Below are 55,519 nucleotides of genomic sequence, written 5' to 3'. Positions count from 1 at the left end.
TGAGCGTGGCGGCCTGCGCCAGCAGGGGCGCGAAGAGCAGAGGCAAGGCGGCGAGACGCATAGAACGATTCCTTGTGGAGCCGAAGTGGGCAGACGGCGCTTGGATGGCTGGCAACGGCTGACGGGCGCTGCGGGCGGTCGTCTGACGGACGTGGATTGAAAATGGCAGTCGCTCTAAACTAGACCACCCGTCCGTCCGTCACAATGCTTCTGACCGACGAACGGTTGGCATTCCGGCCGGGCTCGCACAGCGCCCGGTGCGCGGGCATTTCATCCGTCGCCCTACCTTGTTATGCCAGAGTACTTCTGGTATAAAACAGCGCTCTTTTTTCGGGGTATGGCCGCTTCAGGTCCCCGGCATTTGCCGGCTCTCCCCGTCAAAACAGGAATCAATACAGTTACAAGCGGCCAACCCATGCCGGGTTTGGCATGAGGTTTATGAGGGCTGAGCCATGTCGAGAGTTTGCCAAGTAACCGGTAAGGGTCCGATTACTGGGAACAACGTTTCCCACGCTAACAACAAAACCCGTCGTCGTTTCCTGCCGAATCTGCAGCACCACCGTTTCTGGGTAGAATCCGAGAAGCGCTTCGTGCGTCTGCGCGTTTCTGCCAAGGGCATGCGTATCATCGACAAGCGCGGTATCGAAACCGTACTGTCCGAGCTGCGTAGCCGCGGCGAAAAATTCTAAGGGGATTCGTCATGCGTGAATTGATCCGTTTGATTTCCAGTGCCGGTACCGGCCACTTCTACACCACTGACAAGAACAAGCGCACCAAGCCCGAAAAGATCGAAATCAAGAAATTCGATCCGGTCGTGCGCAAGCATGTCATGTACAAGGAAGGCAAGATCAAGTAATTGATCGCCCCTTGAACAAGAAACCCGCCTCGGCGGGTTTTTTGTTGTCTGGCGTCCGGCCCGGCGGCGGGCGCCGCCGGAGCCTGGTCAGCGGCTCACTTGAACTGGCCGGTCAGCTCGCGCAGGGCGGCTTCGGCGCCAAGGATCTTCTGCATGCATTCCCGCGCCTTGGTCGGATCGATGCTCAGGCGCACATAGAGGTCGTCGGGAATCGGCTGGGCCGGGCCGTTGCCGATGCCCTCGGCACGCAGCAGCTGCACGGCGAGGAAGATCAGGTTGGGATAGACCGCCTGCTCACCCTGATAGCCCGGATCGCCCTGGAAGCGCAGCGCCGTCACCACCTCTTCGGGCATCTCCCAGCAGCGCATCAGGGCCGCGCCGATCTGCTCGCGGGTGATGCCCAGCAGGTGGTGCTCGATCACCTGGTGATCGAGCTGGCGGTTGGCCTCCAGATGGCGGCAGATCAGCGAGAAGTGCGGCGGAAAGACGTGGGCCAGCACCAGATAGCCGAAGTTGTGCAGCAGGCCGCCGAGGTAGGCCAGGCCCATCTCCGGTCGCTCCGCGCGCGGCATGGCGCGCGCTAGACCCTCGATCAGGGCGGCGGTGTAGATGGCCTGCTTCCAGTAGGGCGTCTCGTGCTGGGCCTGGTCGCTGGGCAGGCTCAGGGTCTTGCCCAGGGCCAGGCCGAGGGCCAGGTTGATCACCAGGTCGAAGCCCAGCACCCGCACGATGGCATCTTCCACCGAGCGGATCTTGCCGGGCGCGGCATAGTAGGGCGAGGCGGCCCAGCTGATCACCTGGGCCGCCAGCGCCGGGTCGGTCTCCACCACGTTGGCCAGGTCGTCCACCGTGGCGTCGGGGTCGACCCGCAGCTTGATGACCTTTTCCGCGGTCTTGGACAGCGGCGGGATTTCCAGCGTCTCCTCCAGGCGCTGGCGGATGCGTCGCGCGGTGAAGGCGGTGGCGGCATGGAGGATTTCCGCCTCGTCGCGCTCCGGTTGCCGTAGATTGGGCTGGATACCGGCCGCCGGGATGCCGAAGCTGCCGGCGGTGGCCTGATTCAGCAGGCGCCTATAGTCAGATGTTTCAACTTCCAGCAGCAGCGAGCGCTCACCGGATTCCAGCAGCAGTCGGGGCGCTTCCAGCAGACGCTCGTCATACAGGCAGGGGGAATTGGTCAGCGACGGCAGCCCCGGCAGTACATCCAGTTCGTAGCGCTCGAGGGTGCGCATCAGCCGCTCCGGCGCCACCACCGTCAGCTGCCGCCCGGTGAATTCCACCAGCCGGCGCAGATCCAGCAACTGATCCTCGGGCAGCAGCACCAGCAGCATGCCGACGCTGTCGCTCAGGAGCACCGTATGCACCCGATTCGCCTGCGGCTGGCGCGTCGTCGCCGGGGTCGGCCGATAGGCCAGGTTCAGCTGGGCAAGCAACTGCTGGATCGAAGGGGGAACCTCAGGGAGGGGCGAAGCGAGCGCTACATCGGTCATGGCATTTTCTTCCTCACGTACGCCCTGGAGTATAACCATTCGGCTTCGTAGGTAGCGTCGTCTGTATAAGCTTTGTCAAACCTGGCCGTATTGCTGCCCGTGGCGCAACCAGCGCTCCAGCAGCGGACCGGCATGACTGGGCCAGCGCGCCAGCAACTCCTGGGCAGCATCCCGGACCGCCGGCAGCCAGTGGGCGTCGCGTATCAGGTCGGCCACCTTGAACTGCAGCAGACCGGTCTGGCGGGTCCCCAGCATCTCGCCTGGGCCACGCAACTCCAGATCCTTCTCGGCAATGATGAAGCCGTCGTTGGTCTCGCGCATGATCGCCAGCCGCTCGCGACCGATCTGCGACAGCGGCGGATGGAACAGCAGCACGCAATAGCTCACGGCACTGCCCCGCCCGACGCGACCCCGCAGCTGGTGCAACTGGGCCAGACCCAGGCGTTCGGGATTCTCGATGATCATCAGACTGGCGTTGGGCACGTCCACCCCGACCTCGATCACCGTGGTGGCCACCAGCAGTTGCAGATTGCCGGCCTTGAACTCGGCCATCACCGCGGCCTTTTCCGCCGGTTTCATGCGCCCGTGGATCAGCCCGACGTGCAATTCGGCCAGGGCCAGCTGCAATTCCTCGTAGGTGGTCTCGGCCGCCTGACAGGTGAGTTCCTCGGATTCCTCGATCAGGGTGCAGACCCAGTAGGCCTGGCGCCCTTCGTGACAGGCGGCGCGCACCCGCTCCACCACCTCCTCGCGACGGCTGTCGGTGACGCTCACGGTATTGACCGGCGTCCGTCCCGGCGGCAGTTCGTCGAGCACCGAGGTGTCCAGGTCGGCGTAGGCGCTCATGGCCAGGGTGCGCGGGATGGGGGTGGCGGTCATGATCAGCTGGTGCGGTGCCAGGCGGCCGTCGACGCCCTTCTGGCGCAGGGCCAGGCGCTGCTGCACGCCGAAGCGGTGCTGTTCGTCGATCACCACCAGCGCCAGGCGGGCGAAGCGCACCTCGTCCTGGAACAGCGCATGGGTGCCCACCACCATGGGCGCCCCTGCGGCGATGCGCTCCAGGGAGCTGGCGCGGGCTTTGCCCTTGAGCTTGCCGGCCAGCCAGGCCACCTCGATGTCGAGAGCGGCGAACCAGCGCTGGAAGTTGAGGAAGTGCTGCTCGGCGAGGATCTCGGTGGGCGCCATCAGCGCCACCTGGTAGCCGGCCTCGATGGCCTGCAGGGCAGCCAGCGCGGCGACCACCGTCTTGCCCGCGCCCACGTCGCCCTGCACCAGCCGCAGCATGGGCTCGGACTGCGCCAGGTCATGGGCGATCTCGCGGCCCACGCGCTGCTGGGCACCGGTGGGGGTGAAGCCGAGGTTGTCCAGGTACAGCTGCGGCAGCCGGCGAGCGGCCGGCAAGGGTACCGCGCGCTGGGCGCGCAGGGTTTCGCGCAGGCGCTGCAGGGACAGCTGGTGGGTCAGCAATTCTTCGAAGACCAGCCGCTCCTGGGCCCAGTGCCGGCCCTCGGCCAGCTCTTCCAGGTCGGCGTCCGGCGGCGGCCGGTGCAGATAGCGCAGGGCATCGGCCAGCGGCCCCAGGCGATAGTGCTCGGCCATCTCCGGCGGCAGCCAGTCGGGCAGGGATTCGGGCCCGAGCCGCTCCAGCGTTTGGGCGCTGAGCTGGCGCAGGCGCAGCTGGGTGAGGCCTTCGGTGGTCGGGTAGATGGGCGTCAGCGTCTGCTCGACCGGCGCCGGGGCGTTCTCGTCCTGGGCGCGGTATTCGGGATGGTAGATCTCCAGGCCCGAGGCACCGGGGCGCACCTCGCCATAGCAGCGCAGCAGGGTGCCACGCTTGAGGCCGTCCTTTTGCGCCTGGCTGAAGTGGAAGAATCTCAGCGACAGGGTGCCGCTGCCGTCCTGCAAGCGCACCAGCAGGCTGCGGCGGCGCCCCATGAGCACCTCGGCGGAGGCGACCATGCCCTCCACCACCGCGTCCTGACCGGGCCGCAGGGCGCCGATGGGTACGATGCGGGTGCGGTCCTGGTAGCGCAGCGGCAGGTGGAAGAGCACGTCCTGCAGGGTTTCCAGGCCGACCCGGGCGAGTTTCTCCTGCAGGGCGGCGCCGACCCCCTTGAGGGCGGTGACCGGCGTCGCGGCCAGTTCACTCATGCCGGCTGCACGACGCCCTTGGCTTCAGGCCGCGCCACCGAGCAGAGGCGGACCGAGTCGGCCAGCACCTCGATGGCCTTGGGCCGCGGAAAGCTGGCGCGCCAGGCGATGGCCACGGTGCGGTAGGGCACCGGCCGCTCGAAGGGCCGTACCTCGATGATCCCCGGCGCATAGTGATGACTCTCCACCGCCGAGAACGGCAGCACCGAGACGCCCAGGCCCGAGGCCACCATGTGGCGAATGGTTTCCAGCGAAGACGACTCCACCGTGGAATTCTTGTTTTCCTCGTGCTTGCGCACGGTTGGGCAGGCTTCCAGGACCTGGTCGCGGAAGCAGTGGCCTTCGCCCAGCAGCAGCAGGCTCTTGTCGCTCAGCTGGTTCTGCGGAATGGCCTTGAGCTTGGTCCAGGGGTGCCGCGCCGGCATCATCACGTAGAAGGGCTCGTCGTACAGCGGCAGGGTCAGGACGTCCGGCTCGTTGAACGGCAGGGCGAGGATGACGGCATCCAGCTCACCGGTACGCAGCTTGTCGCGCAGCAGGTGGGTGAAGTTTTCCTCGATGTACAGCGGCATCTCCGGCGCCACCCGGTTGAGCTGCGGGATGAGGTGCGGAAAGAGATAGGGCCCGATGGTGTAGATGGCGCCGATCTTCAGCGGCGCGGTGAGCTGGTTCTTGCCGGCCTGGGCCAGCTCGCGGATGCCCTGGGCCTGCTCCAGCACCTTCTGCGCCTGGGCGACGATGCCCTCGCCGGTGGGGGTGAGGCGCACGGCACTCTTGCTGCGCTCGAAGATCAGAATGCCCAGCTCGTCCTCGAGCTTCTTGACGCCCACCGACAGCGTCGGCTGGCTGACGTGGCAACGCTCGGCAGCTCGGCCAAAGTGCTGTTCCTGGGCGAGCGTGACGATATAGCGCAGTTCAGTCAGGGTCATAGTCAAATTCCATGGGGTGCCGGCCAATCTTAGCGGCTGTCTCTATCAACGGCCAAGCGCGACGGGCAGCTGCCTGTTCTCCCGGGTTGGACCACGGCCAGGCGCAGGCTACCCTGGCCGTCTGTCCAGGCCTTTGCAGAAGGAAACACCGATGAGCACCATCCTGATCGCCGGTTGCGGCGATGTCGGCAGCCGTCTTGGTATGCAACTGGTCGCCCAGGGCCATCGCGTCTTCGGCCTCAGACGCAACGTCGCCGCCCTCCCCGCCGAATTGCTGCCGGTCGCGGGCGATCTCGCCGACCCCGTGCCCCCGGCCGCCTGGCCGCGCGAACCCCTCGACCAGGTGGTCTATGCCACCGCCGCGACCCACCATGACGAAGCCGGCTATCGCGCCGCCTATGTCGATGGCCTGCGCCATCTGCTGGGCTGGCTGGCCGCCTGCGACCAGCGACCGCAACGGTTGCTCTTCGTCTCCAGCAGCGGCGTCTATGCCCAGGGCGACGGCGCCTGGGTCGACGAAACCGCCCCCGCCGAACCCGAGCGCTTTTCCGGACGCATCCTGCGCGAGGCGGAAGACCTGGCGCTGGGCAGTGGCCTGCCCGCCAGCGTGGTCCGCCTGACCGGTATCTACGGCCCGGGCCGCGAGGCGCTGCTGCGCCAGGTGCGCGAAGGCTCCCGGGTGACCCGCGAACCGCCGCTGTATGGCAATCGCATCCACGTCGAGGACGCCGCCGGCCTGCTGGCGCTGCTGCTGCAGCGGGATCGCGAAGGGATCGCCCTGGACGCCCTCTATCTGGGCGTGGACGACGATCCGGCGCCGCTGGACGAGGTGGTGGACTGGCTGCGGGCGCGCCTGGGCATCACCTTCTGGTCCGACGAAGCCCAGCTGCGCCGCGCCGGCAGCAAGAGGTGCAGCAACGCCCGCGCCCGGGCGCTGGGCTGGACGCCCCGCTACCCCAGCTATCGCGAAGGCTACGCGGCCATTCTCGACCGCTGAAACGACAGAGCCCGGCGATGTGTGATGCTTGAGAAGTTGACTGCACAATTTTGGCGGCGCTTTTTCGGCCTGGTCGGCGTTGCCACTCCTTGCCATAGCTCTGCTATGACTCGTCGCGGCGCCTGGCCCAGACCAAAAAATCACTCACCAATTCTTGCGCGAACTTCTCAAACACCACACCGGCCGGGCTCTGGACGCGAAAGGCGACGCCCTTAGTCGCGCAGGGCTTCACCGCGCGTGGCCTGAGGACGTTCCTCGACCTTGGCGGTGCTCTTCAGGTGCGGCAGGGCGGCCCAGTAGGCGGCGCCCTTCTCGGCGTCGTAGAGGCCTTCCCACTTGGCGATGACCAGCGCGGCCAGGGCGTTGCCGATCACGTTCAGGGCGGTGCGCGCCATGTCCATGATGCGATCCACACCGGCGATGAAGGCCAGGCCTTCCAGCGGAATGCCGACGCTGCCGAGGGTGGCCAGGAGCACCACGAAGGAGACGCCCGGCACGCCGGCGATGCCCTTGGAGGTGACCATCAGGGTCAGCACCAGCAGCAGTTGCTGGCTCAGCGACAGGTCGATGCCATAGAGCTGGGCGATGAACAGCGCCGCGATGCTCTGGTAGAGGGTGGAGCCGTCCAGGTTGAAGGAGTAGCCGGTGGGCACCACGAAGCTGGTGATGGACTTGGGCGCGCCATAGGCCTCCATCTTCTCGATGATGCGCGGCAGCACGGTTTCCGAACTGGCGGTGGAATAGGCCAGGATCAGCTCGTCCTTGAGGATGCGGATGATGCGGAAGATCGAGAAGCCGAACAGCTTGGCCACCAGGCCCAGCACGCCGAGGGCGAAGAAGCCGATGGCGACGTAGACCAGCACCACCAGCTTGGCCAGCGGCAGCAGGGAGGCGAAGCCGAAGTTGGCCACGGTGACCGCGATCAGGGCGAAGACGCCGATGGGGGCGTAGTTCATGATCATGTGGGTGACCTTGAACATGGCCTCGGAAATGCCCTGGAAGACGCGCACCACCGGCTCGCGGGTGGCTTCCGGCAGGGCGCCCAGGCCCAGGCCGAACATCACCGCAAAGAAGATGATCGGCAGCATCTCGCCACGGGCGACGGCGGCGAAGACGTTGGACGGGATCAGGTTGAGGATGGTCGCGATGAAGGCGTGGTCATGCTGCACTTCCGCGGTGGTCTTCTGGTACTGGGAGATGTCGGTGGTGCCCAGGGTGCTCATGTCGATGCCGGCACCGGGTTGCACGCTGTCGGCGAAGAACAGGCCGACGACGATGGCCAGGGTGGTGACGATCTCGAAGTAGAGGATGGTCTTGAGGCCGATGCGACCGAGCTTCTTGGAGTCGCCGACGCCGGCGATACCGACCACCAGGGTGGCGATGACGATGGGCACCACGATCATCTTGATCAGCCGGATGAAGATGTCGCCGGCCGGCTTGAGGACGTTCGAGATCCACCAGGCCTTCTCGGCGCTGAAGTGATTGAGCAGTGCGCCGACGGCGATCCCCAGCACGAGGCCGATAAGGATCTGCCACGCGAGGCTGAGCTTGGGCTTGGTCATGTACCGACACCTTTGTTCTATTTGGATGGAGTTCGGGACGAACGTCACCGTGCCGGGTCGTGATGCGCAAAGCGCATGCAACGCCAACGTGGAGGGTGCGTTCAGGCTGCGGAAACGGTGCTCGAAAAGGACGAGGAGCACCAAGGCGTCACACTTTTGCCAGAGGGTAACGGGGTATGTCTAATGCCGCTGTCGCCTGCCCTATGCCGTTCCGGCATGAGGTGTCCCGAAAGGGCCGCGCAGCATACAGGCACTGGCGCCTTGCACGCCAGGCATACAGAGGCGCCGCTCATCGCGGCGCCCCGTGCACGTCAGCCGTTGAAGGTAGCGGGATCGGGACCGAGGCGCTTGTCCTGATTCAGCCCGGCGATCTGCCGCAGGTCCTCGTCGTCCAGGGCGAAGTCGAAGATCTGCATGTTTTCTTCGATGCGCTTGGGCGTCTTGGATTTGGGGAAGATGATGTTGCCGAGCTGGATATGCCAGCGCAGTACCACCTGGGCCGGCGTCTTGCCGTGCTTGGCGGCCAGTTGCTGCAGTACCGGGCTGCCGAGCAGCTCGCCGCCCTGGGCCAGCGGACTCCAGGCCTCGGTGGCGATGCCCTTGTAGGTGTTGAAGTCGCGCAACTCCTGCTGCTGCAACAGCGGATGGCACTCGATCTGGTTGACCACCGGCACCACACCGGTCTCGGTCAGCAGGGTCTCGATATCGGCCTGGCGGAAGTTGGACACGCCGATGGACTTCACCCGACCCTGGTTGCGCAATTCGATCAGCGCCTTCCAGCTGTCGAGAAACAGGCCCTTTTCCGGCAGCGGCCAGTGGATCAGGTAGAGGTCGACATGCTCCAGGCCCAGCTTGGCCAGGCTGGTGTCGAAGGCGCGCAGGGCGCTGTCGTAGCCCTGGTCGGCATTCCACAGCTTGGTGGTGACGAACAGCTCGTCACGCGGCAGACCGGCCTGGGCGATGGCCTTGCCGACGCCTTCTTCGTTGCCGTAGATGGCGGCGGTATCTATGTGTCGATAGCCCAGGTCGAGGGCCGTCTTGACCACCTGGGCGGTCTCTTCGGCCGGAGTCTGCCAGACCCCCAGACCGAATTGCGGAATGTGGTGACCGTCGTTGAGCTGAAGACGGGTGATCGCGGACATGCGTCGCTCCTCTGGAATGAGTGGGATACCAGAGGTGTGACTGGCGGCGGTGGCCTTTTGCTCCCGATCAGTCGAGGCGCATGGCTTCGGGCACGCTGTAGCTTTCCACCCAGCCCAGCAGGGTACGGCCGTCCTGCTGCAGCTCGATGCGCTTCCAGCGCTGGAAGGAGCGGGTCTCGATCACCCGCACCTGAGTATCGCCGTCCAGCCGTACCAGGGTGTTGCGCGCGCGCTCGCGGCTACGGTCGTAGACGAAGGGCCACTTGAGGACATCGACCGGGCCGCGCAGCATCCAGCCCTGCCCTTCTTCGGCGAAGCGAAAGGACACACCGCCCTCGGCGCGGGCCAGGTTGCTGCCCAGCAGCAGTACGGACGCCACGAGCAGTGAGGGAAGGATACGGCGAAGGGTCGAAAGGACATTCGGGGTCATACTGGCCTCGTCTGTAGCACCAAAAAAAACAGCGCCCGAATCGGACGCTGCGAGGGTAGACCCTTTGGTGTGGCAAACGACTGCAGGCTTTGCCCGAGAATGCCAAATGGCCAGCATTCCCGAACGAAACCCTTGCCGCGATGATCAGGCCGCGCTGAACAGCTTGTGCGGATCGATGACGAATTTCTTCGGTACGCCCGCATCGAACTCGCTGTAGCCGCGCGGGGCCTCGTCCAGGGTGATCACCTGCACGCCGACGATGTCGGCGATCTTGATGCGATCCCACATGATGGCCTGCATCAGTTGGCGGTTGTACTTCATCACCGGGGTCTGGCCGGTGTGGAAGCTGTGGGACTTAGCCCAGCCCAGACCGAAGCGGATGCTTAGGGCACCCTGCTTGGCCGCGGCGTCGACCGCGCCCGGATCGTCGGTGACATAGAGACCGGGGATGCCGATCTTGCCGGCCACCCGCACGATGCCCATCAGCGAGTTCAGCACCGTGGCCGGGGCCTCGCTCTTGGCGCCTTCGTGACCGTGGCCGCGGGCTTCGAAGCCGACGGCATCGACGGCGCAATCCACTTCCGGCGTGCCCAGCAGCGCGGCGATCTGCTCGTGCAGCGGAGTATCCAGGGACAGGTCGGCGATCTCGAAGCCCTGGGCCTTGGCGTGGGCCAGGCGCACCGGGTTGACGTCGCCGACGATGACCACGGCGGCGCCCAGCAGGCGGGCCGAGGCGGCAGCGGCCAGGCCCACAGGGCCGGCACCGGCCACATAGACGCTGGTGCCCGGGCCGACGCCGGCGGTGACGGCGCCGTGGTAGCCGGTGGGCAGGATGTCGGACAGGCAGGTCAGGTCACGGATCTTTTCCATGGCCGCGTCGCGATTCGGCAGCTTGAGCAGGTTGAAGTCGGCATAGGGGACCAGCACGTATTCGGCCTGGCCACCGACCCAGCCGCCCATGTCGACGTAGCCGTAGGCACCGCCGGCGCGCGAGGGGTTGACGGTCAGGCAGACGCCGGTGTCCTGCTCCTTGCAGGTACGGCAGCGACCGCAGGCGACGTTGAAGGGCACGGAGACCAGATCGCCGACCTTGAGGGTCTCGACGTCGCGGCCCGCTTCGATGACTTCACCGGTGATCTCGTGGCCGAGCACCAGGCCTTCGGGGGCGGTGGTCCGGCCGCGTACCATGTGCTGGTCGGAACCACAGATGTTGGTGGAGACCACGCGCAGGATGACGCCGTGGTCGATACGCTTGCCCTGCGGGGTTTCCATCTTCGGGTAGGGAATGGTCTGCACCTCGACCTTGCCCGCGCCCAGATAGACGACGCCACGATTACCGGACATGTTGCACCTCGCTGTTGTTGTTGGACTGGCTCTAGCGGTTCGAGCCTAGTCTTCGCGAAGCACGGCGTCTGTGGGGATGGCGTTTTTGGTGATGCCGAGGTCGCCCTTGCGGGTCGGCCTGGCGAACCCGGTCACGCCGCCGGTGCGGGCGGCGTGACCGGTCGGGGTCAGGCGGGCGCCAGGGCGGCGGCGCGGCGCTCGCGGCTGAGCAGGTAGCAGCCGATGCCGACGCCCAGCAGGGCCAGCCCCATGACGTACCAGGCCGGGCCCAGCGGATGCTCCTTGAGCATCAGGGTGACGACCATGGGTGTCAGGCCGCCGAAGATGGCGTAGGCGACGTTGTAGGAGAACGACAGCCCCGAGAAGCGCACCTTGGGCGGGAAGGCCAGCACCATCACCCGCGGCACGCCGCCGATGACGCCGACCGCCGCACCGGCAAAGGCATAGAGCGGGAACAGCCACTCCGGATGGACCTTCAGACCGGCATAGAGCGCCCAGCTGGCCACTGCCAGGATCAGGCCGCCGACGATGAACACCGGACCGCTGCCGAAGCGATCGGACAGGGCGCCGGAAACGATGCAGCCCAGGGTCAGGAAGACGATGGCCAGGCTGTTGGCCTTGAGCGCCATGGCGGCGGAGAAGCCGTACTGGGTCTGCAGCAGGGTCGGGGTCATGAGGATGACCACCACGATGCCGGCGGTGAGCATCCAGGTCAGCAGCATGGACAGGATCACGCTGCTGCGGTGGTCGCGCAGCACTGCCTTGAGCGGCACTTCCTCGGCCAGCGACTTGTGGATCGCCAGTTCGGCGAACACCGGCGTCTCGTGCAGCCAGCGGCGCAGATAGACCGAGAACAGGCCGAAGACGCCGCCGATCAGGAAGGGAAAGCGCCAGGCGTAGTCGGCCACCTCCAGCGGAGTGAAGACGGTGTTGATCAGGGTCGCCATCAGCGAGCCGAGCAGGATGCCGAAGGTGAGGCCGGCGGTCAGGGTGCCGCAGGCATAGCCGACGTGCTTGCCGGGAACGTGTTCGGAGACGAACACCCAGGCGCCGGGCACCTCGCCGCCGATGGCCGCGCCCTGGATGATGCGCAGCACCAGCAGCAGGATCGGCGCGGCCACGCCGATCTGGGCGTAGGTGGGCATCAGGCCCATGCCCAGGGTCGGCAGCGCCATCATGAAGATGCTCAGGGTGAACATCTTCTTGCGCCCGAGCAGGTCACCGAAGTGGGCCATGATGATGCCGCCCAGCGGGCGTGCCAGGTAACCCGCGGCGAAGATGCCGAAGGTCTGCATCTGCCGCAGCCAGTCGGGCATGTCGGCGGGAAAGAACAGCTTCCCCACCACCGCCGCGAAGAACACGAAGATGACGAAGTCGTAGAACTCCAGCGCACCGCCCAGGGCGGACAGCGAGAGGGTCTTGTAGTCGTTGCGGCCCAGAGGGCGCGACGTGAGTGGCGCGGCGGCGGATTGCAGTTTCATCGAGGATCCCGGACAAGAGAGGAGCGCAAAGGAAATTCGGCCTCTGGCATCCCTCCGGGTGTAGCGGACAAGACGCGGCCCCGAGTGACCGTCCGCCTGGGGCGGCTGGCAGGGATCGGGCGGGTCGCCGGATGGGCGCCGGACCTGCACCGCGCCACCTGCGCTCTTGTGGAGCACGGCAGCAGCAGGTCTACCGATCATTACCTGATCATCGGACGTGCACGACCCTCTGGATTGCCTGGCCGTGCACGGTCTCCACGATAGCAAATCTGCAAGGAATTTCCGCTATTCATTCAGTGCCCATTCAGGGCTCATCTGCCGAGCTATGACTGTTCCATCCTGGTGCAAAAGCGGTCGAGCCGCCCTGCCCCAGGCGTTATACTGTAGCCCCCTAACGATCTCCCCAGAGAGATTGGCAGCATTCTTGCGTGCAGATGCTGAACGTTACCTACCTATCCGGGCTCCCGAGGGCCCTGTCATGATCGAAGAGCTCGAACAAGAAGATCCCATCCCCCAGGGCGACCTGGCCATGCAGATCACCGCTCTGCCCCGCGAGACCAACGGCTTCGGCGACATCTACGGCGGCTGGCTGGTGGCTCAGATGGACCTGGCTGGCAGCGCCATGGCCAGTCGCCTGGCGGCTGGCCGCGTGGCCACGGTGGCCATCGACCGCATGGCCTTCATGACGCCGGTGCCCGTGGGCGCACAGCTCTCCTTCTATACCAACACCCTGGAGGTGGGCCGTAGCTCCATCCAGATCCTCATCGAGGTCTGGAGCGACGATCCCCTGTCCAGCGAATGGAGCAAGGTGACCGAGGCGGTGTTCGTCTTTGTCGCCATCGATGGCAGCGGTCGCACCCGGCCGTTGCCCGCGCGGCGCTAGCCCGACCGCTAGGGCTCCTGGGCCAGCGGCGCCTCTCGCACCCTGGTCGGCCGTCCGTGGCGAATGCCTTCGACCTGCGCCAGCGCCTGCCGGACCTCGGCGGCGGTGGCCAGCAACCGATAATCGAGGGTGAAGTCGCGTGTGCCGCCGGCTTCGATCCGCGGCACCAGCCCCAGCGCCCGCTGCTGGCTGCGGTTGTAGGAAAAGCTGGTGCCCGGTTCCAGGCCGGTGACATAGCCCTGGGCCTTGGCATCGGTGTTCTTCCACAGGGTGAAGACCGGCAGCTCCCGCACATTGAAGGCCAGCGCCACGCCCTGGTGGGCACTGCGATCGTGCAGTACCGCCAGGCTGCGCCCCTGATCGTCGCCCCAGGGGTAGAGGTTGTAGACCGTCTCGCCATAGCCCGGCATAGGCGCACGATAGGCCTGCCATTCCCCCAGCTCCTGGCATGCCCGCGCATCGAAGGGTGACACCTCCCGCACCGGAGCGGCGAACCGGGAGCCCTCGCCGAGCAGCGGCGGACCGAAATTGCTGTGATAGAGCACCTGGTACTCGGCGGTATGTGCCCCCTGGTTGGTCAGGCGGTCGTGCAGGGTGAAGCCGGTGGCCCCGGCCTGGGTCACCAGTTCGGTGTCGATGCGGAAGTTGGCCTGCTTGAAGGCCTCTTCGTGCAGCACGCCCCTGAGGCTGATGCGGTGCGGCGGCTGTTCGTCGATGGTCAGCACCACCTGGCTGGCCGGCAGGTAGCTGGCCCGGCCATGCAGGGTCAGCAGCTGCCCCCTGTCCATGCCCGGATGGCCGACCCACTCGAAGCCGGCGCGCGCCACCAGTTCGTTGAAGCCTTCCAGCCAGCCCAGGCCGTTGCGGCTTTCCAGGTTGACGAAGGCCGGATTGACCACCTCGCGTACCGGGGAATCCCAGCCCAGTCGCAGGGTGCCGGCCTGGGCGCGCAGGACGTTCATGCCGCGGGTCGCCACCACGGTGAGTTGCATAGCGCCGGTATCGATCTCGATCAGCACCGAGCCCTCCAGGCGCCCGCCACTCAGGCGGTGCACGCCGACGGTAAAGGCCAGGCCGTCGCGCAGACCCAGGCGATCGCTGCTGATGCTCCAGTTCTGCACCGGCTTGTCGGGAGCGATGAGGGTGTATTCCCAGGCTGAGGCGCTGGCACTGGCACTGGCAAGGAACAGGAGACAGCCAGACAACAGACGAGCTCGGATCATGGAGTCCCCTTGGCAGCGCGATCGCCTTGAGTCTAGACCAGCCTGGGCCAGGCTGCAGACCCTGTTCCAGACGCGTTCAGCGGCGCGAGACCCATTAATCCCGTATAGGTTTGTTCAAGGAAATCAAAGGAATGGGTAAAGACAACCTTTACCATTCAAACGACCGTTCGGTACTTGCCAGGGCAGCGATTTTTGCCGAGGATCGACTCGTCTCTACCACGGAGTGGACTCCATGAAACCTTCAGCCCTGTTCTTGTTGCTTGCCCTGGCGGGCGTTGCCCCGGCTTATGCGGGCAATACCGAAGCCGGACTCGGCGGCGCCGTGGGTGGCGTGCTCGGTACTCTGGTCGGCCAGCAGGTCGGCGGCAGCACCGGCGCGGCCATCGGTGCCGGCGTGGGGGGTGCAGCGGGTGGTGTACTGGGCGCGGACCGTCGCAATCGTACCGAGGCCGCCCTTGGCGGGGGCCTGGGCGCCGCTGGCGGTAACGTGATCGGCAATCGGGTCGGTGGCAGCACCGGCGGCCTGGTTGGCGCGGCCCTGGGTGGCGGCGCCGGCAGTGCCCTGGGCAACAACCTGGGCGACAGCGGCCGCGACGACCGTCGCTATCGCGACCATCCCGGCAAGGGCTGGAAGCATGCCAAGCACCGACATAGAGGCTGGGACCGCTAACTAAAACGCCCGGCATTGCCGGGCGTTTTCCTGTGCGCTCGACCCTACTGACCGAGATCGCGCAGGCGCTTGCCCTGCATCAGATTGCGTTCGATGCGCTCCAGGGTGACACCCTTGGTTTCCGGTACCAGCAGGAACACCAGGAAGATGAACACCACGTTCAGTCCGGCATAGATCCAGAAGGTGGTGCCCTGCCCCAGGGTGCCCAGCATGGTCAGGAAGGTGGCGCCGACGATCATGTTGGCGATCCAGTTGGTGAAGGTGGAGCAGCCGATGCCGAAGTCGCGGCCCTTGAGCGGCTGGACTTCCGAGCACAGGGTCCAGATCAGCGGACCGGCCGACATGGCGAAGCCGACGATGAAGATCAGCAGCATGATCACGGTAAAGGTCTGCTGACCATGGCTCAGGTTGCCCATGCCGAGCATGGTGCCGACCACGCCCAGGCCCACGGCCATGACCACGAAGCCGGTATAGAGGATGGGTTTGCGGCCCCACTTGTCGACCAGGAAGATGGCGATGAAGGTGGCCAGCACGTTGGTCAGACCCACCGCGGCGGTAAACCACATCTGGGCGGCGGTGTCGTAGCCCATGCCTTCGAAGATGCGCGGCGCGTAGTACATCACCACGTTCATGCCGGTGAACTGCTGCACCACCTGCAGCAGCACGCCCAGGCCCACCGAGCGGCGGAAGTTGGGATTCTCCTTGAACAGCGACCAGCCCTTTTGCGGGACCTTGAGCTGCTCTTCGATCTCGGCGACCTCCTGCTGGATGACCTTTTCGTCACCGCGCAGCCGGTGCAGGACCTTGATCGCTTCCTCGCGGCGACCCGCCATGATCAGCCAGCGCGGGCTGTCGGGCAGGGCGAAGACGCCGATCAGGAACAGCACCCCGGGGATGGCGATGATGCCGAGCATCCAGCGCCAGGCTTCGTAGTAGCTGAAGGCGGTGTTGGACAGGAAGGCGATCAGGATGCCGGCGGTGATCATCAGCTGGTACAGCGAGATCATCGAGCCGCGGATGTTTTCCGGAGCCACCTCGGCCAGGTACAGCGGCGCGGTGAAGGAGGCGATCCCGATGGCCAGGCCCAGCAGGAAGCGGGCGAAGATCAGCATGGTCGGCGAGGTGGCCAGGCCACAGAGGATCGAGCCGATCACGAACAGCACGGCGCCCAGCATCAGCGACTTCTTGCGACCCAGCTTGGCCGACAGCGAGCCGGCGCCGAGGGCGCCCAGGGCGGCACCGGCCATCATGCTGGAGACGATCCATTCGATCACCTGATCGGAGATCTGGAATTCCTGCTGGATGAATTTGGTGGCGCCGGAAATGACGCCGATGTCGAGGCCGAACATCAGACCGGCCAGGGCGGCCATCAGGCAGGCGAAGATCGCCTTGGGCTGGGCCTTTTCGGTGACGTGACCGTCGGCGTTGGTAGTGGTGTTGCTCATGACTGAGGCTCCTCGCTCGCCTTGTGGGCGATCTTGTTGTCGCGGGTCGTTCCGTATCCGCCTGTTACAGACCCGTCTGACGACCCTTGGTTCGGCCGGTGAGAACCCCTTACCAGAGCCGCGCCGGCTGGGCGTTCACATAGGTGGCATAGAGCGAACCACCGCCGGTGATGAACAGGCGATTGCCCTTGAGGCCGCCGAATTCGACGTTGGAGACGGTTTCCGGCAGGTGCAGGGTAGCCAGCGGCTGGCCGCTCGGGTTGAACACGCGCACGCTGTTCTGCTCGGCCGAGCCGGCCCAGCTGCACCAGAGATTGCCGTCGCTGTCGACGCGGAAGCCGTCGATCACGCCCTGCTCCTTGGCATCGATCAGCACCTCGCCGCCGCCCAGGGTACCGTCATCCTTCAGCGTGAAGGCACGCAGGTGGTTGGGCTTGCCGGGATTGCCGCCGCCGGCGGTGTCGCTGATATAGAGCCGCTTGCCATCAGGCGCGAAGGCCAGGCCGTTGGGGCGGCCGAAATCCCCCGCCGCCACCGTGGCCTTGCCCTGGGGATCGATGCGATAGACGTTGGTGGGCAGCTCGAACTCGGCCTTGTGGCCCTCGTAGGCGCCGAGGATGCCGTAGCCCGGATCGGTGAACCAGATGGCGCCATCGGCGCCGACCACCACGTCGTTGGGGGCGTTCAGCGGCTTGCCGTCGAAGCGGTCGAGCAGCACCGTGACGCTGCCGTTCAACTCGCGGCGGGTGACGCGGCGGCTGTCATGCTCGCAGCTGATCAGCCGGCCCTCGCGATCACGGGTATGGCCATTGGCGTTGTGGGACTGGTCGTCATAGACGCTGACGTGACCGTCGTCGACGCTCCAGCGCATCACCCGGGCGTTGGGGATGTCGCTGAACAGCAGGCAGCGCCAGTCGGCCATCCATACCGGCCCTTCGGTCCACAGACCACCGGACCAGAGGCGTTCGACGAAGGCATTGCCCAGGCGGCCCTTGAAGGCCTGGTCGTGGATCTCCCAGGCCGGATCGGGCATGACGATGGGCGGCTTGCCCTCCCAGTTGCGGGAGAGACCGAACTTGTCGTCGGCCAGGGCGCGACTGGCGACCAGGCCGGCCGAGGCGGCCAGGGACACGCCAAGAAAGGTGCGGCGGGCGAGAGGCATGAGGAGACTCCTTTGTTGTCGTTATGGGTCCGGCAGGGCCGGTGGCAGAGCGCCTCCGCATCCAGGACGGGAGGCGCCTCCGGCGAGCGCTTCTTTAGTCGCCCTTATTCGGGCAGACGTTCCACCTTGCCCACCACCAGGCCATAGCAGAGGGCACCGACCAGCGCGGTCACGCCTATGAAGGCGATGGCCGGGGCGAAACTGCCGTCCTTGACCAGGAAGCCGATGACGATGGGCACGCAGATGGCCGAGAGGTTGCCGATGAAGTTGAACATCCCGCCGGTGAGGCCGATCAGTCGCTCCGGCGCCATGGCCGAGACCATCGACCAGGTGATGGAGGCCAGACCGTTACCAAAGAAGGCCAGCGCCAGGCAGGCGATGATCAGGGCGGGCGAGTCGACGAAGTTGGCGCCGACGATGCTGGTGGAGATCAACAGGCCACCAATGATCGGTAGCTTACGCGCCAGGCCCACGGAGGCGCCGCGGCGGACCAGCCAGTCCGATAGCAGGCCCGAGCAGATCACCCCGAGGAAGGCAGCCAGGAACGGCAGCGAGGCGAGAAAGCCGGCCTTGATGAAGTCCATGCCGCGGTATTTCACCAGGTAGGTGGGGAACCAGGTGAGGAAGAACCAGAGGGTGGAGTTGAGGCAGAACTGCCCGATGTAGATGCCCCAGAGCTTGCGCTTGTTGAGCACGCTCCAGAGGTCACGCCACTGGAAGGCGGCGCGGCTGCGATTCTTCTGCTCCAGATCGACCAGACCGCCACCTTCCTGGATCAGCGCGACCTCGGCGGCGTTGGCGCCGCGGAAATCCTTGGGTTCGCGATAGATCCCGTACCAGATGACCGCCCAGAGCAGGCCGATGCCGCCGGTGACGACAAAGACCATGTGCCAGCCAAAGGTCTGCTGCAGGTAGATCAGCACCGGGGTGAGAAAGGCCAGGCCGACGAACTGGCCGGAGGTGTAGAAGCCGATGGCGGTGGCCCGCTCGCGCTCGGGAAACCAGGTGGTGACCACCCGGTTGTTGATCGGATAGGCCGGTGCCTCCAGGGCGCCCACGGCGAGACGCAGGATGATCAGGCCGATGAAGCTGCCGACGAAACCCAGGCCGATGGTGGCCAGCGACCAGAGCGCGATGGCCACCGGATAGAGGATGCGCGGGGCGACCTTGTCCACCAGCCAGCCGCCGGGGATCTGCATGGCGGCGTAGGTCCAGCCGAAGGCCGAGAGGATCAGCCCCATGTGCACCGGCTCGATGCCCAGGTCCTGGGCCAGGTGCGGGGCGGCGATGGAGAGGTTGCTGCGGTCGAGGTAGTTGATCACCACGGTGACGAACAGCAGCGTCATGATGAAGAAGCGCGCCCGGCTGGGCTTGGCCAGGGTCGGCGCGGACGTTGCCGCCGCCGGAGAGGCCTGGGTAGGGGTTGGCATGGCTCGGGTCCTGTAATTGACGTTGTGGCGAGCGTTGTCGATGGCTGGGTGTCAGGGCGCCGCGGCGGCCCTCACCCTGGCCCTCTTCCGGAGGGAGAGGGGATGTGCGGTGCGGAGATCAAGGTCGGCGCTCCTGCTCCTGCCCCTCTCCCAAAGAGAGAGGGGACGGTCCGAACGAGAGCGAAACTCCGCGCTCCTGCTCTTGACTCCTCTCCCCTCGGGCGAGGGTTGGGGTGAGGGAATAGCCGGGTACCCATCTTCGAAAGCAACGCGTCGCGAGCGCAGGTGGAGCAAGGCGAAAGTCGGTGAAAAAGCGGAGTGCACGTCAAGTGCATGAGCATTTCGAACCGGCTTTCGACGCCGCTCCGGCAAGCGCAGCAGCGTTGAATCGAAGATTTACCACTCCGCGAAACTGCCGTCCTTGTGCCGCCACACCGGGTTGCGCCAGCGATGGCCGATGGCGGCTTGTTCCTTGACGAATTCCTCGTTGACCTCGACGCCCAGCCCCGGTCCCTGGGGGATCTTCACGTGGCCATCGGCGTAGTCGAACACCTCGGGATTCTTGATGTAGTCCAGCAGGTCGTTGCCCTGGTTGTAGTGGATGCCCAGGCTCTGCTCCTGGATGAAGGCGTTGTAGCAGTTGGCGTCCAGCTGCAGGTTGACCGCCAGGGCGATGGGGCCAAGGGGGCAATGCAGGGCGATGGCCACGTCATAGGCCTCGGCCATGTTGGCGATCTTGCGCGTCTCGGTGATGCCGCCGGCATGGGACGGATCGGGCTGCAGGATGTCGACGTAGCCTTCCTGGAGGATGCGCTTGAAGTCCCAGCGCGAGTACAGCCGCTCGCCCAGGGCGATGGGCGTGTTACTCATCAGGGCGATCTCCTTGAGCGCCTCGTGGTGCTCGCTGAGCACCGGCTCCTCGATGAACATCAGGCGGAACTGCTCCAGTTCCTTCACCAGCACCTTGGCCATGGGCTTGTGCACCCGGCCATGGAAATCCACGCCGATGCCGAAGTGCGGTCCGCAGGCGTCGCGGATGGCGGCGACGTTGGCGATCACCTGGTCGACCTTGTCGTAGGTGTCGACGAACTGCATCTCTTCGCTGGCGTTCATCTTGATGGCGGTGAAGCCCTTGGCCTGGCGCTCCAGGGCCTGGGCCGCGGTCTCCGCCGGGCGGTCGCCACCGATCCAGGAGTAGACGCGGATGCTGTCGCGCACCTGGCCGCCGAGCAATTCGTGCACCGGGACGCCCAGGGCCTTGCCCTTGATGTCCCACAGCGCCTGGTCGATGCCGGCCAGGGCGCTCATGTGGATGCCGCCGCCGCGATAGAAGCCGCCGCGGTAGAGCACCGTCCAGTGGTCCTCGATATTGCGCGGGTCCTTGCCGATCAGGTAGTCGGCCAGTTCCTCGACCGCCGCCGCCACGCTGTGGGCGCGGCCTTCCAGCACGGGTTCGCCCCAGCCGTGGATGCCCTCGTCGGTCTCGATCTTGAGAAAGCACCAGCGCGGCGGGACGACGTAGGTGGTGAGTTTGGTGATCTTCATGGTGTGGGAATCTCGATTTTAATTGTTGGATCGAGGAATCGCGGTCATGGCGGTTCGCCGCTGCGACCGCTCCTACAAGAGCACCGGGTATCTGTAGGAGCGGTCCATGACCGCGAGCTTTAAGCGTTCTTTACCGCCCGCCACCCCGCCGCGAAGGCCTGGGCATTGGCACTCACCTGGGCGGCGCTCAGGCCCGGCTTGTACAGCGCCGAGCCGAGGCCGAAGCCGTTGGCGCCGGCGGCCACATAGGGGCCCATGTTGTCCGGGGTGATGCCGCCCACCGGCAAGAGCGCCAGCGCCTTGGGGAAGACCGCGCGCCAGGCCTTGACCACCGCCGGGCCGAGTTGCTCGGCGGGAAACAGCTTGAGGCTGTCGGCGCCGGCGTCGAGGGCGGCGAAGCCTTCCGAGGGGGTGGCCACGCCCGGGGCACTGACCAGGCCGGCGGCCTTGCTGGCACGGATCACCGCCAGGTTGGCGTTGGGCGAGACGATCAGCCGGCCACCGGCGGCGTCCACCTCGGCCACCTGGGCCTCGGTGAGCACGGTGCCGGCGCCGATCAGGCAGCTTTCGCCCAGCTCCGCGGTCAGTCGGCGGATGCTCTCGAAGGGCTGCGGCGAGTTGAGCGGGATCTCGATGACGCGAAAGCCGGCGTCGTACAGGGCATGGCCGACCGCGACGATCTCGTCCGGGGTGACGCCGCGCAGGATGGCGATCAGCGGCAGGTCCTTGAGATAGGTATCAAGCATGGGAATCTCCAGTGATGGGGAGCAGGCCGGCGGCCTGGGCCAGGCGCCAGAGCCCGGCCCGGGTGGCCTGCTCCAGCAGGCGGACCTGATGGATATCGAACAGCGCCAGGGCGTCGCGATAGCGCTGGCAGAGCGCCGCGTCGCCGATCAGCACCAGGGGTGGGCAGGTGGCGCCGGCAAGGGCGGCGACCTGGCTGCGCAGCTCTTCGCCGATCAGCAGGCCGGACAGGTAGTCGAGGCTGTGCGCCGCGCCCAGCTCGCCGGCCAGCACGCGGCTGCGGGCGGTGAAGAGCCGGCCGAACAGGCCCTCGGCGCCGGCATCGCGGGCGGTGACCAGGCCCAGGCGGAAGGCCTCGGCGCTGGCTTCGGGACCGGCCTCGGTAGCCGGGCGACCCAGGATGGAGTGGTCGCGCAAGACGGCGAACAGCTCGCCGGTCATGTAGGTGGCGAACTCGGTCAGGCGACCGTCTCGCACCCGTACCCACTTGCTATGGGTACCGGGCAGCACCAGCAGGGCTTCGGCGGCCAGGTCCGGCTCCAGTTCGAGGGCGCCGAACACCTGGGTTTCCTCGCCGCGCAGGACGTTGGGCAAGGCGCCGCGCTGCATCACCCCGGGGACCAGATGAAGCTCGCCGCAACCCGTGTCCAGGCGCAGCAGGCCGGCGGCCAGGCTGTGGACGTCGGCCGGGCAGTCGGCATAGGGCACCTCGCGCCAGCCGCCGCGGCTGCCGACCATGCCACAGGCGATGGGCGGGCAGGTCCGGCTGGGCCTCGCGCCAGTCGCCCACCAGGGTGCGATAGGCCGCGGCGAAGTCGCCATCCGGCACATGCATGATGCCCCAGGGGCGGCTGCGGGTTTCCAGCACGGCGCCCTGGGCGTCGAACAGCTGGGCTCGCAGGGACGAGGTGCCCCAGTCGAGGCCGATGAGGTGCGGGGTGGCGGTCATGCGGGACTCCAGCCGAGTTCGCGGGAAATGGCCCGGGCGCAGGCAGTGACCTCGGGCTGCAGTTCATGCAGCCGCGCCTCGGGCATGTAGGGGATGGCACTGGCCACGCTCAGGGCCGCGACGATGGCGCCATCGGCGCCGCGGATGGGTGCGGCCACGCAGCGGATGCCCAATTCGTTCTCTTCCAGATCCAGGGCATAGCCCTCGGCGGCGTGGCGCCGCAGCCGCGCGCGATAGTCCGCCCAGGGCAGGAAGTCCTCGCGCAGGCCGGGCTGACCGGTCCGCCGGGCCACGCCTTCGCCATAGAGGGCCTCCCATTCGCCCTCGGCGAGATCGAGCATCAGCGCCTTGCCGACCCCGGTCAGCGCCAGCGGCATGCGCAGGCCGACGCGGGATCTCATCTCCAGGCCCCGGCTGCCCGGCAGCTTGTCGAGATAGAGCACGTCGCCGCCCTCGCGCACGCCGAGGTGCACGGTGTCGCCACAGTGCTGGGCCAGGCGCTGCAGATGGGGCCGGGCCACACCGGTCAGCGGCAGTTGCTCGCGGGCCTGGTAGCCGAGGGCGATGAGATGGCTGCCCAGGATCAGCCGCCCGCCGTCATGGCGCAGATAGCCGGCCTGGATCAGGGCGGCGACCAGCCGATGGGTGGTGCTGCGGGTGCAGCCGATGCCGGTGCCGACCTGGGCCAGGCTGTCGGCCCCGGCGGCCACGGCTTCGAGCACGGCCAGGCCGCGAAACAGGGCCTGGGCCCCGCTGGGCGCTTCGCCCCTGTTGGAATTGTTGTCGTTCATGGCCTTCACTCTAGAAGCCTCGGCGGTAAATCTCAATATGTGATACATCATCCCATATTGTGGGATAAAAGTTAGATATGACAGCCTTGTCACATAGCTGCAATATTGGCGCTATCTAATGCACGGCACATTGCAAGGACTCGAGAGGCAGAGCGCTCCATGACGGGTAAATCCATCCTGATCGTCGACGATGAGGCGCCCATTCGCGAGATGATCGCCGTGGCCCTGGAAATGGCGGGCTATGAATGCCTGGAGGCGGACAACAGCAAGGACGCCCACGCCCTGATCGTCGATCGCAAGCCCGATCTCATCCTGCTCGACTGGATGCTGCCCGGCACCTCCGGCCTGGAACTGGCCCGCCGCCTCAAGCGCGACGAGCTGACCGACGCCATCCCCATCATCATGCTCACGGCCAAGGGCGACGAGGACAACAAGGTCCAGGGGCTGGAAACCGGCGCCGACGACTACATCACCAAGCCCTTCTCGCCCCGTGAGCTGGTGGCGCGCCTGAAAGCCGTGCTGCGCCGCACCGGCCACATGGAGAGCGACGGTCCGCTGGAGGTCAACGGCCTGATCCTCGATCCGATCAGCCACCGGGTGACCATCGACGGCGCCCCCGCCGAGATGGGTCCTACCGAGTACCGGCTGCTGCAGTTCTTCATGACCCACCAGGAGCGCGCCTACACCCGCGGCCAATTGCTCGATCAGGTCTGGGGCGGCAACGTCTATGTCGAGGAACGCACCGTGGACGTGCACATCCGCCGCCTGCGCAAGGCCCTCGGCGAGACCTACGAAAACCTGGTACAGACGGTGCGCGGCACCGGGTATCGCTTTTCCACCAAACTCTGACGCGGGATCACCGCCGCCGTGAACATCAACTGGCGCTCCCGTCTGGCCACCCAGCTGGCGACCGTGGTCGCCGGCTGCGCCCTGGCCGGCTGGCCCTTCGGCCATGTCGGCCTGGCGGTGGCCCTGGGACTGGCGGTCTATCTGGCGGTCACGCTGAGGCACCTGCTGCGCCTGCACGCCTGGCTGCTGAGCGACGCCCCGGGCGCGCCGCCGGAAGCCGAGGGGCTATGGGGCGAGGTGCTCGACCGGCTCTATCGCCGCCAGCGCCACGAACAGCGTCAGCGCGAGGAATTGCTCGCCGTCATCGGCCGCGCCCAGGCCTCCACCGAGGCCCTGCGCGACGCCATCATCCTGGTGGATCGGCACGGCAACCTGGAGTGGTGGAATCGCGCCGCGGAAACCCTGCTCGGCCTGCGCCAGCCTCAGGACCTCGGCCAGCCCATCACCAACCTGGTGCGCCATCCGCGCTTTTCCGACTACTTTCTCGGCGGCGACTACGGCGAGCCGCTGGAACTGGCCTCGCCGCTCAACGACGATGAATACCTGCACATCCTGGTCACCCGCTTCGGTGAGGGCGATCGGCTGCTGCTGGTGCGCGACGTGACCCGCCTCCACCAGCTGGAACAGATGCGCAAGGATTTCGTCGCCAACGTCTCCCATGAATTGCGCACCCCGCTGACGGTGATCACCGGCTACCTGGAGACCCTGCTGGACAATGCCGACCACGCCACTCCGCGCTGGCGGCGGGCGCTGGGGCAGATGCAGCAGCAGGCCGGACGCATGCAGCACACCATCGACGACCTGTTGCTGCTGGCGCGCCTGGAAGCCACCGATTATCCCGCCGACAACCGCCCGGTGACGCTGGAGCCGCTGCTCGCCTCCATCCTGCAGGATGGCCGCGCCCTGTCCGGCGCCGTGGGCCATCGGCTGAGCCTGGAATGCGAACCGGGCCTGGCGCTGCTGGGCAGCGAGACCGAATTGCGCAGCTGCTTTTCCAACCTGGTGTTCAATGCCGTCAAGTACAGCCCCGAGGGCGGCGAGGTGCGGGTGCGCGCCTGGCAGGACGCCGAGGGCGCCCACGTCGCGGTGCAGGACAATGGACCCGGCATCGACGCCCGCCACCTGCCACGCCTGACCGAGCGTTTCTATCGCCTCGACGCCAGCCGCGCCTCCAGTACCGGCGGGACGGGCCTGGGCCTGGCCATCGTCAAGCACGTGCTGATCCGCCATCGCGGCGGCCTGGACATCCACAGCGTGCCCGGCGAGGGCAGCTGCTTCACCTGCGATTTCCAGCCCGAGCAGATCGCCCAGCGCACCGCCGCCTCGGCCTGAGCCACCTCCTCCCCGCCGTGCTATCGTCCGGCCATCCCTGTCACGGTCCCCTGCCATGCCCCCAGCCCTGCGCCTGCTGCCGGTCCTGCTGCTCGCCCTGCTCGGCTGCCTGCTGCTGGGCAGCCAGGCCTGGCACCGCGCCGAACAGGCGAGCCTGGCCGAGGCCAGCCTGCTCGGCCAGGAACAGCTGCGCCTGCATGCCAGCGGCCTGCAGACCCTGATCGACCGCTTTCGCGCCCTGCCGACGGTGCTGGCCCAGGACCCGGAGCTGATCGCCGCGCTCACCACCCCGCCCGATGCCGCCGCCACCGAGCGTCTCAATCTCAAGCTGGAGCGCCTGAACACGGCCGCCCAGTCCTCGACCCTGGAGCTGCTGGATCGCAGCGGTCTGGCCATCGGCGCCAGCAACTGGCGGCTGCCCACCAGCTATGTCGGCCACAACTACGGCTTCCGGCCCTATTTTCGCGAGACCCTCGCCGGCGGCAGCGGCCGCTTCTATGCCGTGGGGGTCACCACCGGCATTCCCGGCTATTTCCTCTCCCATGCGGTGCTGGACGCCCAGGGGCGCTTTCTCGGCGCGGTGGTGGTCAAGCTGGAATTCCCCGCCATCGAGGCACGCTGGGGCGAGCATCCCGAGGTCCTGCTGGTGAGCGATGCGCGCGGCGTGGTCTTTGCCGCCAATCGCCCGGCCTGGCGCTATCGCCTGCTGCGCGAGCTGACCCCGGCCGAGCGCGCCGAACTGGCCACCACCCGCCAGTACGACAGGCGCACCCTGCAACCCCTGCCCTATCGCCAGCAGCGGGTGCTCGGCGAGCAGCGCCAGGTGGCGCACATCGAGGCTCCCGAAGGCAGCGCCGACTACCTCTGGGACAGCCTGCCGTTGCCCAGCGAAGGCTGGACCCTGCACCTGCTGCGGCCCACCCGCGACCTGCAGGGCGGCGGCCCGGGCGCGGCGCTGGCCGCCGCCTGCGCCTGGCTGCTGCTGGTCTGCGCGGGTCTCCTGTGGGCGCAACGGCGCCGCCTGCAGCGCCTGCGCCAGCGCAGTCGCCTGGAACTGGAGCAACTGGTGGAGGCCCGCACCGCCGAACTCCGCACCGCCCAGGACGGCCTGGTGCAGGCCGCCAAGCTGGCCGCCCTGGGGCAGATGTCGGCGGCCCTGGTGCATGAAATCAACCAGCCGCTCACCGCCCAGCGCATGCACCTGGCGAGTCTGCGCCTGCTGCTGGATCACGGTCGGCTGGACGAAGCCCGTGCCGCCCTGGAGCGCCTCGATGGCCTGCTGACCCGCATGAGCGGCCTCACCGCCCACCTCAAGACCTATGCGCGCAAGACGCCTGCCGGCCTGCGCGAGCGGGTCGATCTGGCCCGGGTGGTGGACCAGGCGCTGGAATTGCTGGAGGCGCGCCGCGCCGAGCTGGCCGTGGAGCTAATCCTGGAGCTGCCGCGCCCGGCCTGGCTGCTGGGCGACCCCATCCGCCTGGAGCAGGTGCTGGTCAACCTGCTGCGCAACGCCCTGGACGCCGTGGCGGAGCGATCCGGACCGCAGGTCCGGGTCAGCCTCGCGCGGGAGGGAGAACACTGGTTGCTGGAGGTGGCCGACAACGGCGGCGGCATCGCCGCCGAGCACCTCGACCAGGTGTTCGATCCCTTCTTTACCACCAAGCCGGTCGGCGAAGGCCTCGGCCTGGGCCTGGCGGTGTCCTCGGCCATCGTCCAGGCCCAGGGCGGCAGCCTGACGGCCAGCAACGCTGTGGAAGGCGCGGTCTTCGCCTTGCGGCTGCCGGCTGCGCCGGCGTCAGCGGCCTAGCGCACGCAGAGCGTCACCAGCAGGGCGAAGCCCCAGCCGAGCAGCCCGGTCACCAGCAGGGTCGCCACATCCCAGGGACCGCGGGTGGCATCCAGGAGCGGCAGGCCGACGCCACCGAGCAGGGCGCTGGCGAGGACGCCGGCGAGGATCCGGACCAGCGGCCAGTGACTGTCGGCCGACTCCTCGGGCGCGGCAGCAAAGGTCTCTTCTTCGGGCATGGCAGGGCTCCCCTGGGGAATACAGAGCACGACCCTAGCCGTGCAACCTGAAGCTGCGATGAAGCGGCGCTTCAGATTGCCTTCAGCTTGACCGCCAAGACTGCACCTCGCATTCCCCCGGAGAGGTCGCGATGCTCGACGTGACTTGGCAGTCCCCGCAAGGTTTTACCCTGGCCGATCGCAGCAGCTCGCTGTTCGCCCGCCTGGAGCCGCTCGAGGCGCCCGGTCGCCAGGCGACCGAGGCCTTCATCGGCGCCCGTTTCGCCCTGGAGCATGGCGCCCGCATCAGCCACTTCCTGCCGCTGCTGCTCGCCCTGCGCAATGCCGAAGGCGTGCTGCAGGCGGCGGTGGGCATCCGCCCCGCCCTCGACCAGCCGCTGTTTCTCGAACGCTATCTACCGCAGCCGGTGGAGACCCACGTGGCGGCGGCGCTCGGCCGGCCGATTGATCGCGCGGAGGTGGTGGAGGTCGGCAATCTGGCGGCGCTGGGTCCTGGCCAGGCGCGCCTGCTGATCATCGTCACCACCTGGCTGCTGGCCCGCAGCGGCCGGCGCTGGGTCACCTTCACCGGCCCCACCCGGCTGATCAACAGCTTTCATCGCCTCGGTCTGGCCCCCCAGGTACTGGGCGCGGCCGATCCGGCCTGCCTGGGCGCCGAACGCGAGAGCTGGGGCTCCTACTACGCCAACGCTCCCCAGGTCTGCGCCGGCGACATCCAGCAGGGCTATCACCAGCTGCTGCAGGCCGGCATCTTCGCCCGCCTGGGCCTTCCCACCCTTGGCGAGGAAGACTGCCATGTCGCCTGAAGCCCGCTCCGTCGTCGATTTCTTCACCACCCTGGAACGTCACGCCTGGCACGGCGACCGGCCGGCGCTGACCGGCAGTCACGAGACCTGGAGCTATGCCCGGCTGCTGCAGGAGATCACCGCCCGCGCCGCCTGGCTGCGCGAGCACGAGATCCAGCGGCTGGCGCTGGACCTGCCCAACGGCCCCGAATTGCTGGCCTGGGACCTGGCCGCCCTGCGCGCCGGGCTGCCCTGCGTGACCCTGCCGGACTTCTTCAGTCCCGCGCAGCGTGCTCACGTCCTGCGCGACTGCGGCGCCGATCTCCTGCTGGGGCGCCCCGAGCGCACCCAGGAATGGGCCGCGGCAGGCTTCACCGCGGGCGCCGGCGGCTGGCAGCGGCCGGCAGCGGCGCGCACTCCGTTGCCGGCAGACACCGCCAAGCTCACCTATACCTCCGGCACCACCGGCACGCCCAAGGGCGTCTGCCTGAAGGCCGGGCAACTGCTGCGGGTGGCCGCCAGCCTGGCAGCCGCCAGCCGGCCGCTGGCGCCCGAGCGCCATCAGGTGCTCTTGTCGCTGGGCATCCTGCTGGAAAATCTCGGGGTCTATGCCGCCCTGCTGGCCGGTGCCGAGGTGGTGGTGCTCAAGGGCACCGACCAGGGCGTCAGCGGTTCCGCCGGCATCGACTGGGCACAGCTGGCCGCCTGCCTGCAGCAGCGCCAGCCGCACAGTCTGATCCTCATGCCGCAGCTGTTGCAGGGACTCGTGGAACTGGGCGAGCGTGGCCTGCTGCGACTGGACCCGCTGCGCTTCGCCGCCGTGGGTGGGGCGCCGCTGAGCGCGGCGCTGCTGACCCGCGCCAGCGCCCTGGGCCTGCCGGTATTCCAGGGCTATGGCCTGTCGGAATGCGCCTCGGTGGTGGCCCTCAATCGCCCTGACGCCAACCGCCCGGGCAGCGTCGGCCAGCCCCTGCCCCACGTCCGCCTGCGCCTGGCCGCCGACGGCGAAGTGCTGGTCGGCGGCGTCGATTTCGCCGGCTACCTGGGCGAGCCCGGCAGCGCCACCGACGAGGTGGCCACCGGCGATCTCGGCGAATTCGACGCCGACGGCTACCTCTATCTGCGCGGGCGCAAGAAACACCAGTTCAGCCTGGCCTCGGGACGCAACGTCGACCCGGGCTGGATCGAGGCCGAACTCACCCAGGGCGGCCCCATCGCCCAGGCCTATGTCCAGGGCGAAGGCGCCCGGCACCTGGTGGCGCTGCTCTGGCCGCGGCAACCGGACCTGCCCGACCGTTTTCTCGCCGATCAGGTCGCCTGCCTCAACCAGCGCCTGCCCGACTACGCCCGCATCGGCGCCTGGTGCCGCCTCGCCGAACCCTTCACCCCCGCCAACGGCCTGCTCACCGCGACCGGACGCCTTCGCCGCGACGCCATCCAGGCGCACCACGCGGCCCTGCTCTCGGACCTTCTGGAGATACACCCATGAGTTTCTTCGCCACCCTGCAAGCCGAAACCGCCGCGCAGCGCCAGGCGCTGTTCGAAGTGCCCATCATCTGTGCCGCCCTGAGCGGTGACGTCGCCCTGGAGAGCTATGTCGCCTTTCTCGGCCAGGCCTATCACCACGTCCGCCACACCGCGCCGCTGATGATGGCCTGCGGCGCCCGCCTGCCGGCGCGGCTGGAATGGCTGCGCGGCGCGGTCTGCGAATACATCGAGGAGGAATACGGCCACGACCAGTGGATCCTCAATGACATCGCCGCCTGCGGAGGCGATGCCGAGGCGGTGCGTGCCAGCCGTCCCGGGCTGTCCATCGAGCTGATGGTGGCCTATCTCTACGACTTCATCGCCCGCGACAACCCGGTCGGCCTGTTCGGCATGGTCAATGTGCTCGAAGGCACCAGCATCGCCCTGGCCACCCAGGCGGCCGGCGCCATCCGCGGCCAGCTGGGCCTGCCGGCCACCGCCTTCAGCTACCTGGACTCCCACGGCAGCCTCGACCAGGAGCACATGGCGACCTATCGCCAGCTGATGGATCGCCTGGACGATCCGGCCGACCAGGCCGCGGTGATCCGCGTGTCCAAGGTGGTCTATCGCCTCTATGCCGACATGTTCCGCGCCCTGCCCGGCGCCGGCCAGCAACCGGAGCAGCGCCATGCAGCTGCCTGACTGCCGCATCCTGCTGACCGGAGCCAGTGGCGGCATCGGCCTGCCGCTGGTGGAACAACTCTGCGCCGGCGGCGCCCAGGTACTGGCGGTGGCCCGTGACACCCGCACCCTGCAGCCGCTGGCCGAGCGCCTGGGCGGCCGGCTGCGCTTGCTCGATGCCGACCTCACCCGCCGGGTCGATCGCCAGGCGGTGCTGGCCGAGGCCAGTCGCGGCCAGGGCGTCAACGTGCTGCTCAACGCCGCCGGCAGCAACAGCTTCGCCCTGCTCGAAGCCCTCGACGAAGACGCCATCGACAACCTGCTGGCGATCAACATCGGCGCGGCCATCCAGCTGACCCGCCTGCTGCTGCCGCTGCTGCGCCGCCAGCCATGGGCGGTGATCGCCCATGTCGGCTCCACCCTGGGGTCCATCGGCTATCCCGGCTATGCGCCCTACTGCGCCAGCAAGTTCGCCCTGCGCGGCTTCACCCAGGCCCTGCGCCGGGAGCTGGCCGATACCCGCATCCGGGTGCTCTACGTGGCGCCCCGCGCCACCCGCACGGCGATGAACAGTCCGGCGGCCATGGCCGTGAACCAGGCGCTCAAGAGCCAGGTGGACGACCCCGCCGTGGTCGCCGGCGCGGTGATCCGCGCGCTGGTCGAGGATCGCCAGGAACTCCATCTCGGCTGGCCGGAAAAGCTCTTCGTCCGCCTCAACGGCCTGCTGCCCGGCCTGGTGGATCGCGCCCTGCGCCGCCAGCTTCCGGTGATCCGCCGCTTCATCGATCCCGCCTTCGCTCCGGAGAAACACCCATGACGTCCCCACGCAAGGCCCTCGGCCTGCTGCTCGCCGCGCTGCTCGCAAGCCCCTTCGCCCTGGCCGACGATGGCCAGCGCCTGGCGCAGATCCAGCAGCGCTGGGCCGAGATCCAGTACCGCCTGCCCAGCACCGAAAAGCCCGCCGCCTTCGAACAGCTGGCCGGCGAGGCGCGCGCCTTCACCCAGGCCGCCCCCCAGTCGGCCCCGGCGCTGATCTGGCAGGGCATCGTGCTCAGCAGTTGGGCCGGCGCCCAGGGCGGGCTGGGTGCGCTGGGCAAGGTCAAGGAAGCCCGCACGGACCTGGAACAGGCGCTCAAGCTCGATCCCACGGCGCTGCAGGGGTCCGCCTACACCAGTCTCGCCGCCCTCTACGACCGGGTTCCCGGCTGGCCGATCGCCTTCGGTGACGCCAGCGAAGCCGATCGTCTGCTGCAGCAGGCCCTCGCCCTCAACCCCAGCGGCATCGATACCCTATACTTCTGGGGCGACCACCTGTATCGCCAGAAGCGCTATGCCGAAGCCCGCGCCGCCCTGCTCAAGGCGCAGCAGGCCGCACCACGGCCCGGACGCGAACTGGCCGACCAGGGACGGCGGGGCGAGATCGCCGCGCTGCTCAAGGACGTCGACCAGAAGCTGAAGTGACGAGGCCTCCATGCGCGTGCTGCTGATCGAAGACGATCCCGACCTCGGCGAGGGCATCCGCACCAGTCTGCGGGAAGAGGGCTATACCCTGGACTGGCTCAAGGACGGCGAAAGCGCCGTCCACGCCCTGCGCGAAGAGGGCTTCGACCTGGTGGTGCTGGATCTCGGCCTGCCGCGCCTGGACGGCATCCAGGTGCTGCGTCAGAGCCGCGCCAACGGCCTGACCACCCCGGTGCTGATCCTCACCGCCCGCGACGACACCGAGGACCGGGTCGACGGCCTCGACGCCGGCGCCGACGACTACCTGGTCAAGCCCTTCGACATCAAGGAACTCAAGGCCCGCCTGCGCGCCCTCCTGCGGCGGCGCAACGGCCCCTCGCAGATCCAGCTCGAAGGGGGCGGCATATCCCTCGACCCGGCCACCCGCCGGGTCACCTTCGACGGCCAGCCGGTCAACCTCACCCCGCGTGAATACCAGCTGCTGCACGAACTGCTGGCCAATCCGGGCAAGATCTTCAGTCGCGATCGCCTCATGGGGCTGCTCTACGGCTGGGACGAGGGGGTGGAAAGCAACACCCTGGAAGTCCACATCTACAACCTGCGCAAGAAGTTGCGCGCCGACCTGATCCGCACGGTCAGGGGCATCGGTTACCGCCTCGAGTGCCCATGACCTCCATCCGCCGCCGCACCGTCGGCCTGGTGCTTTCGCTGCTGCTGATCGGCACCCTGCTGATCGCCCTGACCAACGTCCACGACAGCCAGCGCGAGATCGGCGAAATCTACGATGCGCAGCTGGCCCAGAGCGCGCGCATCCTGCAGGGCATGCTGCGCGCCGCACCCCGCGGCGAAGGCCGCCTGGCGCTGCATGCCAGTGTCACCCAGGCCCTGGCCGAAGCCACCGACAGCCCCTATGGCCACAGATACGAGGCCAAGATGGCCTTCCAGGCCTGGAACGCGCGCGGCGACCCCCTGATGCGCTCGCCCAGCGCGCCCATCTTCATCATGCCGACGACCCCGGGTTTCACCGAGCAGACCCTGGAGGGCGAGGCCTGGTATGGCTTTCTGCTGCCCGATCCCGAGCATGACCTGATGCTCTGGGTCGGCGAGCGCGAAGAGGTCCGCGCCGATCTGGTCCGCCGCATCCTGCGCCATACCCTCACGCCGCACCTGATCGGCCTGGTGCTGCTGTCGCTGCTGGCCTGGCTGGCCATCGGCTGGGGCCTGCGGCCGCTGCGGCGCATGGCCGGGCTGATCCGCCACCGCGATCCGGAATCCCTGCAACCGCTGCAGCTCGATCCGCTGCCGCGCGAACTGGAACCCATGCAGGCCGCGCTCAATCGCCTGCTGCTGCAGATCGAACAACTGCTGCAGCGCGAACGCCGCTTCATCGCCGACGCCGCCCACGAATTGCGCACGCCCCTGGCGGTGCTGCGCCTGCATGCGCAGAACGCCCTGTCCGCGCAGACCGCGGCGGCCCGCGACGAGGCGCTGAAATTCGTCGTCAGCGGCACCGATCGGCTGACCCGGGTGGTCAACCAACTGCTGATCCTGGCCCGGCTGGAACCCCGGCCGAGCTGGAGCGCCGAGCAGCGCTTCGACCTGCGCACCGCCCTCAGCGCCACCCTGGAAGAACTGGGGCCCTGGATTCTCGACAAGGGCCTGGACCTCAGCCTCGACGCCGAGGCCAGCCAGGTACAGGTCCACGGCGACAGCGCCATGCTGGGCATCGCCCTGCAGAATCTGCTGACCAACGCAGTCAATGTCTCGCCCCCCGGCGGCGAGATCCGCGTCCGGCTGGAGGTCGCCGCCGGCTGGGCCGAGATCCAGATCCTCGACCAGGGCCCCGGCATTCCCGTGGAGATCCTGCCGCGGCTGTTCGAACGCTTCTACAGCAGTGGAGCGGCCAACGGCGCCGGCCTGGGGCTGTCCATCGTCCAGACCGTCGCCCAGCACCTGGGCGGACGCATCGAACTGGACAACCGTCCCGAAGGCGGCGCCTGCGCCCGCCTGGGCCTGCCGGTGCTGCCGGGTCCCGGTTAGGGACTCGACCACTCGCCAGCCTTAGGGCAAGGTAGCGGCGCACCGGCCGCGAGAGGACGCCCCCATGCAAGCCCAGGTCTATCTGGTCGACGACGAAGCCAGCATCCGCGAAGCGGTGCGCCAGTGGCTGGAGCTGTCGGGGCATCAGGTGCGGCTGTTCGCCCGCGCCGAAGACTGCCTGGCGGCCGTGACGCCGGATTTCGCCGGCGTGGTGGTCAGCGACGTGCGCATGCCCGGCATGGACGGCCTGGCCCTGCTGGACCGGTTGCAGGCGCTGGATCCCGACCTGCCGGTGATCCTGCTCACCGCCCACGGCGACGTCGCCCTGGCGGTCAGCGCCATGCGCCAGGGCGCCTACGATTTCCTGGAAAAGCCCTTCAGCCCCGAGGCACTGCTCGGCGATCTCGGCCGCGCCCTGGAAAAGCGCCGGCTGGTGCTGGAGAACCGCCAGCTGCATCGCCGGGTCGACGACCAGAGCGCGCTCGCCCGCCGCCTGCTCGGCGTCTCGCCCGGCATCGTCCGCCTGCGCCAGCAGATCCTCGACCTGGCGCCGACACCGGTCAACGTGCTCCTGCGCGGCGAGACCGGCAGCGGCAAGGAACTGGTCGCCTGCTGCCTGCACGACTTCGGTCCCCGCGCCGGCAAGGCCTTCGTCGCCCTCAACTGCGCGGCCATCCCCGAGCAGCTGTTCGAGAGCGAATTGTTCGGCCACGAGAGCGGTGCCTTCACTGGCGCCCAGGGCAAGCGCATCGGCAAGCTGGAATACGCCAACGGCGGCACCCTGTTTCTCGACGAGATCGAGAGCATGCCCCTGGCGCAGCAGGTCAAGCTCTTGCGGGTGCTGCAGGAGCAGCGTCTGGAGCGCCTCGGCTCCAACCAGAGCATCGCCCTGGACCTGCGCATCGTTGCCGCCACCAAGCCGGATCTCCTGGAAGAAGCCCGCGCCGGGCGCTTTCGCGAAGACCTGGCCTATCGCCTCAATGTCGCCGAGCTGCACCTGCCGCCGCTGCGCGCCCGGCGTGAAGACATCCCGCTGCTGTTCGATCACTTCCTCGCCGAGGCCGGTGCCCGCCTGGGCCGGCCGGTCACCCCGCCCGGCGCGGCGCGCCTGGCCCAGCTGCTGGGTCACGGCTGGCCGGGGAATGTCCGTGAGCTGGCCAATGCCGCCGAGCGCGAGGCCCTCGGCCTGGGTACACCCGCCACCGCGGCCGCGGGCCACTCCCTGGCCGATCAGCTGGAAGCCTTCGAGGCCCAGTGCCTGCGCGCCGCCCTGGCCCGCCACGGCGGCGAGATCAAGGCGGTGATGGACGAGTTGCAACTGCCACGGCGCACCCTCAACGAGAAGATGCAGCGGCATGGCCTGGTACGGGCCGACTTCCGCGACGAGGATTGAAAGGCAATAGGCGGAAATCCGCTCATTGCTCACCGCCTTTCGGCGATCTTTCGCCGATCCGCCACTGCAAAACCCACTCAGGACGCGGCTTCGCGACCTGGCACGCGCCCTGCTATAGCCCTTGTCGACGCCTCGAGCGCCCTAATAACAACGACAAGAGGAATACCCCTGTGGATAGCACCGCTACCCTCGCGGCTGGCCAGACCGCGCCCAAGACCACCTCGCAGCGCATCAAGTCCATCTTCAGCGGTTCTGTCGGCAACCTGGTCGAATGGTACGACTGGTACGTCTACGCCGCCTTCTCGCTGTATTTCGCCAAAGCCTTCTTTCCCAAGGGCGACCAGACCGCGCAGCTGCTCAACGTCGCGGCCATCTTTGCCGTGGGCTTTCTCATGCGCCCAATCGGCGGCTGGCTGATGGGCCTCTATGCCGACAAGGCCGGCCGCAAGTCCGCGCTGATGGTCTCGGTGATCATGATGTGCGCCGGCTCGCTGATCATCGCCCTCACCCCCAGCTACACCACCATCGGCGTCGCCGCCCCCATCATGCTGGTGCTGGCGCGGCTGCTGCAGGGCCTCTCGGTGGGCGGTGAATACGGCACCTCCGCTACCTACCTGAGCGAGATGGCGACCAAGGAAAGCCGCGGCTTCTACTCCAGCTTCCAGTACGTCACCCTGATCTCCGGCCAGCTGCTGGCCCTGGCCACCCTGATCGTGCTGCAGCAGACCCTGACTGTCGAACAACTGGAAAGCTGGGGCTGGCGCATTCCCTTCCTGATCGGCGCCGCCTGCGCCGTGACCGCGCTCTACCTGCGTCGCGGCATGGAAGAGACCAGCTCCTTCAAGAAGGCGGAAAAACCCAAGGAATCCTTGATGCGCACCCTGATGCGCCATCCCAAGGAATTCTTCACCGTGGTCGGCCTGACCATGGGCGGCACCCTGGCCTTCTACACCTACACCACCTACATGCAGAAGTACCTGGTCAACTCGGTGGGCATGAGCAAGACCGACGCCACCTCCATCTCGGCGGCGACGTTGTTCCTGTTCATGCTGCTGCAGCCCGTGGTCGGCGCACTCTCCGACCGCGTCGGCCGGCGGCCGGTGCTGATCGCCTTCGGTGTGCTGGGCACCCTGTTCACCTACCCGATCCTCACCGCCCTGGGCAGCGTCACCTCCTGGTGGGGCGCCTTCGGCCTGATCATGGTGGCGCTGGTGATCGTCAGCTTCTACACCTCGATCAACGCCGTGGTGAAGGCCGAGCTGTTCCCCACCGAGATCCGCGCCCTGGGCGTCGGCCTGCCCTATGCGCTGACCGTGTCCATCTTCGGCGGCACCGCCGAATACCTGGCGCTGTGGTTCAAGAGCATCGGCATGGAGAGCGGCTACTACTGGTACGTGACCGGCTGCATCGCTTGCTCGCTGCTGGTCTACGTCTTCATGAAGGACACCCGCGATCACTCGCGCATCGTCCACGAATAACCGCTCGTCCCTGGGTGCGGGCCTCTCGGTCATTAGATTTGGCCGTCCGGCCCGCCCCCCTTTGCCTGGGCTTTGTGGCACGCCATCGTAGTGCCACCGGCAGCGCTCACAACGGTCATTTCGCTGACCGCTGTGGCGAGTTCGCCCCCTCCTCCCAAGCCCCGGTTACACACTCATGGAAATCGACTACGGTCCCAGCTACGCCAAACTGGGTATCCAGTTTCAATACCAGTGGAGCACCCTGCTGCGCGATGCCCTCAAGAAACACGGCATCACCGACGCCCAGGCCAAGGCCATCTGCGGCGACTTCGCCTTCGATCTTTCCAAGCTCATCGACGAAGCCGAAATCAAGGCCGACGGCCTCTCCTATCGCCCGGTGATCGCCTTCACCGAGGACGAGGAAACCCTGCTGGTGCAGTCCGCCGAATTCGACTATCACGAAGCGGCCTACGCCACCGCCGCGGCGGCGTTCGAGAAGAAGTAAGCCTCGCCGGGGGGCTCTGCGCCCTCACCCCAACCCTCTCCCCCAGGGAGAGGGCGCGGTCTGGAGCGGTAGCGGGCTCTTCCTCCAGACGTGGGCCTCTATGTTGTTTCAGTGTTACCGCGACAGCCATTAGCGACACCCAGGCCAAGGACAGCTCCGGTAACTACACCTCCCGATCTCCACACTGCCCTCAGCCCGGCTTGACCCTCGGCTTGCGCACGCGCGGCGGTGCGCCACTCGTCTTCGCCGTCGCCTTGGCCTTGCTCCCACCGGTACGCCGCTTCTTCTTCCAGGGCGCGCCCTTGCCCGCCGGCGGCGGTCCGCTGATGGTCAGGGTCAGGCCGAGACAGCGCTCCACCTGCTTGCCCATCCAGGCCGATTGCTTGGTAACGAATTCGGCCAGGCTCAGCTCGCCCTCCTGCACCCGATCCAGCGCCTGCTCCCAGAGCGCCGTGGTGCCCGGATCGGCGATGGCCCGGGGCACGGCGTCGATCAGGCCGAAGGCCGCCGGCGTCGCCGCCAGGGCCTTGCCCTGCTTGACCAGGTAGCCGCGGTCCAGCAGGCCCTGGATGATGCTGGCGCGGGTCGCTTCGGTGCCGATGCCGGTGGTATCCTTGAGTTTCTGCTTGAGGGCCGGATCCTCCACCAGCTTGGCGACGTTCTTCATCGCCTTGATCAGATCGCCCTCGGTGAAGGGCTTGGGCGGCTGGGTCAGCTGATCCTTGCAGCGCACCTCCACCACCGCATAGGACTCACCCTCGCGCAACTCGGGCAGCGCCTGGGGCGGCGGTGCCTCGCGGCCCTTGGGCGGCGTGAGCGATTCGGGCAGGGCGCGCCGCCAGCCCGGTTCCACCAGCCGCTTGCCGGTGGCCCGCAGGCGTTCGCCGCCCGCCGCGAAATCGGCCTGGGTGCGATCGAATTCGTGCGGCGGCAGGAATTGCGCCAGGTAACGGGCGCGGATCAGGCCATAGACGTTGCGCTCCTGGGGACTCAGGCGGCCCAGGTCGCGGGTCACCTGCGTCGGGATGATGCCGTGGTGGGCGCTGACCTTGGCATCGTTCCAGGCCCGCGAGCGGCGACTGGCGTCCAGATGGTCGCGCAAGGGGGCGAGACTGCTGTCGGCGCCCAGCAAGGCGGCCAGCAGCGCCGGCGCCTCGGCGTGCTGGGACAGCGGCAGGTAGCCGCAATCGCTGCGCGGATAGGTGATCAGCTTGTACTTCTCGTAGAGCGCCTGGGCGACGTCCAGGGTCTGCTGGGCGCCCAGGTTGAGGCGCTTGGAGCAGACCTCCTGCAAGGTGCCCAGATCGAAGGGCAAGGGCGCCGCCTCGCGGACGCGCTCGGTCTTGAGCTTGACCAGCCGCGCCTGCCCAGCCGCCTCGATGGCCCGCGCCGCCGCCTGGGCCACCTCGGGCTTGAGACAGCGGCCCTGGTCGTCGCAGACGTCCTCTGGCGGTTGCCATTGGGCCTGGAAGCGACTGCCGGAGGCGTCCAGGGTCGCCTCCACGGTCCAGAAGGGCACCGGCACGAAGGCGGCGATGGCACGATCGCGGTCCACCACCAGGCGCAGGGTCGGCGTCTGCACCCGTCCGACCGAAAGCACGCCCTGATAGCCGGAGCGACGCCCCAGCAGGGTGAACAGCCGGCTCATGTTCATGCCGATCAGCCAGTCGGCGCGCGAGCGGCCCAGGGCGGACTGATAGAGCCCATAGGTCTCGGCACCGGGCTTGAGCGCGGCCAGGGCGCGGCGGATGGAGACGTCATCCAGCGCCGACAGCCACAGTCGGCGAATCGGCCCGCGATAGCGGCAATGCTCCACCAGCTCGCGGGCGATCATCTCGCCTTCGCGATCGGCGTCGGTGGCGATCACCAGTTCGCTGGCCTCGCCCAGCAGGCGCTTGACCGCCTTGAACTGGCTGCCGGTGGTCTTCTTGACCTGCAGCTTCCACTGCTCGGGAACGATGGGCAGGTCGTCCAGCGACCAGCGCTTGTAGCGGACGTCATAGGCGTCCGGTGGCGCCGTTTCCAGCAGGTGGCCGATGCACCAGGTCACGGTCACGCCCTGGCCCTGCAGGCAGCCCTCGCCGCGGCGGGTGGCGCCGAGGATGCGGGCGATGTCCTTGGCCTGGGAGGGTTTTTCGCAGAGATACAGCTGCATGGCGGGCGTCGCACGAGGGGAATCGCCACAGGATGCAAAGCCTGCGCGAGCGGCGCAAGGCCTAATCTGTATATCCGTACAGAAAGCGGCCTTTGCGCAAATTCGCCCAGTGGGCCACAGCGTGCTCAGGACGTGGATCACAGCTTGAACGGCGGCCGCCGCGGACGCGGAATCTTGCCGTGGCTGGGCAGTCCTTGGGCTACGGCACTTTCGCCGTCTTTAGCCGAGCTCTGGGAGGCGTCAATGAACACTGTAGCTATGGATCGCGCCACGGCCGAGAGCACCGGCGCCGGCAATCTCGTCGACACCGCCAGCGGCCAGGCCCTGCGGGCCAGCATTTCGGCCATGCGCCGGACCACCAGCCAGGTGCAGCGCATCAACGATCAACTCTGGGAAGTCTGGCCGGACGGCCGTCGCAAGCTGCTGCTGCGCTAAGACCTCCCGCCCGACGCCCTAGGCGGGCGTCGGCGCCTCCAGCGCGGCCAGATAGGTCGCGACCTCGGCTTGGATCCAGGCACTGAAGCGCTCCTGCTTTTCCGCCGATTCGGCGCGTTCCGGCCAGACCAGCCAGTAGGCATAGGGATAGGGCGCCGTTACCGGACTGAGCTGGACCAGACGCCCCTCGTCCAGCGCGGCCTGCACCAGGCTGCGCCGCTCCAGCGCTAGCGCCTGACCAAGGCGTAGCGCCTCCAGTACCACGTTGGAATCATTCACGCTGATGCCGCGATTGGGTGCTGCTTCGCCTAGACCAGCCGTTTCGCCCCAGTGCAGCCAGGTTTCCTCCGTGTGCAATAGCGGCTGCGCGAGAGCCTCGTCCAGGCTGCACGGCAGTTGCCCACCGTTGTAACCAGGTGCCGCCACCAGCAGCACATCGTCCTGAAACAGCCGAAGCGCCGTCAGGCCATCCCACTGGCCCTCGCCCATGCGCACTCCGATATCCACCATGCCCTGGCGCAGATCCTGGAAATCCAGGCTGGTCTGGATACGGATGCGGTACTCCGGGTGCAGGGCGCGAAAACGTGGCAGTCGCGGCAGCAGCCAGTGGGTGGCGAAGGAGGGAAAGGTGGCGAACACCAGTTCGTTGCGGCGTGGCCGGGCCTGCAGCCGCCGGGTCGCCTCGCCCAGATCCTCGAGTAACTGGCGAACCTGCTCGGCATAGACACGGCCGTCACCGGTGACCTCGATCCCGCGCCCCTGGCGCTCGAAGAGCACCATGCCCAGCTGGTGCTCCAGTCCTTTCACCTGCTGGCTCACTGCGGCATGGGTGAGGTGCAATTCGCTGGCGGCCCGGGTCACGCTGCCTAGACGGGCAACCGCTTCGAAGCAGCGCAGGGCATTCAGCGGCGGTACGCGCGACATGTAAGACTTCCTTAACTATTCCGTCAGATTTTCTCGCTGGAAGTAGCTTCGCCGAATCCTTAATGTCTTGTCCAGAGCGGCACCGGGCGTGAAGCGCGCAACACGGGTGACGTTCCACGTGAAACAGGATTCACTCTTTCTGACAGGACGCCCCCATGCAACTTATCGGCATGCTCGACTCCCCCTATGTGCGGCGAGTCGCGATCTCCCTTCGCCTGCTGGTGCTGCCCTTCGAACTGCGCCAGGTATCGCTGTTTCGCGAGGTCGAGCGCTTTCGCAGCTTCAATCCGGTGCTCAAGGCGCCCACGCTGATCTGCCTGGACGGCCAGCGGCTGATGGATTCGTCGCTGATCCTGGACTATGCCCAGCATCTCGCCTGCGGTAGCCGGCAATTGCTACCTGCCGGCCATGCCGCGCGGGCGACCGCCCTCAGTCGCAGCGGTCTGGCGCTAGCCCTGTCCGAGAAGGCGGTGCAGCTGCTGTACGAGCGTGACCTGCGGCCGGAAGAGAAGCGCCATGCGCCCTGGCAGCAGCGGGTGGAGGGACAATTGCGCGCGGCCTGTGGTGCCCTGGACAAGGCCTGGCTGGGCCCGCGTCCGCCGCTGGGTGAAGACAGCATCGGCCAGGATGCCATCGACACCGCGGTGGCCTGGACCTTCCTGCACTTCGCCCTGCCGGGACTGATCGAGCGGCGTAACTACCCGACGCTGGAGGCCCTGACCGCCGAGGCGGAAGCGCTGTCCGTGTTTCGGGATTATCCGGTGGCTTGAAAGGCATCGCGGCCATGGGCCGCTCCTACGGGATCCTGTAGGAGCGGCCCATGGCCGCGATCAGCAAGGCACCAGAGTCCCGCAGGAGCGGCCGCAGCAGCGGACCGCCATAGCTACGATCAGCCGACCCGATCTTTATCCGCGGTAATACCGCTGCGGCACGAAGGGGGTCTTGGCGACCTTGACCGGCACCTGCTTGCCGCGCACCACGGCGAACAACTGGGTATCCAGGGCGGCGAAGTCGCTGTCGACATACCCCATGGCCACCGGCGCACCCAGGGTCGGGCCGAAGCCGCCACTGGTCACGCGACCGATGCTGGCGCCATTGGCATCCACCAGCTCCGCGCCTTCGCGTACCGGCACCCGCTCCTGCACCAGCAGGCCGACGCGCTTGCGCGTCACGCCCTCACGCTGCTCGGTGAAGATACGCTCGGCACCCGGGAAACCGCCGGCGCGGCCGTTGCCTTCACGACGTACCTTGGACAGCGCCCACCCCAGGTTGGCCATCACCGGCGTGGTGCCGGCATCCATGTCGTGACCATAGAGGCAGAGACCGGCTTCCAGGCGCAGGGAATCCCGTGCGCCCAGGCCGATGGCCTCGACTTCCGGCTCGGCCAGCAGGCGGCGGGCCAGGGCTTCGGCGGCAGCGCTCGGCACCGAGATCTCGTAGCCGTCTTCACCGGTGTAGCCGCTGCGGCTGACGATGCACGGCTGGTCCAGCAACTTCACACGGCGGACCTGCATGAAGGTCATCTCGGCCACTTCCGGCGCCAGGCGCGCCAGCACCGCGGCAGCGGCGGGACCTTGCAGGGCCAGCAGGGCGCGATCGAATTGCGGCAGCACCTGGCAGCGATCGCCCAGGTGTTTTTCCAGGTGGGCGAGGTCGGCTTCCTTGCAGGCGGCGTTGACCACCAGGTAGAGGCAGTCACCCAGGTTGGCGACCATGAGGTCGTCGAGGATGCCGCCGTTGTCGTCGGTCAGCAGGGCATAGCGCTGCATGCCGCTGGGCAGGTCGATGATGTCGACCGGCACCAGGGTCTCAAGGGCCTCGGCGGCTTCTTCGCCTTCGAGCAGGACCTGGCCCATGTGGGACACATCGAACAACCCGGCCTGGGCGCGGGTGTGCTGGTGCTCCTTGAGCACGCCGAGCGGGTATTGCACCGGCATCTCGTAGCCGGCGAAGGGCACCATGCGGGCGCCGAGTTCCAGGTGCAGGGCGTGCAGCGAAGTCTTGAGCAGGGACATGGTGGGGCTCCGTGTCGGCCTCCCACTCGGATCCTCGACTCAGCGAGGACGAATGGGAAAGCGGTGATCGGGTTGATCGCGCCCTGCTGTTGGAGCCGGGCACGACCTCGGTGATGTGGGTTTCCCTCACCCCGGCCCTCTCCCTGAGGGAGAGGGCCGGGGGTGAGGGTCAGGCCTCGCCGTAGGCTTCGATCGGCGGGCAGGAGCAGACCAGGTTGCGATCGCCGTAGACGTTGTCGATGCGCGCCACCGGCGGCCAGTACTTGCCGTCCACCAGGCTCGCCAGCGGGAAGACCGCCTGCTCGCGGCTGTAGGGGTGGGTCCACTCGCCTGCCAGTTCGCGCGCGGTGTGCGGCGCGTTCTTCAGCGGGTTGTCCTGGGGATCCAGGGTGCCGGCTTCCAGGGCGCGGATCTCTTCGCGGATGGCGATCATGGCGTCGCAGAAGCGATCCAGTTCCTGCCTGGACTCGCTCTCGGTGGGCTCGATCATCAGGGTGCCGGCCACCGGGAAGGACATGGTCGGGGCATGGAAGCCGAAGTCGATCAGGCGCTTGGCCACATCGTCCACGGTCACGCCGCTGCTGTCCTTGAGCGGACGCAGATCGAGGATGCACTCGTGGGCCACCAGGCCACCGGTGCCGCTGTAGAGCACCGGATAGTGCTCTTCCAGCCGACGGGCGATGTAGTTGGCGCTGAGGATGGCGATCTGCGAGGCGCGGGTCAGACCGGCGCTGCCCATCATCTTCAGGTACATCCAGGAGATCGGCAGGATGCTGGCGCTGCCGTAGGGCGCCGCGCAGACCGCGCCTTCCTTGCGTTCCAGCCGGGCATGGCCGGGCAGGAAGGGCGCCAGGTGCGCCTTGACGCCAATGGGGCCGACGCCCGGACCGCCGCCGCCGTGGGGGATGCAGAAGGTCTTGTGCAGGTTGAGGTGGGAGACGTCGCCGCCGAACTGGCCCGGAGCGCAGAGACCTACCATGGCGTTCATGTTGGCGCCGTCGATATAGACCTGGCCACCGTGGTCATGGACCACCTGGCAGATCTCGCGGATGGCTTCCTCGAACACCCCGTGGGTGGACGGGTAGGTGATCATCAGCGCGGCCAGGCGCTCGCCGTGCTGCTCGGCCTTGGCGCGCAGGTCGTCGAGATCGACGTTACCGCGCTTGTCGCAGGCCACCACCACCACGCGCATGTCGACCATGCTGGCAGTGGCCGGGTTGGTGCCGTGGGCCGATGCCGGGATCAGGCAGACGTCGCGCTCGCCCTGGCCGCGGCTCTGGTGATAGGCGCGAATGGCCAGGAGGCCCGCGTACTCGCCCTGGGAGCCGGCGTTGGGCTGCAAGGAGACGGCGTCGTAGCCGGTCGCGGCGCAGAGCATGGCCTCCAGCTCGGTGGTGAGCTGGGCATAGCCCTCGGCCTGGTCGGCCGGCGCGAAGGGATGGATGCTGCCAAATTCGGCCCAGGTGACGGGGATCATCTCGCTGGCGGCGTTGAGCTTCATGGTGCAGGAGCCCAGCGGGATCATGGTGCGATCCAGCGCCAGGTCCTTGTCCGCCAGCTTGCGCAGGTAGCGCATCAGCTCGGTTTCGGATCTATGGCTGGCGAATACCGGATGGGTCAGGAAGGCCGACTGGCGCTGCAGCGCCGCGGGTACTTCCACGCCCTGGGCATCGCCCAGCTCGGCGACCTGGGGCGCGGGCTTGCCGTCGGCCAGGATCTCCAACAGCGCCTGGACATCGGCCAGGGTGCTGGTCTCGTCCAGGGATACGCCCAGGGCCTCGGCACTGACTTCGCGCAGGTTGTAGCCACGGGCACGGGCGGCCTCGTGCAGGGCGGCGGTGCGCGCGCCGAACACCAGGGTCAGGGTGTCGAAGGCGGTGTGCTGGGTCTCGTGGCCCAGCCGCTGCAGGCCGGCGGCCAGCAGGCTGGTCAGGCGCTGCACCCGGGTGGCGATGCGGACCAGGCCTTCGGGACCGTGGTAGACCGCGTACATGCTGGCGATGTTGGCCAGCAGCACCTGGGCGGTGCAGATGTTGCTGGTGGCCTTCTCGCGGCGAATGTGCTGCTCGCGGGTCTGCAGCGCCAGGCGATAGGCCGGATGGCCATGGCGGTCGATGGAGACGCCGACGACGCGACCGGGCATGTCGCGCTTGTACTTGTCCTGGGTGGCGAAGTACGCCGCATGCGGACCGCCGAAGCCGAGCGGTACGCCAAAGCGCTGGGCGGTGCCGATGGCCACGTCCGCGCCCAGTTCGCCGGGCGGGGTGAGCAGGGTCAGGGCCAGCAGGTCGGCGGCCATGGCCACCAGGGCACCGGCGGCCTGGAAGGCCTGGATGCTCTCGCGGTAGTCGCGGATCTCGCCGGTGGTCATCGGATACTGGAACAGCGCGCCGAAGAAGCGGCCGTGGTCCTCGATCTCGGTTTCCACGCCCACCACCACCTCGATGCCCAGGGGCTCGGCGCGGGTGCGCAGGACGTCCAGCGTCTGCGGATGGCAATGCACGGAGGCGAAGAAGGCAGTGGCCTTGTTTTTCGCCAGGCGCTTGCAGAAGGTCATGGCCTCGGCGGCGGCAGTGCCCTCGTCCAGCAGCGAGGCGTTGGCCACCGGCATGCCGGTGAGGTCGCCGATCAGCGTCTGGAAGTTGAGCAGGGCTTCCAGGCGACCCTGGGAGATCTCCGGCTGGTAGGGGGTGTAGGCGGTGTACCAGGCCGGATTTTCCAGCAGGTTGCGCAGGATCGGCGCCGGGGTATGGGTGTTGTAATAGCCCTGGCCGATCAGGCTCTTGAGCAGGCGATTCTTGCCGGCGATGGCGCGCAGCTCGGCCAGGGCGTCGGCCTCGGACAGCCCGGCGGGCAGGTCCAGGACGCTGGTGCCCTTGATGCTCTCGGGGATCACCTGGGCGGTCATGGCGTCCAGGGACTCGTAGCCGAGCAGGTTCAGCATGGCGATTTCGTCCAGCTCGCGCGGACCGATGTGGCGCGGGACGAATTCGTCGGCGGTGCTGAGGGTGTCGTGCAGCGACATGGCGGTCTTACCCCTTGATCAATTGCTGATAGGCGGCTTCGTCGAGCAGCGCGGCGAAGGCTTCGGCATTGGCGGGCTGGAAGCGGAAGAACCAGCCGGCATCCAGCGGATCGCTGTTGATGGTCTCGGGCGCATCGTTCAGCGCCTCGTTGACCGCCAGGACCTCGCCGTCCAGCGGCATGGTGATGTTGCTGGCGGCCTTGACCGACTCCAGTACCGCCACTTCATCGCCCTGGGCGTAGCTGCGCAGCTCCGGCAATTGCACGAAGACCAGGTCGCCCAGCGAGTCCTGAGCATAGTCGGTGATGCCGACGGTGATGCTGCCATCGGCTTCCTGACGCAGCCATTCGTGTTCTTCGGTATAGCGCAGACCCATTGCCAGACTCCTGCGGACCTTTGTCCTGATGGATAGATGGGTCTAGCGGTGCAAGGGGGATGCCAGGAATAAAGCCCAGTAATTTCAGGGGTTTAGCCAGACAAGCGGTGCCGCGGTGTAGCGATATCGTTACAACCTCTCACTACAGGTGGTCATATCCGTAACGATTAAAGAACACCGTATCGAAATCGATCCATAAATAGCTGGGCTCGTAGGTCAGGTAGTCCAGCTGCACGATGTCGACTGGAAAACAATCGCCACGGTATGAGGCACGCAGAGCCAAGGGCCTACTTTTATCAGCCAGAAAACAGATGGACTGAATAGGCGATCTGATTGTTAGCCATAGCCACGCCTGCAGTGGCATTTCAGTGCATTGAACAAGCCGGCAGTCCACCAAGTTTGGCAGACAACCGTTCAGCAGAAAGGGCCGACACTGCTTGGCCCTTTCTTTCATTTTGATCCGACAGGCTCACGACCTATCAGTAGCGATAGATACGGAGACCTGAACGAAATTAATAGTGCAAGCGCAATCAGTGGCCCATTCCACGTATACCCGCCACCACGTGAGCCGCAACATCATTGAGATCGTAACCCCCCACCAACTCAATCAGACTGTCTGCGGAATCCACCGAAGGAGGCGATACGTAACCTGGCTGCGCATCTTGGAAAATATAGGTATTACCGTGGTAGTGAAAAACCGCAGCATTGACCTCCCCTACGGTTTCCTTCGATACAATATCCAAGACAGTGGATATGTCTTTCGCCCCTGCCACGGCACCGTCTGCAATGGTGACCACCGCTTCAGGCTTGCCAACAGGATAGCCGTAAAGAATATAACTATCAGAAATGTCAAATCCTGTTACTTTGACCAGATTAGCAATGATCGATGCTGATTTCTCAGCACTAGAGGCTGTCGCCTCATAATTGACTAGGTTTCCATTGAAAAGTGTTAGATTTCCGCTGCCCTCACCACTCACAACAATATTTACGCCATGTCCCAGCGAACCCTGTGAGGAGGCATTATGAGCGTCTACCCCCTTCACGAAGGACAGATCTACCGTTGCACTACCGTGACGCGCTTCGATATTGACATCTGCTTGCTGGATAATGGCTGTAACGCCAACATTACCGTTACTTGCACTTACGCTAATATCTTTAACACGCGCATGAGCTAACGATGCCACCGAGTCGAACTCTGCAGCCGCAACCGTACTGACAGAAGCGCTACCGCTTGCAAACTCGATGGAGTGCAGATAAGCACTGGTACTCCGCCCATCCATGCCTTGCTCGCTGAGTACAACATAAAGCGATTTGGTAGAATTGGTCGCATCCAAAGTTTCAAGTCTGTCAAAATTTGACAATACGATGGAGCTGGACGCAGAAACTCCGCTATCTGCAATAGCCAGATTCAGATGCTTGATCGTCGAATCAAGGGTAGAACCTCCGGCCACGTTATCCAGTGTTTGCCCGTCGATCCGAGCGACCTTTTCAAGATAGTCACTGTTAATATTCAGGGTTGTCAGCGAGGCTCTTGCTTCTCTAACAGGAACCGAGCCCTCAACATACTTTGCGAACGCCGCATACTCATCGAAGTCGTTCACATCGATAGTCAGCGAGTGTTTATGGCCGAAACTATAGACCGTCACATCATCAATCACGCTGCCTTGTGCAGGTGCCGATTTTTTCGATAGATTCTTCACAATACTCTCCTAGACAATAATTGATCCAGGCGCACTTGGCTCACCTCGGACTTCAAGAGGTTATCCACCGGGGTACCGAAGGTGCGCCATCGCCTTGAACTACAGGTTACGTAGGTCATTCCTGCGTCAGCAAGGTCTAGTTCAGGTTACAAGAAATGTCTAGAAATTAATTATTCGACTAGCACAGACTTACTCAAGTCCCGAAAACGCGAGGCTGGTTGAGACGCTCGTCATAAATCAACACATCGGGCACTACAGCGATCGGAAAGCTCTTTCATTCCGACGATTTATAGGCGTGTCGAAAACCTGAGCATGTCGTATTTCTGCAATATGTTTTATCAGGATGAAAGCTGTGGTGTTGAGCATGAATCTAGGTATCAGAACGGTTACGCGCCTGATCTGCAGGCTGGTTTCGCTCTGTCATAAAGTCGTCCGTGACACCCTCGCCATCGAAGAAGTCGCTCCAGCATTTTCGGCCTAACACAGGCGTGCTGGGGCAACAGCCATCGGACGCTGGACTGCCATTACCCGGCGATACAGTTTTTCGGTCCAAGGTTGCTTCCGCGAATGCATTGATGGCATCAACCTTACATTTACCCGCCATATATACAAATCAATCCTGACCGCCCAGGCCTCGCACGGTTACGTATCGTTCACCGGGCGAAACGCCAGGACGGTCGCGAACTTCCGCCCCGCTTCATCGGACCAACAAGGCACAACAAGACCTCTGCCAAGCGGCTTTGCCCTCTCCCATCCTTGTCTGGAGTCTTTGTCATGGCTGTGAAAACCGTTGCCGATCTGCTCGTCGCCACCCTCGAAGCTGCTGGTGTGGACACCATCTGGGGCCTGCCGGGCGACTCGCTCAACGGCCTCACCGAAAGCCTGCGCAAGCGTGATCGCATCCGCTGGCGCGGGGTGCGTCATGAAGAAGCCGCGGCCTTCGCCGCCAGTGCCGCGGCCGACACCAGCGGACGCCTGGCGGTCTGCGCCGGCTCCTGCGGTCCGGGCAACCTGCACCTGATCAACGGCCTGTTCGACGCCCAGCGTAGCGGCGCGCCGGTGCTGGCCATCGCCGCCCAGATTCCTTCCAGCGAGATCGGCCTGGGCTATTTCCAAGAGACCCATCCGGAGCGGCTGTTCCGCGACTGCAGCGACTTTTGCGAGGTGGTTTCCCATCCCGAGCAGCTGCCGCGCATTCTCGAGACCGCCATGCGCTCGGCCATCCTCAACCGTTCGGTGTCGGTGGTGGTGATTCCCGGCGACGTGGCCCTGGCCGAGGCGCCGATCAAGGAAGCCCAGTGGAGCGAGCCAGTGCGTCCGGTGGCGGTCCCGCCGGAGGCCGAACTGGATGCCCTGGCCGAATTGCTGGCCGGGGAAAAGCGCATCACCCTGCTCTGCGGCGCCGGTTGCGCCGGTGCCCATGCCCAGGTGGTGGCCCTGGCTGAGCGGCTGCAGGCGCCGGTGGTCCATGCCCTGCGCGGCAAGGCCCATATCGAGTATTCGAATCCCTATGGCGTGGGCATGACCGGCCTGATCGGGTTTTCGTCCGGCTATCACGCGCTCAAGGAATGCGACCTGCTACTGATGCTGGGTAGCAACTTCCCCTATCGCAACTTCTTCCCGGATCACGGCCGCGTGGTGCAGATCGACGTGCGCGGTGCCCACCTGGGCGTGCGTACCCCGCTACTCAAGGGGCTGGTGGGCGATGTCCGCGCCACCCTCGACGCCCTGCTGCCGCGCCTCCAGCCCAACAGCCACAGCCGCTTCCTGGAAAAAGCCCAGCAGCACTACCGCAAGACCCGCGCCGAGCTGGACGAACTGGCCACCGCCACCGCTGATGGCGAGCCGCTGCATCCGCAGTACCTCACCACCCGCGTCAGCGAACTGGCCGCAGCGGACGCCCTCTTCACCTGCGACGTCGGCACTCCCACGGTGTGGGCGGCGCGCTACCTGGCGATGAATTTCGAGCGCAAGCTGGCCGGCTCCTTCACCCATGGCTCCATGGCCAATGCCCTGCCCCAGGCCATGGGCCTGCAGGCGGCCTATCCCGATCGCCAGGTGGTGGCGTTGGCCGGCGACGGCGGACTGTCCATGCTGCTGGGCGAACTGGCGACCCTGGCCAGCGAGAAGCTGCCGGTCAAGGTAATCGTCTACGACAACGCCACCCTGGGCTTCGTCGCCATGGAGATGAAGGCCGCCGGCATGATCGACGAGACCACGGATCTCGCCGCCGTCGACTTCGCCCAGGTGGCCGAGGCCTGCGGCGTGCGCGGCTGGAAGGTGGACTCGGCCAGCCTGCTCGACGCCACCCTGGAAGAGGCCTTCGCCCACCCCGGCCCGGCGCTGGTGGACGTGCGCATCGCCAAGCAGGAGCTGTCGCTGCCACCGAAGATCGAGGCCGCCCAGGCCAAGGGCTTCAGCCTCTACATGCTGCGCGCGGTGATGAGTGGCCGCGGCAGCGAGGTGGTGGACCTGGCCAAGACTAACGTGCTGCGCTGATCCGGACGCCCGCGGCCTCTAGCGCCGCGGGATGCCGTAACGCCGCAGGCGCATGGCGATGGCCGAGTGAGAGGTCTGCAGGCGCGCGGCCAGCTGGCGGCTGGACGGGTACTGTGGATAGAGCCGCTCCAGCAACGCCGCTTCGTAGCCCTGGACGGCGGCCTCCAGGGTGCTGACCTCGGTCTCGACCTGCCCCGCCACCGCCGTGCCGGCCAGGTCGAGGTCGTCGACATCGATCTGGCCGCTCTCGCTGATGGCGGCGGCGCGAAAGAGGATGTTCTGCAATTGCCGCACGTTGCCCGGCCAGGCGTTGCCCAGCAGCACGCCATAGGTGGTCGGAGCCAGGCGGCACGGCGGGCGGCCGATCTGGGCGCAGGCCTGCTGCAGGAAGTGCCGTGCCAGCAGCAGGATGTCCTGGCCACGCTCGCGCAGCGCCGGCACCTGCAGGCTGAGCACATTGAGGCGATAGAAGAGGTCCTCGCGAAAGGTGCCGGCGGCGACCATGGCCTGCAGATCGCGATGGGTAGCGGCGAGGATGCGCACATTGACCTTGGTTTCCTGAGCCCCGCCAACGCGGCGGAAGCTGCCATCGGAGAGGAATCTCAGCAGCTTGGCCTGCAGATAGGGCGACATCTCGCCGACCTCGTCGAGAAACACCGTGCCCTGGTCGGCCAGCTCCAACAAGCCTGGCTTGCCGCCGCGCTGGGCACCGGTGAAGGCGCCCGGGGCATAGCCGAACAGTTCGCTCTCGGCCAGGCTCTCCGGCAGGGCCGCGCAATTCAGCGCCAGAAAGGGCGCCTCGCGCCGCGCACTGGCGGCGTGGCAGGCGCGCGCCACCAGTTCCTTGCCAGTGCCGGTCTCGCCGAGGATCAGCAGGGGCGCCTCCAGGGCGGCCAGGCGCTGGGCCCGGGCCTTGAGGGTACGGATGGCGGCGCAGTCGCCGAGCAACGAATCGAAGCCCTCGGGGGTGTCGTGGCGCAGCGCCGAGAGGCGGCCACCGATACGACTGGGCGCATAGAGGGTCAATAGCCCGCCAGCCAGTCCGCCCACCGGCTCACCGATGGGGGTGGCGTCCAGCAGCAGCGCCTGGCCCCGCAGCACCACCTCGCGCAGGGGCAGACGAAAGCCCTGAGCCAGTAGTTCGGCTGGGAGTTCGCTGTCGTTGAAGAGTTCGGCCAAGGTATTGCCGGTACCCTCGCCGGCCAAGGCCGCAAAGGCCGGATTGGCCAGTAGGATGCGTCCCTCGCCATCGACCGCCAGCACCGGATCGGCCATGGCGGCGAGCAGGGCATCGAGTTGCAGGGAACGCCGCTGCCCCGGCAGGATATCCACCACCCGCACCGCCTCGACCCCTACCACGGTCAGCAGGGCGGCGCGCAATTCCTCCAGTACCGCTGCGCTCAGGGTCGGCGCATCGATGTAGACATTGGGCGGTACCATCTCTACGGCGTCCAGATTGAGATTGCGGGCACCGAGCAGCGCCAGGACTTCCTGGGTGATGCCGACACGATCGATGAACGACACATGGATACGCATGGAAACCCTGGGGTCTGAAAGCGAAAGGGCTAATGCTACCCAAATGCTCGGGGTAGAATCACTTCTCATTTACCCAGGCGGGACCGCCATGACCAACAAAGACCCTCTTCTGCTCGATCAGCAGCTGTGCTTCGCGCTGTACTCCACCTCGCTGGCCATGACCAAGGTGTACAAGCCGCTGCTCGAAGAGGTGGGGCTGACCTACCCGCAGTACCTGATGATGCTGGTGCTCTGGGAAAACGACCGCCTGCCGCTCAAGGAACTGGCGCGCCGGCTGCACCAGGACTCCGGCGCCCTGACCCCGGTGCTCAAGCGCCTGGAGGCCGAGGGCTACGTGACCCGCCAGCGCAATGCCGAGGACGAGCGCAATCTGTCCATCGAGCTGACCGAGTCTGGCCGGACCCTGCGCGAGCGGGCCAAGAAGATCAACGGCACCATCGGCGGCTACTGCGCGCTAGGTGACGCGGAGATGACCCGGCTGCGCGAAAATCTGATGACCCTGCGCGCCAAGCTGGAACGTTGATCCTCACCCACCGCTGCCACTGGTCGCCTGCTTCCGAAAATATATTTGCGCGATAACCAATATCGCGATAACTTAAATCCATACCCGGGCCAGTCTTCTCACTAACGGCCCGCCTAATTAGTTATCGCGATACACAATCAGGAGCACGCCATGAACATCCTCTACACCGCTTCCGCAACCAGCACCGGTGGCCGCGACGGCCGTTCCATCAGCAGCGACAAGGCCCTGGACGTGCAGCTGTCCACACCCAAGGAACTGGGCGGCGCCGGGGGTGCCGGCACCAATCCCGAGCAACTGTTCGCCGCCGGCTATTCCGCCTGCTTCATCGGCGCGCTCAAGTTCGTCGGCGCCAAGGAAAAGATCGCCGTGCCGGCGGACGTCAGCGTGACCGCCCAGGTCGGCATCGGCCCGATCCCCACCGGTTTCGCGCTGGACGTCGAACTCGTCATCAGCCTGCCGGGCCTGGAGCGCGCCGTGGCCGAAGACCTGGTCGAGAAAGCCCACCAGGTCTGCCCCTACTCCAACGCCACCCGCGGCAACGTGGACGTGCGCCTGACCCTGGCCTAAGGGTCGCGGCCCCCCAGGCGCCTCGGCCGAGGCGCCCGGTCCTTCCTGCTCGAGGAGCAACCCGTCATGCGTACCCTCTCTCGTCTGCTTGGCCTTTCCGCGCTCACCCTGACCCTGGGCAGCGCCTTCGCCGCGCTCCAGCCGGACCCGGCGCTGGAACGCACCACCCAGGGCTTCGTCGACGCCCTGAACGGCAGCGGTGGCAAACCCCTGGAAACCCTGAGTCCCAAGGACGCCCGTGCGGTGCTGTCCGGCGCTCAGGCCGGCGTCAAGGTCGATCTCTCAGGGGTCAAGACCAGTGAAAAGACCATCCAGGTCGACGGCAAGCCGCTGCAGCTGACCATCGTCCGCCCGGCAAACGCCAAGGGGCAGACGCCAGCCTTCATGTTCTTCCATGGCGGCGGCTGGGTGCTGGGTGATTTTCCTACCCACCAGCGCCTGGTGCGTGACCTGGTGGTGGCGTCCGGCGCCACGGCGGTGTTCGTCAACTACACCCCGAGTCCGGAGGCCCACTTCCCGGTGGCCATCAACCAGGCCTATGCCGCGACCCAATGGGTCGCCGAGCATGGCAAGGAGATCAATGTCGACGGCAGTCGCCTGGCGGTGGCCGGCAACAGCGTCGGCGGCAACATGGCCGCGGTGGTCAGCCTGATGGCCAAGGACAAGGGCACGCCCAAGCTGCGTTACCAGGTGCTGTTCTGGCCGGTGACCGATGCCAGCTTCGACAACGGCTCCTACCAGACCTATGCCGAGGGCCGCTTCCTGACCCGCAACATGATGAAGTGGTTCTGGGACAACTACACCACCAGCGAGACCGAGCGTGCCAACGTCTACGCCTCGCCGTTGCGGGCCAGCGAGGCCCAGCTCAAGGGTCTGCCGCCGGCGCTGGTGCAGACCGCCGAGAACGATGTGCTGCGGGACGAAGGCGAGGCCTATGCGCGCAAGCTCAACGCGGCTGGCGTCGATGTCGTCCAGGTACGCTACAACGGCATGATCCACGACTACGGGCTGCTCAATGTTCTGGCCAAGGTGCCTGAGGTCCAGGCGTCGCTGACCCAGGCGGGGCAATTGCTCAAGCAGCATCTGCAGTAACGGTCACGGCGGTACCCAAGGGGCGGCTTCGGCAATGAAGCCGCCTTTTTTATGGCACGTCACCCAGGGCGGCGAAGCGCTCCGCCAGCCAGCCATGCAGCTGCCGCACGGCGGGTGAAAATTGCCGCCGGTGCGGGCAGAACAGCTGCAGCGGCAGCGCCTCGCCAGGCTGATCGGGCAGCACCCGCACCAGGCGTCCGGTTGCAAGATCCTCGCGCATGTCCAGCCAGGACTTGTAGACGATGCCCTCCCCGGCCACCGCCCAGCGCCGTACGACTTCGGCATCGTCGCTTTGCAGCGGACCGCTTACGCTCACCTGGCGCGAACCACCTTCAGGCTGGGGAAAGCTCCACTTGTCATAGGTGCGCCCATGCAGCTGGTAGAGCAGGCAGGCGTGCCCGGACAGGTCGTCCAGGCTGCGCGGCGCACCCTGGCGGGCCAGATAGGTCGGCGCCGCCGCCAGCAGCCGGCGGTTGTCAGGGGCGAGCGGCAGGGCCACCAGGCTGTCATCCTGACTCCGGCCGTAGCGGATGGCGATGTCCACCGGATCGCGGTAGACGTCGGCCTGCTGGTCCGAGACGTAGAGCCTGAGCGTCAGGCCGGGATGGCGCTGACGAAACTCGGCCAGCCAGGGCAACAAGAGATTGCGCCCCAGGTCCGAAGGCGCCGCCACCTGCAGCACCCCTCGCAATTCCGGACTCTCCCCCTGCAACCGCTCGCGCCCCTCGCGCAGGGTCTCCAGCACCTCGCGGGCATAGGGCAGATAGGCCTCGCCCTCGGCGGTCAGTCGCAGGCTGCGGGTCGAACGGGCGAACAGGCGGATGCCCAGTTCGCGTTCCAGCCGGCCGATGGCGGCGCTCACCTGACCCGGCAAGAGGTCTGCCTCGCGGGCCGCGCGGGAAAAGCTGCCCAGGGCGGCGGAACGCACGAAGAGGCCAAGGTCATCGAAGCGGATCATTTTCACTCCTGCAGTGAAGGTGCTATCCGATTCTGCCGCTTTTTCCGACCGACAATGAAGACGACCATGGCCTCATGTTTCTCATCGTACAAAGGAATCCGCCCATGAAAGCCATCATCCACGGTGACACCACCCTGCCTGCGAGCGATCCCCGTGCCCTGCAGGACGCGGTGCTGACCGATCCCACGCCCGAAGCCCATGATCTGCTGGTGGAAGTCCGCGCCGTATCGGTCAATCCAGTCGACACCAAGGTGCGCCAGGGCCTGGTGCAGCGCGAGTCCAAGGTGCTGGGCTGGGACGTCTCCGGCGTGGTGCGGGCAGTGGGCAGCGCCGTCAGCCGCTTCGCCGTGGGTGACGAGGTCTACTACGCCGGCGAGCTGTTCCGTCCCGGCTGCAACAGCGAGCTGCACCTGGTCGACGAACACCTGGCCGGGCACAAGCCGAAAAGCCTGGATCATGCCCAGGCCGCGGCCCTGCCGCTGACCGCCATCACCG

General features: G+C 66.7%; 50 protein-coding genes and 1 pseudogene (2 of these 51 running past the window's edge). 25 read left to right on the top strand and 26 right to left on the bottom strand.

Going from position 1 to position 55,519, the window contains the following annotated elements:
• Positions 1-61 carry the 5' portion of an ABC transporter substrate-binding protein gene (locus QE393_RS21030; protein WP_310045452.1) on the bottom strand. It extends 1,517 nt beyond the left edge of the window, so only the first 61 of its 1,578 coding nucleotides appear in the window; the start codon lies at positions 59-61; its stop codon lies beyond the left edge, outside the window.
• A gap of 391 nt (positions 62-452) precedes the next feature.
• Here QE393_RS21030 and rpmB point away from each other — a divergent pair, with 391 nt between their 5' ends.
• Both rpmB and rpmG read left to right on the top strand, forming a co-directional pair.
• Positions 453-689, top strand: a complete 237-nt coding sequence (rpmB, locus tag QE393_RS21025; RefSeq protein WP_007159903.1) for a 50S ribosomal protein L28 — start codon at positions 453-455, stop codon at positions 687-689.
• A gap of 11 nt (positions 690-700) precedes the next feature.
• Entirely contained in the window at positions 701-856 is a 156-nt protein-coding gene (rpmG, locus tag QE393_RS21020) for a 50S ribosomal protein L33 (RefSeq protein WP_007159904.1), read from the top strand.
• 95 nt (positions 857-951) lie between these two features.
• On the opposite strand, the gene QE393_RS21015 is transcribed toward rpmG, so the two are convergent.
• From QE393_RS21015 to QE393_RS21005, 3 genes are all read right to left on the bottom strand, one after another.
• Complete coding sequence (locus QE393_RS21015; RefSeq protein WP_310045451.1) at positions 952-2,346, bottom strand: HDOD domain-containing protein; 1,395 nt, start codon at positions 2,344-2,346, stop codon at positions 952-954.
• A gap of 75 nt (positions 2,347-2,421) precedes the next feature.
• Complete coding sequence (gene recG, locus QE393_RS21010) at positions 2,422-4,497, bottom strand: ATP-dependent DNA helicase RecG (RefSeq protein WP_273805641.1); 2,076 nt, start codon at positions 4,495-4,497, stop codon at positions 2,422-2,424.
• Positions 4,494-5,426: a hydrogen peroxide-inducible genes activator gene (locus QE393_RS21005; protein WP_007159908.1), complete on the bottom strand. Its 933-nt coding sequence runs from the start codon at positions 5,424-5,426 to the stop codon at positions 4,494-4,496. Before QE393_RS21005 ends, recG begins: the two co-directional genes overlap by 4 nt.
• Before the next feature lie 151 nt (positions 5,427-5,577).
• Between QE393_RS21005 and QE393_RS21000 the strand changes: the two genes are divergently transcribed.
• Entirely contained in the window at positions 5,578-6,423 is an 846-nt protein-coding gene (locus QE393_RS21000; protein ID WP_310045450.1) for an NAD-dependent epimerase/dehydratase family protein, read from the top strand.
• A 212-nt stretch (positions 6,424-6,635) separates the two neighbouring features.
• On the opposite strand, the gene gltP is transcribed toward QE393_RS21000, so the two are convergent.
• The 5 genes from gltP to QE393_RS20975 all read right to left on the bottom strand — a co-directional run bounded on the left by gltP (position 6,636) and on the right by QE393_RS20975 (position 12,382).
• Entirely contained in the window at positions 6,636-7,985 is a 1,350-nt protein-coding gene (gltP, locus tag QE393_RS20995) for a glutamate/aspartate:proton symporter GltP (RefSeq protein WP_007159910.1), read from the bottom strand.
• Positions 7,986-8,296: 311 nt separating this feature from the next.
• On the bottom strand, positions 8,297-9,127 hold the full coding sequence (locus QE393_RS20990; protein ID WP_208693502.1) for an aldo/keto reductase: 831 nt from the start codon (positions 9,125-9,127) through the stop codon (positions 8,297-8,299).
• 67 nt (positions 9,128-9,194) lie between these two features.
• Complete coding sequence (locus QE393_RS20985) at positions 9,195-9,557, bottom strand: hypothetical protein (RefSeq protein WP_273805637.1); 363 nt, start codon at positions 9,555-9,557, stop codon at positions 9,195-9,197.
• A 144-nt stretch (positions 9,558-9,701) separates the two neighbouring features.
• The gene (fdhA, locus tag QE393_RS20980; protein WP_133860026.1) at positions 9,702-10,901 is read right to left on the bottom strand and encodes a formaldehyde dehydrogenase, glutathione-independent; all 1,200 of its coding nucleotides are present in this window, start codon (positions 10,899-10,901) and stop codon (positions 9,702-9,704) included.
• Between the two features lie 167 nt (positions 10,902-11,068).
• Positions 11,069-12,382 (bottom strand): MFS transporter, encoded by a 1,314-nt coding sequence (locus QE393_RS20975; protein WP_273805636.1) that lies wholly within the window; start codon positions 12,380-12,382, stop codon positions 11,069-11,071.
• 481 nt (positions 12,383-12,863) lie between these two features.
• Here QE393_RS20975 and QE393_RS20970 point away from each other — a divergent pair, with 481 nt between their 5' ends.
• On the top strand, positions 12,864-13,265 hold the full coding sequence (locus QE393_RS20970; RefSeq protein ID WP_026083995.1) for an acyl-CoA thioesterase: 402 nt from the start codon (positions 12,864-12,866) through the stop codon (positions 13,263-13,265).
• 8 nt (positions 13,266-13,273) lie between these two features.
• Here the strand turns inward: QE393_RS20970 and QE393_RS20965 are convergent, their stop codons facing one another.
• Positions 13,274-14,488, bottom strand: a complete 1,215-nt coding sequence (locus tag QE393_RS20965; protein ID WP_310045449.1) for an aldose 1-epimerase family protein — start codon at positions 14,486-14,488, stop codon at positions 13,274-13,276.
• A gap of 232 nt (positions 14,489-14,720) precedes the next feature.
• On the opposite strand from QE393_RS20965, the gene QE393_RS20960 reads away from it, so the two are divergent.
• Entirely contained in the window at positions 14,721-15,158 is a 438-nt protein-coding gene (locus QE393_RS20960; protein ID WP_273805634.1) for a hypothetical protein, read from the top strand.
• 44 nt (positions 15,159-15,202) lie between these two features.
• Here QE393_RS20960 and QE393_RS20955 read toward each other — a convergent pair whose 3' ends face one another.
• The 7 genes and pseudogenes from QE393_RS20955 to QE393_RS20925 all read right to left on the bottom strand — a co-directional run bounded on the left by QE393_RS20955 (position 15,203) and on the right by QE393_RS20925 (position 23,224).
• Positions 15,203-16,603 (bottom strand): sugar porter family MFS transporter, encoded by a 1,401-nt coding sequence (locus QE393_RS20955; RefSeq protein ID WP_133860029.1) that lies wholly within the window; start codon positions 16,601-16,603, stop codon positions 15,203-15,205.
• A gap of 109 nt (positions 16,604-16,712) precedes the next feature.
• Positions 16,713-17,765: an SMP-30/gluconolactonase/LRE family protein gene (locus QE393_RS20950; protein WP_310045447.1), complete on the bottom strand. Its 1,053-nt coding sequence runs from the start codon at positions 17,763-17,765 to the stop codon at positions 16,713-16,715.
• 104 nt (positions 17,766-17,869) lie between these two features.
• Positions 17,870-19,195 carry an MFS transporter gene (locus tag QE393_RS20945; RefSeq protein WP_310045445.1) on the bottom strand — a complete coding sequence of 442 codons (1,326 nt, stop codon included), beginning with the start codon at positions 19,193-19,195 and terminating at the stop codon, positions 17,870-17,872.
• A 396-nt stretch (positions 19,196-19,591) separates the two neighbouring features.
• Entirely contained in the window at positions 19,592-20,740 is a 1,149-nt protein-coding gene (gene dgoD, locus QE393_RS20940; protein WP_278388069.1) for a galactonate dehydratase, read from the bottom strand.
• A 119-nt stretch (positions 20,741-20,859) separates the two neighbouring features.
• Positions 20,860-21,486: a 2-dehydro-3-deoxy-6-phosphogalactonate aldolase gene (locus QE393_RS20935; protein ID WP_310045444.1), complete on the bottom strand. Its 627-nt coding sequence runs from the start codon at positions 21,484-21,486 to the stop codon at positions 20,860-20,862.
• A pseudogene (locus tag QE393_RS20930) lies at positions 21,479-22,433 on the bottom strand (2-dehydro-3-deoxygalactonokinase). Before QE393_RS20930 ends, QE393_RS20935 begins: the two are co-directional and overlap by 8 nt.
• On the bottom strand, positions 22,430-23,224 hold the full coding sequence (locus QE393_RS20925; protein ID WP_310045443.1) for an IclR family transcriptional regulator: 795 nt from the start codon (positions 23,222-23,224) through the stop codon (positions 22,430-22,432). Before QE393_RS20925 ends, QE393_RS20930 begins: the two are co-directional and overlap by 4 nt.
• Positions 23,225-23,383: 159 nt before the next feature.
• Here QE393_RS20925 and phoB point away from each other — a divergent pair, with 159 nt between their 5' ends.
• From phoB to QE393_RS20910, 3 genes are read left to right on the top strand one after another with little or no spacing between them, the layout of a single operon-like run.
• On the top strand, positions 23,384-24,073 hold the full coding sequence (phoB, locus tag QE393_RS20920) for a phosphate regulon transcriptional regulator PhoB (protein ID WP_133860036.1): 690 nt from the start codon (positions 23,384-23,386) through the stop codon (positions 24,071-24,073).
• 18 nt (positions 24,074-24,091) lie between these two features.
• Positions 24,092-25,405, top strand: a complete 1,314-nt coding sequence (phoR, locus tag QE393_RS20915) for a phosphate regulon sensor histidine kinase PhoR (protein WP_310045442.1) — start codon at positions 24,092-24,094, stop codon at positions 25,403-25,405.
• Between the two features lie 55 nt (positions 25,406-25,460).
• On the top strand, positions 25,461-27,212 hold the full coding sequence (locus tag QE393_RS20910) for an ATP-binding protein (RefSeq protein WP_310045441.1): 1,752 nt from the start codon (positions 25,461-25,463) through the stop codon (positions 27,210-27,212).
• On the opposite strand, the gene QE393_RS20905 is transcribed toward QE393_RS20910, so the two are convergent.
• Positions 27,209-27,430: a hypothetical protein gene (locus tag QE393_RS20905; protein WP_310045440.1), complete on the bottom strand. Its 222-nt coding sequence runs from the start codon at positions 27,428-27,430 to the stop codon at positions 27,209-27,211. The two genes, QE393_RS20910 and QE393_RS20905, sit on opposite strands and share 4 nt — an antisense overlap.
• A gap of 131 nt (positions 27,431-27,561) precedes the next feature.
• Here QE393_RS20905 and QE393_RS20900 point away from each other — a divergent pair, with 131 nt between their 5' ends.
• The 10 genes from QE393_RS20900 to QE393_RS20855 all read left to right on the top strand — a co-directional run bounded on the left by QE393_RS20900 (position 27,562) and on the right by QE393_RS20855 (position 37,219).
• Positions 27,562-28,236 (top strand): thermostable hemolysin, encoded by a 675-nt coding sequence (locus QE393_RS20900; RefSeq protein ID WP_310045438.1) that lies wholly within the window; start codon positions 27,562-27,564, stop codon positions 28,234-28,236.
• Positions 28,226-29,704 (top strand): AMP-binding protein, encoded by a 1,479-nt coding sequence (locus tag QE393_RS20895; RefSeq protein ID WP_310045437.1) that lies wholly within the window; start codon positions 28,226-28,228, stop codon positions 29,702-29,704. The genes QE393_RS20900 and QE393_RS20895 overlap by 11 nt, the downstream gene beginning before the upstream one ends.
• The gene (locus tag QE393_RS20890; protein ID WP_310045436.1) at positions 29,701-30,384 is read left to right on the top strand and encodes an iron-containing redox enzyme family protein; all 684 of its coding nucleotides are present in this window, start codon (positions 29,701-29,703) and stop codon (positions 30,382-30,384) included. The genes QE393_RS20895 and QE393_RS20890 overlap by 4 nt, the downstream gene beginning before the upstream one ends.
• Entirely contained in the window at positions 30,371-31,180 is an 810-nt protein-coding gene (locus tag QE393_RS20885; RefSeq protein ID WP_310045435.1) for an SDR family oxidoreductase, read from the top strand. Before QE393_RS20890 ends, QE393_RS20885 begins: the two co-directional genes overlap by 14 nt.
• Entirely contained in the window at positions 31,177-31,824 is a 648-nt protein-coding gene (locus QE393_RS20880) for a hypothetical protein (RefSeq protein WP_310045432.1), read from the top strand. The genes QE393_RS20885 and QE393_RS20880 overlap by 4 nt, the downstream gene beginning before the upstream one ends.
• Before the next feature lie 10 nt (positions 31,825-31,834).
• On the top strand, positions 31,835-32,494 hold the full coding sequence (locus tag QE393_RS20875; protein WP_310045431.1) for a response regulator transcription factor: 660 nt from the start codon (positions 31,835-31,837) through the stop codon (positions 32,492-32,494).
• Positions 32,491-33,864, top strand: a complete 1,374-nt coding sequence (locus QE393_RS20870; RefSeq protein ID WP_310045430.1) for an ATP-binding protein — start codon at positions 32,491-32,493, stop codon at positions 33,862-33,864. The genes QE393_RS20875 and QE393_RS20870 overlap by 4 nt, the downstream gene beginning before the upstream one ends.
• A gap of 64 nt (positions 33,865-33,928) precedes the next feature.
• On the top strand, positions 33,929-35,257 hold the full coding sequence (locus tag QE393_RS20865) for a sigma-54 dependent transcriptional regulator (protein ID WP_310045428.1): 1,329 nt from the start codon (positions 33,929-33,931) through the stop codon (positions 35,255-35,257).
• Positions 35,258-35,427: 170 nt separating this feature from the next.
• On the top strand, positions 35,428-36,735 hold the full coding sequence (locus QE393_RS20860; RefSeq protein ID WP_241807963.1) for an MFS transporter: 1,308 nt from the start codon (positions 35,428-35,430) through the stop codon (positions 36,733-36,735).
• 175 nt (positions 36,736-36,910) lie between these two features.
• Complete coding sequence (locus tag QE393_RS20855) at positions 36,911-37,219, top strand: hypothetical protein (RefSeq protein WP_017642364.1); 309 nt, start codon at positions 36,911-36,913, stop codon at positions 37,217-37,219.
• A 190-nt stretch (positions 37,220-37,409) separates the two neighbouring features.
• Here QE393_RS20855 and QE393_RS20850 read toward each other — a convergent pair whose 3' ends face one another.
• On the bottom strand, positions 37,410-39,374 hold the full coding sequence (locus QE393_RS20850; protein WP_310045426.1) for a DNA topoisomerase III: 1,965 nt from the start codon (positions 39,372-39,374) through the stop codon (positions 37,410-37,412).
• Positions 39,375-39,617: 243 nt separating this feature from the next.
• Between QE393_RS20850 and QE393_RS20845 the strand changes: the two genes are divergently transcribed.
• The gene (locus tag QE393_RS20845) at positions 39,618-39,809 is read left to right on the top strand and encodes a hypothetical protein (RefSeq protein ID WP_132832609.1); all 192 of its coding nucleotides are present in this window, start codon (positions 39,618-39,620) and stop codon (positions 39,807-39,809) included.
• A gap of 18 nt (positions 39,810-39,827) precedes the next feature.
• On the opposite strand, the gene QE393_RS20840 is transcribed toward QE393_RS20845, so the two are convergent.
• Positions 39,828-40,733 carry a LysR substrate-binding domain-containing protein gene (locus QE393_RS20840; RefSeq protein WP_310045425.1) on the bottom strand — a complete coding sequence of 302 codons (906 nt, stop codon included), beginning with the start codon at positions 40,731-40,733 and terminating at the stop codon, positions 39,828-39,830.
• A 155-nt stretch (positions 40,734-40,888) separates the two neighbouring features.
• On the opposite strand from QE393_RS20840, the gene QE393_RS20835 reads away from it, so the two are divergent.
• Entirely contained in the window at positions 40,889-41,503 is a 615-nt protein-coding gene (locus QE393_RS20835; RefSeq protein WP_310045424.1) for a glutathione S-transferase, read from the top strand.
• A 135-nt stretch (positions 41,504-41,638) separates the two neighbouring features.
• Here QE393_RS20835 and gcvT read toward each other — a convergent pair whose 3' ends face one another.
• The 4 genes from gcvT to QE393_RS20815 all read right to left on the bottom strand — a co-directional run bounded on the left by gcvT (position 41,639) and on the right by QE393_RS20815 (position 47,849).
• Entirely contained in the window at positions 41,639-42,748 is a 1,110-nt protein-coding gene (gene gcvT / locus QE393_RS20830) for a glycine cleavage system aminomethyltransferase GcvT (protein WP_173149865.1), read from the bottom strand.
• A gap of 169 nt (positions 42,749-42,917) precedes the next feature.
• Positions 42,918-45,773 (bottom strand): aminomethyl-transferring glycine dehydrogenase, encoded by a 2,856-nt coding sequence (gcvP, locus tag QE393_RS20825; RefSeq protein WP_310045423.1) that lies wholly within the window; start codon positions 45,771-45,773, stop codon positions 42,918-42,920.
• 7 nt (positions 45,774-45,780) lie between these two features.
• Positions 45,781-46,149, bottom strand: coding sequence for a glycine cleavage system protein GcvH (gcvH, locus tag QE393_RS20820; RefSeq protein WP_140219367.1), 369 nt, complete (start codon positions 46,147-46,149; stop codon positions 45,781-45,783).
• A 530-nt stretch (positions 46,150-46,679) separates the two neighbouring features.
• Positions 46,680-47,849, bottom strand: a complete 1,170-nt coding sequence (locus tag QE393_RS20815) for a hypothetical protein (RefSeq protein WP_310045422.1) — start codon at positions 47,847-47,849, stop codon at positions 46,680-46,682.
• A 774-nt stretch (positions 47,850-48,623) separates the two neighbouring features.
• On the opposite strand from QE393_RS20815, the gene poxB reads away from it, so the two are divergent.
• Positions 48,624-50,348, top strand: coding sequence for a ubiquinone-dependent pyruvate dehydrogenase (gene poxB / locus QE393_RS20810; protein WP_310045421.1), 1,725 nt, complete (start codon positions 48,624-48,626; stop codon positions 50,346-50,348).
• An 18-nt stretch (positions 50,349-50,366) separates the two neighbouring features.
• On the opposite strand, the gene QE393_RS20805 is transcribed toward poxB, so the two are convergent.
• Positions 50,367-51,884 (bottom strand): sigma-54-dependent transcriptional regulator, encoded by a 1,518-nt coding sequence (locus tag QE393_RS20805; protein ID WP_310045419.1) that lies wholly within the window; start codon positions 51,882-51,884, stop codon positions 50,367-50,369.
• An 88-nt stretch (positions 51,885-51,972) separates the two neighbouring features.
• Between QE393_RS20805 and QE393_RS20800 the strand changes: the two genes are divergently transcribed.
• The 3 genes from QE393_RS20800 (at position 51,973) to QE393_RS20790 (ending at position 54,066) form a co-directional block, all read left to right on the top strand.
• On the top strand, positions 51,973-52,407 hold the full coding sequence (locus QE393_RS20800) for a MarR family transcriptional regulator (protein WP_310045418.1): 435 nt from the start codon (positions 51,973-51,975) through the stop codon (positions 52,405-52,407).
• Positions 52,408-52,557: 150 nt separating this feature from the next.
• Positions 52,558-52,974 (top strand): organic hydroperoxide resistance protein, encoded by a 417-nt coding sequence (locus QE393_RS20795; RefSeq protein ID WP_064309165.1) that lies wholly within the window; start codon positions 52,558-52,560, stop codon positions 52,972-52,974.
• Positions 52,975-53,040: 66 nt separating this feature from the next.
• Positions 53,041-54,066 (top strand): alpha/beta hydrolase, encoded by a 1,026-nt coding sequence (locus tag QE393_RS20790; RefSeq protein WP_310045416.1) that lies wholly within the window; start codon positions 53,041-53,043, stop codon positions 54,064-54,066.
• 49 nt (positions 54,067-54,115) lie between these two features.
• Here QE393_RS20790 and QE393_RS20785 read toward each other — a convergent pair whose 3' ends face one another.
• Entirely contained in the window at positions 54,116-55,024 is a 909-nt protein-coding gene (locus tag QE393_RS20785) for a LysR substrate-binding domain-containing protein (protein ID WP_310045414.1), read from the bottom strand.
• Positions 55,025-55,128: 104 nt separating this feature from the next.
• Between QE393_RS20785 and QE393_RS20780 the strand changes: the two genes are divergently transcribed.
• Positions 55,129-55,519, top strand: partial view of a zinc-binding alcohol dehydrogenase family protein gene (locus QE393_RS20780; RefSeq protein ID WP_310045412.1) — the 5' end (the start) only. It continues 617 nt past the right edge of the window; only the first 391 of its 1,008 coding nucleotides appear in the window; its start codon is at positions 55,129-55,131; its stop codon lies off the right edge, out of view.

This window comes from Pseudomonas sp. SORGH_AS_0211 (genome assembly GCF_031453455.1).
Classification (GTDB): domain Bacteria; phylum Pseudomonadota; class Gammaproteobacteria; order Pseudomonadales; family Pseudomonadaceae; genus Chryseomonas; species Chryseomonas aestiva.
The sequence above is the reverse complement of the archived record's forward strand: the minus strand, read 5'-3'. Positions and strand labels throughout refer to the sequence as shown.

What these genes read in the sequence shown, in the direction of transcription:
- QE393_RS20840 (WP_310045425.1), bottom strand. Translation starts at nt 40,733, where the DNA reads ATGTCGCGCGTACCGCCGCTGAATGCCCTGCGCTGCTTCGAAGCGGTT.
- QE393_RS20845 (WP_132832609.1), top strand. Translation starts at nt 39,618, where the DNA reads ATGAACACTGTAGCTATGGATCGCGCCACGGCCGAGAGCACCGGCGCC.
- QE393_RS20835 (WP_310045424.1), top strand. Translation starts at nt 40,889, where the DNA reads ATGCAACTTATCGGCATGCTCGACTCCCCCTATGTGCGGCGAGTCGCG.
- rpmB (WP_007159903.1), top strand. Translation starts at nt 453, where the DNA reads ATGTCGAGAGTTTGCCAAGTAACCGGTAAGGGTCCGATTACTGGGAAC.
- QE393_RS20910 (WP_310045441.1), top strand. Translation starts at nt 25,461, where the DNA reads ATGCCCCCAGCCCTGCGCCTGCTGCCGGTCCTGCTGCTCGCCCTGCTC.
- QE393_RS20945 (WP_310045445.1), bottom strand. Translation starts at nt 19,195, where the DNA reads ATGCCAACCCCTACCCAGGCCTCTCCGGCGGCGGCAACGTCCGCGCCG.
- QE393_RS20800 (WP_310045418.1), top strand. Translation starts at nt 51,973, where the DNA reads ATGACCAACAAAGACCCTCTTCTGCTCGATCAGCAGCTGTGCTTCGCG.
- QE393_RS20790 (WP_310045416.1), top strand. Translation starts at nt 53,041, where the DNA reads ATGCGTACCCTCTCTCGTCTGCTTGGCCTTTCCGCGCTCACCCTGACC.
- gcvP (WP_310045423.1), bottom strand. Translation starts at nt 45,773, where the DNA reads ATGTCGCTGCACGACACCCTCAGCACCGCCGACGAATTCGTCCCGCGC.
- QE393_RS20870 (WP_310045430.1), top strand. Translation starts at nt 32,491, where the DNA reads ATGACCTCCATCCGCCGCCGCACCGTCGGCCTGGTGCTTTCGCTGCTG.
- rpmG (WP_007159904.1), top strand. Translation starts at nt 701, where the DNA reads ATGCGTGAATTGATCCGTTTGATTTCCAGTGCCGGTACCGGCCACTTC.
- QE393_RS20955 (WP_133860029.1), bottom strand. Translation starts at nt 16,603, where the DNA reads ATGAGCAACACCACTACCAACGCCGACGGTCACGTCACCGAAAAGGCC.
- QE393_RS21005 (WP_007159908.1), bottom strand. Translation starts at nt 5,426, where the DNA reads ATGACCCTGACTGAACTGCGCTATATCGTCACGCTCGCCCAGGAACAG.
- QE393_RS20795 (WP_064309165.1), top strand. Translation starts at nt 52,558, where the DNA reads ATGAACATCCTCTACACCGCTTCCGCAACCAGCACCGGTGGCCGCGAC.
- QE393_RS20895 (WP_310045437.1), top strand. Translation starts at nt 28,226, where the DNA reads ATGTCGCCTGAAGCCCGCTCCGTCGTCGATTTCTTCACCACCCTGGAA.
- QE393_RS20960 (WP_273805634.1), top strand. Translation starts at nt 14,721, where the DNA reads ATGAAACCTTCAGCCCTGTTCTTGTTGCTTGCCCTGGCGGGCGTTGCC.
- QE393_RS20885 (WP_310045435.1), top strand. Translation starts at nt 30,371, where the DNA reads ATGCAGCTGCCTGACTGCCGCATCCTGCTGACCGGAGCCAGTGGCGGC.
- QE393_RS20905 (WP_310045440.1), bottom strand. Translation starts at nt 27,430, where the DNA reads ATGCCCGAAGAAGAGACCTTTGCTGCCGCGCCCGAGGAGTCGGCCGAC.
- poxB (WP_310045421.1), top strand. Translation starts at nt 48,624, where the DNA reads ATGGCTGTGAAAACCGTTGCCGATCTGCTCGTCGCCACCCTCGAAGCT.
- QE393_RS20935 (WP_310045444.1), bottom strand. Translation starts at nt 21,486, where the DNA reads ATGCTTGATACCTATCTCAAGGACCTGCCGCTGATCGCCATCCTGCGC.
- QE393_RS20850 (WP_310045426.1), bottom strand. Translation starts at nt 39,374, where the DNA reads ATGCAGCTGTATCTCTGCGAAAAACCCTCCCAGGCCAAGGACATCGCC.
- gltP (WP_007159910.1), bottom strand. Translation starts at nt 7,985, where the DNA reads ATGACCAAGCCCAAGCTCAGCCTCGCGTGGCAGATCCTTATCGGCCTC.
- QE393_RS20985 (WP_273805637.1), bottom strand. Translation starts at nt 9,557, where the DNA reads ATGACCCCGAATGTCCTTTCGACCCTTCGCCGTATCCTTCCCTCACTG.
- QE393_RS20855 (WP_017642364.1), top strand. Translation starts at nt 36,911, where the DNA reads ATGGAAATCGACTACGGTCCCAGCTACGCCAAACTGGGTATCCAGTTT.
- recG (WP_273805641.1), bottom strand. Translation starts at nt 4,497, where the DNA reads ATGAGTGAACTGGCCGCGACGCCGGTCACCGCCCTCAAGGGGGTCGGC.
- fdhA (WP_133860026.1), bottom strand. Translation starts at nt 10,901, where the DNA reads ATGTCCGGTAATCGTGGCGTCGTCTATCTGGGCGCGGGCAAGGTCGAG.
- QE393_RS20875 (WP_310045431.1), top strand. Translation starts at nt 31,835, where the DNA reads ATGCGCGTGCTGCTGATCGAAGACGATCCCGACCTCGGCGAGGGCATC.
- gcvH (WP_140219367.1), bottom strand. Translation starts at nt 46,149, where the DNA reads ATGGGTCTGCGCTATACCGAAGAACACGAATGGCTGCGTCAGGAAGCC.
- QE393_RS20990 (WP_208693502.1), bottom strand. Translation starts at nt 9,127, where the DNA reads ATGTCCGCGATCACCCGTCTTCAGCTCAACGACGGTCACCACATTCCG.
- QE393_RS20865 (WP_310045428.1), top strand. Translation starts at nt 33,929, where the DNA reads ATGCAAGCCCAGGTCTATCTGGTCGACGACGAAGCCAGCATCCGCGAA.
- QE393_RS20890 (WP_310045436.1), top strand. Translation starts at nt 29,701, where the DNA reads ATGAGTTTCTTCGCCACCCTGCAAGCCGAAACCGCCGCGCAGCGCCAG.
- QE393_RS20950 (WP_310045447.1), bottom strand. Translation starts at nt 17,765, where the DNA reads ATGCCTCTCGCCCGCCGCACCTTTCTTGGCGTGTCCCTGGCCGCCTCG.
- QE393_RS20880 (WP_310045432.1), top strand. Translation starts at nt 31,177, where the DNA reads ATGACGTCCCCACGCAAGGCCCTCGGCCTGCTGCTCGCCGCGCTGCTC.
- QE393_RS20805 (WP_310045419.1), bottom strand. Translation starts at nt 51,884, where the DNA reads ATGCGTATCCATGTGTCGTTCATCGATCGTGTCGGCATCACCCAGGAA.
- phoB (WP_133860036.1), top strand. Translation starts at nt 23,384, where the DNA reads ATGACGGGTAAATCCATCCTGATCGTCGACGATGAGGCGCCCATTCGC.
- QE393_RS20965 (WP_310045449.1), bottom strand. Translation starts at nt 14,488, where the DNA reads ATGATCCGAGCTCGTCTGTTGTCTGGCTGTCTCCTGTTCCTTGCCAGT.
- QE393_RS20975 (WP_273805636.1), bottom strand. Translation starts at nt 12,382, where the DNA reads ATGAAACTGCAATCCGCCGCCGCGCCACTCACGTCGCGCCCTCTGGGC.
- gcvT (WP_173149865.1), bottom strand. Translation starts at nt 42,748, where the DNA reads ATGTCCCTGCTCAAGACTTCGCTGCACGCCCTGCACCTGGAACTCGGC.
- QE393_RS21015 (WP_310045451.1), bottom strand. Translation starts at nt 2,346, where the DNA reads ATGACCGATGTAGCGCTCGCTTCGCCCCTCCCTGAGGTTCCCCCTTCG.
- QE393_RS20900 (WP_310045438.1), top strand. Translation starts at nt 27,562, where the DNA reads ATGCTCGACGTGACTTGGCAGTCCCCGCAAGGTTTTACCCTGGCCGAT.
- QE393_RS20925 (WP_310045443.1), bottom strand. Translation starts at nt 23,224, where the DNA reads ATGAACGACAACAATTCCAACAGGGGCGAAGCGCCCAGCGGGGCCCAG.
- QE393_RS20785 (WP_310045414.1), bottom strand. Translation starts at nt 55,024, where the DNA reads ATGATCCGCTTCGATGACCTTGGCCTCTTCGTGCGTTCCGCCGCCCTG.
- dgoD (WP_278388069.1), bottom strand. Translation starts at nt 20,740, where the DNA reads ATGAAGATCACCAAACTCACCACCTACGTCGTCCCGCCGCGCTGGTGC.
- QE393_RS21000 (WP_310045450.1), top strand. Translation starts at nt 5,578, where the DNA reads ATGAGCACCATCCTGATCGCCGGTTGCGGCGATGTCGGCAGCCGTCTT.